Below are 57671 nucleotides of genomic sequence, written 5' to 3'. Positions count from 1 at the left end.
TGCTGTCCGACGGCGGCCGGTCGGAGGCATTCGGGGCAGGCCGGTCGCCCGCACCGGCTACACGACAGGCCGGTGGGACGATCGGGGTGCCGAAAGCACACCGCAGGCGGACCTGCGGTGTACTGCGGACCGGGGTACTGCGGGCCGGTCAGTTGATTTCGATCTTCTCGATGACGACCTCGTCGAGCGGGCGGTCGGCACGATCGGTCGACGTGGTGGCGATGGCGTCGACGACCTGCTGCGACGCCGGGTCGCTGACCTCACCGAAGATGGTGTGGCGACGGTTGAGGTGCGGGGTGGGGCCCACGGTGATGAAGAACTGCGACCCGTTGGTGCCCGGTCCGGCGTTGGCCATGGCGAGCAGATATGGGCGATCGAACTGCAGTTCGGGGTGGAATTCGTCGGCGAACTGGTAGCCGGGCCCGCCGCGGCCGGTGCCGGTGGGATCGCCGCCCTGGATCATGAAGCCCTCGATGACGCGGTGGAACACCGAGCCGTCGTAGAACGGGCCGCTGTCGCCGCCGGAGGCGTTCGGCTGGCTGTAGTCCTTGGAGCCGTCGGCGAGGCCGGTGAAGTTCGCGACCGTCTTGGGTGCGTGATTGCCGAACAGTTCGACAACGATGTCGCCGCGATTGGTGTGCAGGGTCGCGGTCTGCTTCTGAGTAGTCACATCACCATCCAACCATTTTCCGCGACGAGGGGTTCCCGGCCGGTTACCGCGGGTCACACGCCCCGATCGCAACACACCCGAGATGACAGGCGACCCGAGCGGCTGGCACGCTGGTGGGCATGTCGAACAAGTACGTGTGGGCGGGCGTGTCGAGTGCTGCTGCGCTGATCGCCACAGCGGTCACCGTCGGCGTCGTGCGCCGCTCCCGCCGGGAGCCGCCACCGATTTCGGCCACCGTGCCCCGCGTAGAGGATCTGCGCACAGTCACCGACGGCGGGGACCCGGATTCCGCGGCGTCGTGATCACATGGCGGTCCTGACGAGCGTGCCGGCCGGGTCCCCCGCGGCGCCGATGGGTGTCTGCACGGTCACCGACCGAACAGCGGCGACGCGGAAACGGTAATTTGGAACAGTGACCTCCGACGACACCTCGCGTCCGAACTCTGATCCGGGCGCCCCCCGGAGCAGCGCGGACGCCGACGGCGACGCCTCTGCGAACACCCCGGTGTCGGCGCCCTGGGAGCGGCCGCCGACGGCACCCGTCACGTCGTCGGGATCAGCCCCAGCGCATGTTACGCCGCCACGCGGCCCGAATTCGCCACCGCAGAACCGTCTCAGTCCGCGGCCGCCGCAGTCGGGTGGTCCACAGTCGGGTGGTCCAGAGTCGGGTGGTCCGCAGTCGGGTGGTCCGCAGGGTCCGGCTCGACCGGCGCCGCCACGCGGTCCGGGCGCACCGGGTCCTGGACCCGGCGGACGTCCGGGACCGCAGCGTGGTCCGGCCAATGGCATCCCGCCGTGGTCCACCGGTCCGGGCGGGCGCAACACTTCGCCTCCGATGCGGGGCGGCCCGCCACCGCCTGGCTATCGCCCGCCGCCCGGTCGACGCCCCCCGCCCCCCGGCGCGCCTGGAGGTCCGCGGCCCGGGCCGCCGAATGCGGGTGCCCCGGCTCGGCCGTACGGAGCCCTGCCGCGTCCCAGCGGCAATTCACCCGGTGTCTTGCCTCCGGGTGATCTGCCCACCCGAACGGTGTCGGTTCCGACCATCGCCGACGACCCGGTCACCGCCCGCGTCACGCGGGACCCGGAATCCGCCGCCGAGACCGAAGTCCGTCCGTCCGCGCCGGCCACGGAGTCCGACGACTTCCGGCCGCTGCACGGACCTGCCGCCGCAACCGCCGCGGCGACGGCGGCCGGCACCGAGGGTTCGGAGCCGACCAAGCCTCCGCAGGCGTACTCCAGCATCAGCATCGACGACGACAAACGCCCGGAGGAACAGGTGCCCACGCGAAATCAGCCGACCCGAACAGGGCGATCGGCGAAGCCGCGTGGCACCAACCGAACAGCGATCTGGGCGCTGGTCCTCTCGATCCTGGGTATCACCTCACCCGTCGGGCTCTACCTCGGTTACCGTGCGCGGACGCAGATCGCGCGAACCCGCGAACTGGGCGAACCGTTTGCGCGCGTGGCGATCTGGATCGGCTGGCTGTACCTGGTGGTGATCGTTCTGGGGCTACTCACGTACTTCTGGATCGCCGGTCAGGGGTCTTAGGACCGCCGTGCGGCTGTTCGCGTTGTCAGCGGGTGTCGCCTATCGACGCACTGTGGCCGCGGCCAGGTCGTGGATCGACTGCCGCGTCGCGGGTGAGAATCCCTGTTGCGCAGCGTTGTCGAGGGCCGTGCCGGCTCCCAGCACGGGTTCGTAGTCGAGGCCGATCACGCCGGCCACCTCACCGGTGACGGCGTCGGTGAGCATTCCGGTCAGCGCCTGGTGGTTCAACGTCGGTACCTGGCAACAGATCACCACGATCGTGCGGCGCAGAACCCCGGCGTGCTCCCACTCCGAGAACACCTCGCGGGAGCGGTTGAGCAGATCGGGTCGCGGGCCGACCACCAGAACGGGTGTGACATCGGCCAGGTCCGGCGAGCACAACTCGGGTAGCGCGGTCAGCGGCCGAGCTCCCGCATCCACCACCGGTACCGCGCCGAAACGCCAGGTGTGCAGCACGACGTCGGTGATCGCGGCCTCCGGCGCCGGCAACAGTCCGGTGCCGGCCGCGGTCCGCAGCAGCGCCTCGTCGCCGGTGGCCCGCAACCGCTGATGGAGGTCACCGTCGTTGCCGGCGGCATCCACCCACCACGACGCGCCGCTCAGGGACGTGCTCGCGCGGTATTCGGCCAGCAATGCGGAGATGACCGACGTGCCCACTCCCCCGGCGGTGCCGCAGACGACCACGCTACGTTCGCTGTTCGACGGTGGCGGGATGGGACCACCGTGTCCCTGCATGTCCTCGGTCATCGTCTCTTCCGAACTGTGTCTGGTCGAATCCGTGTTCCCGGCCGGATCCCTCACCGCGGTCGCGACTGAGGCCCACCCCGCGGCAGGCCACAGTCAGTGTAGGCATACGCCTGCGACCACTCAGGCCTGCGGCGCGGCCTCCTGTGGCCAGGCGACATGCAGATCCGGGTTGGCGTTCTGCGCCTGGTCGGTGCGCTGCTTGGTGGCCTGCTGAGCCGACTTCTCGGCCTGCGGCCCTGCGGCGCCGAGCAATCCGTACGGTGCCAACGCCTGCTCGACCGACCAGTTCACCTCCATACCGTTGATGGACGCATGGACGTCGCCGCGAGAGTTCACCACGTACGAGACCGACGGCAGGCCCGCCTTCTGCGCGTCTTCGGGTGCCAGTTCCAACTCGAACTGGTTGGCGTCGGGGTTGGGCAGCGGTTCGGCATCCGGCCGTCCCTGCTTCCACGGTTCGTCCGGGTTCGCGCCGGGGTCGCCGGCGCCAAGGGCGTAAGCGAGTGCGCCGCCGGCGGTTCCGCCGATGAGCGCGCCCGTGGCGGCACCTGCGGCCGCGCCCGCAGCGGCTCCGACTCCGAGACCGATTCCGGCGCCGGCGGCTGCGCCGAGGCCGACGATGCCGAAGCCTGTAGGAGCGATCAGGTATGGAAAGACCACCGCATTGTAGATCGCGCCGACGGCCGCACCCACCGGAACTCCAACGGCTGCACCGGCAATGCCTCCCGGAACCGCACCGACCGCAGCACCCGCGGTACCACCCAGCGCCACACCGATAATGGTCGATGCCGCCTGCCGGGTAGCCTCGTCCTCGGGTACACCGATCGAGATGAGCCCCTGCGCGATCTTCGCCTCACCGTAGGCGGCCCACGCGTTGAGGGAGTTGACGTCCTTGTCCGACATGCCTTCCGGGATGTCGGTGATGTAGTTGCCGACACGGATCTTGTCCGGTGGCGGTGCGATCGGGCGCACGGGCGCAACAGGTTTCGGCGCAGTCAATGGTCCCTGCGGCACCGGGTTGTAGGCGTCCTCGTACGTCGGGGCCGTGTAGGTGCTGGGCTCGACGTAGGGCTGGTACGGCGCCTCCTGCGGCGGCCCGGGGATGGTGCCGGGTCCGGGCACGTTGACCGGGGCGACGTCGGGCGTCGGCGTGGTGCCGCCCTGTTGCGGAGCCGGCTCGGCTTCGGGGGTGGTGCCGCCCTGCTGCGGGGCGGTGTCGCTCGGGCTGGTGCCACCCTGGTGCGGAACGGCGTTGGCCATACCTGCGGCGAAGCCGGTCGCGATCGACGCGGCCAGTGCGGCCGAGGTCATCGTCATCAGCACCGGGGACCGTCGGTCTTCTTCGGCGCGGTGTCGGCCACTCCGCTTGGGTGGATTCGCCATCGTCGTGTGAGTCCTCTCGTGTTTCGTGGGCTGGTCGTGTGTGGCCGCGTGGTCACGCGCTGCGGCGATGTCTGTTGCGGGCTATTCCTCGCTGGTGATCGACGCGATGAACACCTTGCCGTCGGTGCGGATGGTCTTGATCGTCTGGCGGTAGACGATGGGTTCGGCATCGGGGCCGGGTGGCGTCTCGGTCAACACCACCGCGTAGGTCCCGGCACCTTCGTCGGTGATCGACAGGCAGTGCGTCGTTCCCTCGGGCACCTCGTCGATGAAGGTCTGCAGTGCATCCTCACGTGCGACCGCGTTGGGTGCCGCGACAGCACGTGCCTGGCGAGCTGAGCGATCAACGTAATAGGCGTGATTGAAGGCCTTGATCGCGCCCGCGCCGGTCTGCTGATCGCCCGCGTCATCACCTGTGGTGACCGCCCCATCCGACAGCGACGGGCAGGGGTCTGCGACGGTTGCATCCGAGACGTCCGCTGGCGAACTGGCGGTGGCGTCGGCCTGCGTCGCGGTCGAGTCATCACCGCCCTGACCGGCCAGCAGTCCGATCGACACCGCAGCCACCACGACCAGCCCGACCACCGTGGCAGCCGCACCGATCAGCGCGGTCCGGTGCGTGCGCACGAAACCAGGCTGTCCGTCCTTGGTCTTGGCCCTCGTGGAGCGCACCCGCATCTGTTCGAAGGGATCGTCGTCGTCCGATGCGGTCGGAATGAATTCGGGCTCGGAGAAGTCGGCGGCGGTGTCAGCAGGGGCGTCGAACCCGTAGGTGGCCGCCGCGGGTCGATATGAGTCCGGCTCCGGTGACGTGTGCTGCGGGATAGGAGCGCCGGCGCCCACCAGCCGAGCCTCTGCAAGATGACGAGCCAGCTCACGTGCCGGAGCGTCTCCGCCGGCCGGCCAGGCCGGGACATCGTCAAACCAATCCGTTCGATCGCCCGTCATCGGCGACTCCCGAAGCCTGCCGGGAGCTGCTGGATGCGAGATCCACGTAGCGTAGATGCCGCGCGGTGGCACCGCGCCAGCACACTATGACGTGCATTGCTGCCGACACCGCGCATCCAGAATTCACCCCCCCGACGAAACTGTGCAGCACCTTACCGAATGGCGAACCGTTCGCCGCCGTGCGCATCACTTCTCGCGCGGATTGTGCCACGCCTGGCCTCCCGGTTCGGCTTTGAAAAGTCGTTCTTGGCAACGGACACATCGATATTCATTCGACTGGAGGACACCTAACGCACGTCAGTGTGATACGGGTCACGGCCGGAGGGTACCGGTGATCAGGGAACCCACATACGAGCTTCTGACCCGTACGACTGAACCTGACCGGACTGGCGTCCGACGCCATACGTGCCGACTCCGATGATCGCCGGGCCTGAACCGGGCTCGAGGATTCGGCTCACACGTTGACCGGGTTTGCGGCCGAAAGACATCGGAATGCGTGTCGTCTTGTAGAAGTGTTTAGGACTGATCTCCGTCATCACGAGAGTGACGCGACAGTGCGGATTTCGAGCCCAGCCCGGACCGTCACCGGTGAATCCATGGGACGTCACGGTCGTGCGTACGTGCCCGGGCTTCCCGGCGGGAGCACTGAAGCTGACGTGCAACGCTCCTCGACAGTAGGCGTGGTCACCGAATGTCCCGAAGTGTCTCCAGCGATGGTCCAGAACATCGGAATCGGTGTATCGGCCGATGCCGTCCCCGCACCGGCAAATGACAGCACCCCGAACGCGGCGACCAGAACGGAGACAAGAGCTTTACGCATGACCAAACGACCCCCATCGAATTGACTGCAACCTGTCGAACTTAATACACGCTGAGCACGTGCCCACAATCGAGTCGGCTACGTGAACGACAGACAGGCACTGGCACAAGGGATTCGGCCCGCGCACCCGGATCATCGTCAGCATGTCGCTCAACAGATACCTGGGGTGGTTCGCGCTCACTTATCTCGGCGCGGGCCTCGTCTTGGCGTTCATCGGAACGTTTCTCGACATCGGGTCCGGAGCGTCGGCGATCGTCCCGATGATCGCCGCGATGAGTGCCGGCGATCGATTCGTTCGCGACCACGGTCGTATTCCGACGAGCTCTGAGAAGTGGGCTCTCGTCAACGCATCGTTCGCGATCGCGGTCGTGCTCACCGCCGTCACGATCCTGGCCATGGTGCTCACGGTGCCTGATGCGCCGCTGGCGCTCGTCGACGCCGTGGGATGGGTGCTCACCGTTGTCTTGCTGATCGCCGGTCTGCTGGTGACCTACGGGCTCATCTGGTTCGGATATGGCTGGCTGACCTCGCGCACGCTGCGCAATCGCACCAAGCGCGTTCAGCAGCCGTCGTGACGAGCGGGTCGGGCAGATGCCCCGACTCACAGACTTTGGAGGTGGATGACTTCGAGTGATCACTACACGATGAGTGAGATGGGGCATGTTTGGAATTGGTCCTCACCAGCAATGGGCACAGGCCTCCTGGCCGGCGGCACACTCCTTTGCCATCTCTGGCGCACCCCTGCAGCCGTGGGCGCGTCAAACTTCTTAAAAGTTATGACTCCATGAGTACTCTGGCTAGTCTATTCCATACTTATGCATAATTGGTCCATGGAGTCACGCGCACTGATCGCAGGCGGAGAGACCTTCACGACCGAGTTCAAACGCTCCGACATCAGCGCCAAGGACCTCACCAAGGCGGTCGCGTGCTTGGCGAATGGAGAGGGAGGAGTGCTGCTGATCGGAGTTGACGACGACGGCACCGTTGTCGGCGCTTCACCTCGCCATGGACAGGTGACCAATCCTGAACGCGTCGCGGCATACATCCAAGCCAACACCGAACCCGCCCTCGCCGTCGGTGTCCACCTCGAGACAATCGACGGCCACGAGGTCATACGCATCGACGTGCCCCGCGCAGACCCGGGACCCGTCGGGACGAAGTTGGGCGTCTTCACCAAACGGGTACTGAAGTCGACAGGTCAACCCGAGTGCGCACCAATGACGGCTCACGAGATCGTCAGCATGGGCATGGTGACCCGCGGACAGGACTTCGCGGCGTCCATCGCAAGAGACGCCAGCATGGATGATCTCGATCCCCTCGAGTTCGACCGCTTCCGGCGGCTGTGCCAAGAAGCCGGCGACGAGCTCGCTGACCTATCGGATGATGACGTGTTGCGCGCTCTTGGCCTCGTGCCGATCGCCGCGCCGGTGAGTATCGGTGCCGTCCTGCTGTTCGGAACCGACGCAGCACTGCAACGGTGGGTCCCCAACGCAGAAGTGCTCTTCCAGGATGCTCGATCCGGACACCAATCGACAAACATCAGAATCGCCGAGCCCCTCCTCGGTACAGCCGAGCGTCTTCGTGAACTGATCGACGCCCGCAACACAGTCACCGAACTGATGGCCGGGCTCTATCGAATTGAGATTCCACTCATCCCCTCGATCACGCGCCGGGAAGCAGTGGCCAACGCACTTGTACACCGTGACTATGCGGCCGTGGGTCCCATACGCGTCCAACTGAACGACAGCTCATTTGTGGTCGCCAACCCCGGAGGGTTTCCTCCCGGCGTCACCACCCAGAACATCCTTGACCAGTCACGGCCCCGCAGCCCCATTCTCGCCGCCGCATTCAAGCGTGCGGGCTTGGTCGAGCGACGAGGCAAGGGAGTCAACGACATGTTCGAACAGCAACTGCGCGCAGGCCGCGACGCACCTGACTACTCGCACAGCACCAGCGAATCAGTAGTCGTCACCGTCCCTCTCGGCAACGCCGACCTCGATCTCGTCCGGTTCCTCCTCACCTGGGAGAGCGATCACCAGGAGCCACTCAGTCTCGACGAACTGCGGATCGTTCACGAAGTGAAGACTTCCGGTTCGGCGACAAGTTTCGAAGTGGCAGGCGACCTGAATCTCATCTCGGCCATTGTGAAATCGAGTCTTGGCCATTTGGTCGAATGCGGGATTCTCGAATCTCGTGGAGTCGGTCGAAGTCGCAAATACCATCTCACCGCGCGGTTCTATGATCTCGCCCAAGATCGCAACGCCTACGTGCGTGTCAAGGGAATTGATCCCCTCCAGCAGGAGCGAATGATCCTCGACTACGCAGACGCCTACGGTTCCATCACCCGCGGCCAAGCCGCCGAGTTATGCCAGACGACCCCGACCCAGGCGAGATCAGTCCTGAAACGCTTGGTGGAGGACGGCCGACTACGCCTGACAGGGGAACGCCGCGGCGCGCGATACGTGCCTAGAGAATAGACCCGAGAGAAGGGTCGTTGGTCAATCGATCGATTGAGTGGGTGGAATGGGTGGATGGATGGAGATGGTGGAGCCTAGGAGATTCGAACTCCTGACATCCGCCTTGCAAAGGCGGCGCTCTACCAACTGAGCTAAGGCCCCGTGCCGACTGAAAACAACCGGACTTGGGTGTGCGAATGGGTGTCTGACACCTCTCGCAGTGGGCCTAGGAGGACTTGAACCTCCGACCTCTTCGTTATCAGCGAAGCGCTCTAACCGCCTGAGCTATAGGCCCGTGAACCGAAGACAGAGATTACCCGACGTGGTGGCATAGGAGCAAAACGGGTGGTCAGGGAGGGTGGGGTCGATGTTGGAGCTCCGCGGTGGTGGTTTCGATACGCCTGCTCGCCTAGCGGCTCGCACGCTACTCAACCACCGGAAGTAAACCGCCTATGCGCATCCAGAACCGGAAGGGCAACGTTTCTGCACATGACGAACGCGAACCGGGCGTACCCGAGGACGGTCAGTCCAGATCGCCCAGTGTCACCTCGGCGCCGCCGACGAGATCGGCGCACAGGTTGTAAATGTAGGCACCGATGGTCGCCAGAGCGGTCAGTAGGATCGCGTTGATCGCACCGAGGAGCGTGGCCCAGCCGAACACTGCACCCGCACCGATGATGTCGCCCTCGCTGGTGGAGCCGTCGGCGGTCACCAGGGTCCCGAACGAACTGTTCACCTGCTCCCATACGCCCATGCCGTCGAGCACCAGGTACAGCACGGCCACCGAGATCATCCAGATCAGGAAGCCGACGACCGACAGCACCGCCGCGATCTTGAAGGTGGCCCACGGATCGATGCGACGTACTTGCACCGCCGCACGCAACGGGCGCGCGCCGATCTCCGCCGGGGCCGACCGCGTCGGAGTGGGTGCGTGCGGTGCCGCCGGCTTCGGCTCGTTCACGTGATGGATGGCGTCGAGGTTCGGCAGCTTCTCGGCCGGCAGGTTCTCGCGGTCGATGTGCCGGGTCGGCGACTCCACGAACTTCTCACCGGGGTCGTCGGTCTTGGTGGCCGACGAACCGTACGACGAACTGGCTTCCCGCGGATCATCGAGCTTCGTGATCGGCGCCTGCTGACCGGCCATGCTCGCCGCCGCGGTGGCACTGACGATGCCCCGCGGCGGCGGGCCGGGCTGACGCGAATTGCCGTTGGGTGCCTCCGACTGATGACCGGTGCCGTTGGGGCCACGCTGCCACGGCGGCACGAGGCCACCCGGAGCGGTCCCCTGCGGCCCCGAACCAGAGGCCGCGTGGGGACCCGAATCCCCGTTGGTCGGCTTCTTGTCGTCCGGTGTGTTCGGTGAGCTCACTGGCATTCCCTCATTCGGTGGTCGTAGGACCCACACTAACCGCTACCGATGGCCGTACCCGGCCACTACTTGCCGGGACCCGCCGATGCGCCTGCTTCTTCATCCGGCTCGTCGGCATTGCGTGCTATCGCGATGACGGTGGTGCCCTCCTCGAGGTTCATCAGGCGCACACCCTTGGTCTGGCGACCGGCCTTACGAACCTGCTTGGCCCCCGTCCGGATGACACCGCCACCGGAGGTGATCGCATACAGCTCCGAGTCGTCGTCGACGATCAGCGCACCGATCAGTTCGCCGCGACGGCGGTCGTGCTGAATGGTCAGCACACCCTTGCCGCCACGACCCTGGACCGGGTAGTCATCCATGCCGGTGCGCTTGGCGTAGCCGCCCGACGTGGCGACCAACAGGTACGTGCCCTCGCGAACCACGTTCAGCGACAGCAACAGGTCGTCGCCGTTGAAGCGCATACCCTGCACGCCGGAGGTCTGGCGACCCATCGGCCGCAGCGCCTCGTCGTCGGCATGGAACCGGATGGACTGGCCCTTGGCCGACACCAGCAACAGATCATCGTCGGCGCTGCACAGCTGGGCACCCACCAGTTCGTCCTCGCCGCGCAGATTGATCGCGGCGATGCCACCGGACCGGTTGGAGTCGAAATCGACCAGCTTGGACTTCTTCACCAGACCGTTGCGGGTGGCCAGCACCAGGTATGGCGCGTCCTCGTAGGTCTTGAGTTGGATGACCTGGGCGATGCGCTCTTCGGGCTGGAAGGCGAGCAGATTCGCCACGTGCTGGCCACGGGCGGTGCGGTTGGCCTCGGGCAGCTCGTAGGCCTTGGCGCGATACACCCGACCCTTGGTGGTGAAGAACAGGATCCAGTCGTGTGTGGAGCTGACGAAGAAGTGCTTGACGATGTCGTCCTGCTTGAGGCCGGCGCCCTGCACCCCCTTGCCGCCGCGTCGCTGGCTGCGATACAGATCCGAGCGGGTCCGCTTGGCGTAGCCGGTCTCGGTGATCGTGACGACCACTTCTTCACGCGCGATCAGGTCTTCGTCGCTGACGTCTCCGTCGGCGGCGATGATCTGGGTGCGCCGGTCGTCGCCGTACTTCTCGACCACCTCGGTCAGCTCGTCCCGCACGATCGCCCGCTGACGCTCGGGCTTGTCGAGGATGTCCTTGTAATCGGCGATCTCACGCTCGATCTCGGCCAACTCGTCGATGATCTTCTGCCGCTCCAACGCCGACAGACGACGCAACTGCATCGCCAGGATCGCGTCCGCTTGGATCTCGTCGATGTCGAGCAGATCCATCAGGCCGGTGCGGGCGGCCTCGGTGTTCGCCGAGGCGCGAATCAGCGCGATCACCTCGTCGAGGGCGTCGAGCGCCTTGACCAGACCGCGCAGCACGTGGGCGCGCTCTTCGGCCTTGCGCAGCAGATACCGGGTACGCCGCACGATCACGTCGATCTGGTGCTCGACGTAGAGGCGGATCATCTGATCCAGGCGCAGTGTGCGGGGCACACCGTCGACGATGGAGAGCATGTTGGCGCCGAAGCTGGTCTGCAGCTGGCTGTGCTTGTACAGGTTGTTCAGCACCACCTTGGCCACCGCGTCGCGGCGCAGGGTGATGACGATGCGCATACCGTCGCGATCGGAGGACTGATCCTCGATCCGGCTGATGCCCTTGAGTTTTCCCTCGTTGACCTGCTCGGCGATCGATTGGATCAGGTTGTCCGGGTTCACCTGATACGGCAGTTCGGTGACCAGCAGCTGGGTGGTGCCCTTGTTCTCCTGGATCTCCACTACGCTGCGCATCCGGATGCTGCCACGGCCGGTCGTGTAAGCATCCTTGATGCCCTGACTGCCGACAATCAATGCGGCAGTGGGGAAATCGGGGCCCTTGATGGCATCCATACACGCGTCGAGCAACGCCTCGTCGTCGGCGTCGGGATGCTCCAGCGTCCAGAACACAGCGTTGGCAACCTCATTGAGGTTGTGCGGCGGAATGTTGGTGGCCATGCCGACCGCGATACCGCCGGATCCGTTGATCAGCAGGTTCGGGATGCGCGAGGGCAGCACCGTCGGCTCGTTGGTCTTGCCGTCGTAGTTCGGAATGAAATCGACGGTCTCCTTGTCGATATCCCGCAGCATCTCCATCGCCAACGGCGTGAGCCGGGCCTCGGTGTAACGCATGGCGGCCGCGCCGTCGTTGCCCCGGGAACCGAAGTTGCCCTGCCCGTCGATCAGCGGATAGCGCATCGACCACGGCTGCGCCAGGCGCACCAGGGCGTCGTAGATCGCGGAGTCGCCGTGCGGATGGTAGTTACCCATCGTCTCCGCAACGGGTTTCGCCGACTTCACGTAGCTGCGGTCGGGCCGGAAACCGGCATCGAAGGACGCATACAGCAGGCGGCGATGCACCGGCTTGAGACCGTCGCGCACCTCCGGCAACGCACGGCCCACGATCACACTCATCGCGTAATCGATGTAGCTGTTCTGCATCTCCTGGCCGAGATCGACCGGCTCGATGCGGTCGCCCTCTCCCCCGGCCGGGGGCAGTGTGGTGTCAGTCATGGGAATCTCTTTCGTTCAGACTGTCGGTGGCGGTGGTTTCGAGGCTCGTCGCAGGCTCCTCGCACCTCAACCACCAGCGAGATCGACCATCGGACGGATCTCAGACGTCCAGGAAGCGAACGTCTTTCGCGTTGCGGGCGATGAAGCTGCGGCGGGCGGCCACGTCCTCACCCATCAGGATCGAGAACAGTTCGTCGGCTGCGGCGGCGTCGTCGAGGGTGACCTGACGCAGCACACGCACCGCCGGATCCATGGTGGTCTCCCACAGTTCCTTGGCGTTCATCTCGCCGAGACCCTTGTAACGCTGGATGCCGTCGTCGGTGTTGATCTTCTTGCCGGCGGCGCGGCCGGCCTCGAGGAGGCCATCGCGTTCCCGGTCGGAGTAGGCGAATTCCGGCTCGGTCTTCTGCCATTTCAGTTTGTACAGCGGAGGCTGCGCCAGATAGACGTGGCCGTGCTCGATGAGCGGACGCATGAACCGGAACAGCAGCGTCAGCAGCAGGGTTGCGATGTGCTGGCCGTCGACGTCGGCGTCGGCCATCAGCACGATCTTGTGATAGCGCAGCTTGGCGATGTCGAACTCGTCGTGGATGCCGGTGCCGAAGGCGGTGATGATCGACTGCACCTCGGTGTTCTTGAGCACCCGGTCGATCCGAGCCTTCTCGACGTTGATGATCTTGCCGCGGATGGGCAGGATCGCCTGATACATCGAGTCGCGCCCCGATTTGGCGCTGCCACCGGCGGAGTCACCCTCCACGATGTACACCTCACACTTGGTGGGGTCGTTGCTGCGGCAGTCGGCGAGCTTGCCGGGCAGACCGCCGATGTCGGTGGCCGTCTTGCGACGCACCAACTCTCGCGCCTTGCGGGCAGCCAGCCGCGCCTGCGCGGAATCCACCGCCTTCTTGATGATGATCTTGGCCTCGGCCGGATTGGCCTCGAACCAGTGTGCGAGATGCTCGTTGCAGGTCTTCTGCACAAAGCTCTTCACCTCGGTGTTACCGAGCTTGGTCTTGGTCTGTCCCTCGAACTGCGGGTCGCCGACCTTCACCGAGATGACTGCGGCCAACCCCTCACGGATGTCGTCTCCGGTGAGTTTGCCGTCCTTCTCCTTGAGCAGCTTCTTGTCGTAGGCGTACTTGTTGACGGTGCTGGTCAACGCGGCACGGAAGCCCTCTTCGTGCGTGCCGCCCTCATGGGTGTTGATGGTGTTGGCGAAGGTGTGCACCGACTCGGAGTAGCCGGCGTTCCACTGCATCGCGATCTCCACCTCGTGACCGGTCCCCTTGGCGGTGAAGCCGACCACAGAGGTGTGGATGGCGTTCTTGGTCCGGTTGAGGTGCTTGATGTAGTCGACGAGACCATCCGGGTAGTGATAGGTGCGGGTGCGCACCTTGGCCGCCTTCTGCGCCTTTTCCGCCTCGGACTTGATGGTCTCGGCACCCTCTTCGGCGTCCGGATCCATCTCGGCTTCGGCCACCGCGGCCTCATCACTGAGCCGGTTGTCGGTGAGCGTGATGGTCAGTCCCTTGTTCAGGAACGCCATCTCCTGTAGGCGCCGCGCCACGGTCTCGGCACTGAACGTGGTGGTCTCGAAGATGTCGGCGTCCGGCCAGAACCGCACCGTGGTGCCGGTCTTGCGGGTGGCATCGCCCTTTTCCAGCTTGCTGGGTTTGGCGTGGTCATAGTGCTGTTCCCAGTGGAAACCGCCGTAATTGATCTCCAGCTCGACACGGGTCGACAGGGCGTTGACCACCGAGATACCCACACCGTGCAGGCCGCCGGACACCGCATAGGCGTCGGAGTCGAACTTGCCGCCGGCGTGCAGCTGGGTCATGACAACCTCGACGGTCGGCACGCCGGTCTTGTGCATGTCGGTGGGGATGCCGCGGCCGTCGTCGACGACCTCGACGCCGCCGTTCTCCAGCAGGGTGACCTCCACCTTGCTGGCGTATCCGGCCATCGCCTCGTCGACCGAGTTGTCGACGACTTCCCAGATCAGATGGTGCAGGCCACGCTCACCGGTGGAACCGATGTACATGCCGGGCCGTTTGCGAACGGCCTCGAGACCTTCCAGGATGCTGATCGAATCGGCGCTGTACTCGCCCGGCTTCTTGGACTTGCGGTTCTTCTTCGCCGCAGCGTCGTCGGAACCGGTGGTGTTGGTGTCGGCCACGAGGTGCGTCCGCTCCTTCTGTCTCGGTGAAACCCGGCGGGGGTGAAGCCTGCACGCACGACGACCTCATCCGCACTCCGCGCACGGACGAGATCGGTATGCAGTCCGGGCACTCTGCCCAGGTGGCTCCACCCCTGTCGGGACAACTGCCTACATACTACTGCCTGACCCGACCAGGAACGGGTATCCGGGGCCGCTAACAACCGCGTAGATCGATTTTTTTCGTGAGATGCCGGTCCGATCGTGGATGAGGCCGGATTCTTCCGTCTGACGAACGCTGACTCGCCCCTCGGCCGCTACGGCTCGCGGCGGGCGGTCCGTAGGGTCACCCGTAGGTGTCGCGGGGTCCACGGCCGGCGATGTGTTTGGGCCCCTTGCGCCACGACGGCTGCTTGGGTCCGGTGATCCGCAGGCTGGTGACCATCCCGTCGCCGACGGCACCGGCGATCTTCGCGAGGATCTGTCCCTGCATGTAGCGCAGTTGGGTGGCCCAGGCAGTGGACTCGGCGGAGATGTGTAAGACGTTGTCCTGCAACGATGTCGGTTGAGCATGTGCGGCCACGTCGGGTCCGACGATCTGCTCCCAGAGACCGAAGACGGTGCCCTGCCCGATCTGCGGCTCCCACCCACGTTCCCGGGCCAGACTGCCGGCGAGGCGACCCAGGGGCTGCGGATCCCGCGCATCCGGACCCGATCCGGACCAGCGACGTCGGCGGCCGGCCGGTCGGCGACGTTCGGTCACCGGGGAGGACCTGCCCTGGCCGACGGATTTGCCCTGGGCGCGGGCCGCGGCCCGCGCCTCCTCCAATGCTCGCCGGGCGAGTTCATACCCCGACGAATGTGACGGGCCTGTCTGGGGTGACGCTCCGTCCGGCCTCGACTCGCTCATGCACCGCCCTCCCCTGCAGTCGGCTCGGTCAGCACCGAATGTCGAGTGCCATTGTCCTCCACGACCCCGACAGAAACCCGGCGACCGCCGATGGTGTCGGGAATGTCCTCGCCAACCGCCGCGGTGATCAGCAACTGTTCGGCGGTTTCGGTGAACGCGACGAGTTGCGCGCGACGCTGGGCGTCGAGTTCGGCGAAGACGTCGTCGAGCATGATCACCGGTTCGATGCCCTCGGCCCGGACCAGTTCCACCGAACCCAGCCGCAGCGCCAGCGCCAGTGACCAGGACTCACCGTGGCTGGCGAAGCCTTTGGCCACCTCGTCGCCGAGGACGATGTCGAGGTCGTCGCGATGCGGACCCACCAGGCTCACCCCGCGGTCGATCTCCTTGTCGCGCAGTTCGCGCAACCGGGTCAACAGGATCTCGGTGATGTCATCGGCGGAGACCGGGGCATCGTCGGCTGCGACCACCTCCGGCCCGGCCGCGGCCCGATACCGCATCGTCGCCGGCCGCGAATGCGGTGCGATCGATGCATATGATTCGGTGACGTGCGGACGGAGTTGCCGTAGCACCTCGATCCGTGCGGCGGTGACCTGGCCGCCCAGATCGGCGAGTTGGCCGTCCCACACGTCGAGCGTGCTGATCACCGATTCGGCGTCCGAACCGCCTCGTCGCAGCGCGGATCCTGCCGTCTTCAGCAGTGCCGATCGTTGGCGAAGCACCCGGTCGTAGTCGGAACGTGCTGCAGCCCAACGGGGTCCACGTTGGGCGACGAGTTCGTCGATGAATCGGCGGCGGTCGGACGGATCACCGCGCACCAGCAACAGATCCTCCGGCGCGAACATCACCGAGCGCAGGATGCCGAGGATGTCCCGGCTTCGGCGCGACGGCGCACCGTTGACAGTCGCCTTGTTGGCGCCCTCGGCGTTGATCTGCAGCTGCACGGTGAGTTCGCGGCCCAAGTTCTCGACCGTTCCGGTGACCGTGGCCGACGACGATCCGCTGTGCACCAGCGGTGCGTCGGTGCTGACCCGGTGTGAGCGCAGAGTACCCAGATAACCCACTGCCTCGAGCAGGTTGGTCTTACCGAACCCGTTGCGGCCCACAAAGATCGTCGGTTCTGGACGCAGCGTCAGATCGATTTCTCGCCAGGACCGGAACTCGCGCAGGGACAGTTCGCGGACGAACACGTCAGGTCGGGGTGCCGGTTTCGCCGACCGAACGTCCCGAGCTGTCCTTGACCGAGTGTCCACCGAACTGATTGCGCAGTGCCGACACCGCTTTGAGCGCCGGGGACCCCTGATCCTGCCGTGAGGCGAAGCGCGCGAACAGGGCCGCGGAGATCACGTTGGCCGGCACCGAATGCCGGATCGCCTCCTCCACAGTCCACCGACCTTCCCCGGAATCGGTTGTGTAGTCGGATATCTCGGCGAGACCAGGATCTTCTTCGAGGGCCCGGACGAGCAATTCGAGCAGCCAGGACCGCACTACGGTCCCGGTGGTCCAGGCGCGCAGGGTGCCTTCGACGTCCGTGATCAACGGCTCAGCGCTGAGCAGCTCGTAGCCTTCTCCGTAGGCGTGCATCAACCCGTACTCGACACCGTTGTGCACCATCTTGGCGTAGTGACCGGCACCGACCGGACCGGCATGGACGAAACCGTCGGCCCGCTCACCCGGCGGCCGCAGCGCGTCGAAGATCGGCATCAGCCGGGTCACGTCGTCGTCGGAACCGCCCACCATCAGGCCGTATCCGTTGCGCAATCCCCACACACCACCGGAGACACCGCAGTCCACGTAGCCGACCCCGTTGCCACCCAACAGTTCTGAATTGGGAAGGTCGTCGCTGTACTTGGAGTTACCGCCGTCGACCACCACGTCACCGGGCTCGAGCAACTCGGCGAGCTGCGCGATGGTGGTGCGGGTCGGATCCCCCGACGGCACCATCACCCACACCGCGCGCGGCGCGTCGAGCGCGGCGACCATGTCCGCGAGGGTCCCCACGTCGGAGACCTCCGGCCGCGGATCGTAACCGACAACCTGATGCCCGGCCTCCTGGATGCGGGTGCGCATATTGGCACCCATCTTGCCGAGGCCCACGAGCCCGAGCTGCATTGACGTCCCTTCGGTCGGTGCGGATCTGCGAACGGCGCGGCCGGGACTCAGCCCGGTAGACGCACCGGCATCAGCAGATAGGTGAACACGCTGTCCGGGGCCACGAAGGCGCCGGACTCGTCGGCGACGGGCTCCTCACCGGTGGAGGGCCGCAGCACCGCCGGACGGCTGGGAGTGGTGAACCCGAAGTCCACGGTCGGCACGCCGATGGCCGAGAGGCCATCCTGCAGATAGCCGGGGTTGAACGCGATGGTCAGCGGCTCGCCGTGGAACTGCACCGGCAGCTCTTCCTCCGCCTTGCCGGCCTCGTCGCCACCGGCGGTGAGCACCAGCAGGCCGTCGCTGAACTCCATCCGGACCTGCGCACCACGCTCGGCGACCAGGGCCACACGTTTGATCGCGTCGAGCAACGGCGCGCTGTCGATGGTGGCGATGGCCGTGTGGCTGGCGGGCAGCAGCTGACGGAACTTGGGAAACTCGGCGTCGAGCAGCCGCGTCGTGTTGCGCTTGGTCTCGCCGAGAATGCCCATGATGCCCTCGCCGCCGATACTCGAGCCGGTCCCGAAGGCCAGTGAGATCTCGCCGGTGCCGGATCCGGCGGTGCGGGCGCTTTCCGAGAGGGTCTTGGCCGGAACCAGCACGGCCCCGGTGGCCTCGGCGCCTGTCGGCTGCCATTCGAGTTCACGGACGGCGAGTCGGAAACGGTCGGTGGCGGCCAAGACGACACGGTTACCGTCGATTTCCACTCGGACACCGGTCAGCATCGGCAACGTGTCGTCCTTGCCGGCGGCCACCGCGACCTGTCCGATGGCCTCGGCGAACACCTGGGCGGGGATGGTGCCGGTGACCGCGGGCGGTGTGGGCAACTCCGGATAGTCCTCGACCGGCATGGTCGGCAGCGAGAACTTGGCGCTCCCGCAGCTGATCGCGACCCGTGACCCGTCAAGGCTCACATCGACCGGTTTGTTCGGCAGCGCCTTGGTGATGTCGGCGAGCAGACGACCCGAGACCAGTACCTTGCCCGGCTCGGCGATCTCGGCGCCGATGGATTGCTGGGCGGACACCTCGTAGTCGAAACCGGAGACCTCCAGGCCGTCCTCGGCGGTCAGCACCACACAGCCGAGCACCGGAACCGGCGGGCGGGCCGGCAGGCTGCGGGCCACCCAGGCAACGGAATCTGCGAACTCGTCACGCGCGACACGGAACTTCATGCTGGGTGGTTGCCCTTCTCTGTTCAGCTGCTCTCGCCACACCCACCGTCGTCCGCCGAGCACGCTGAGGCTGTCGGTGGGATTTCCAGATGGGATTCCAACTGTAGAACGAGCCTGCCAGACGGGGAGGCAATGGGGGCGAACTGCCGGGGTGTCCGGAGCTCGGACGAATCACACGTTCGCGCCGTCTGTGCACAAGACCTTCTTTTGAAAGATTCTCTTTAGAGAGGGATCCATCTCAGTCATAGGGCCTGTGGATCTGTGCACCAGTGCGATCTCATGCAGGTCATCGGGCATGCGTGCGTGTGGATGTCTGGTGGACAACTCGTGAGGGGATCCGATGCCCTGTGGGCGCGCAGACAATCGTTCCATCACTGTCCACGTCCGGTACACATGTGATCGACGGTTATCCCGAGCTTTGTCCACAGCTGGTGATGAACCGATTCCGGACATGACGATGCCGGGATCCGTGGGATCCCGGCATCACAAAGTCTGTGGTTCGAGTCGAGAGTTGGCGACTGGAGAGCTTGGCGGTGAGCCGTCAGTTCGCGCGCTGCTTGATACGCGCGGTGAGTTCCTGGACGTGGTCGTACACCTTGCGGCGTTCGGCCATCTCCTTGCGGATCTTGCGTTCGGCGTACATCACCGTCGTGTGGTCACGGTCGAACGTCTCGCCGATCTTCGGCAGCGAGAGGTCGGTCAGCTCGCGGCAGAGATACATCGAGATCTGTCGGGCCTGAGCGATCGAGCGGGTCTTGCCGGGCCCACGCAGCTCCTCCACCGAGATGTCGAAGTACTCGGCGGTGATGGCCAGGATGCTGGCCGCACTGACTTCCAGGGTCCCGGAGTTGGGCAGCAGCGCCTGCAACACCACTTCGGCGAGCGCCTTGTCGAGTTCGGCGTTGTTGAGCGAGGCGAACGCGGTGACGCGGATGAGTGCACCCTCGAGTTCACGGATGTTGCGTTCGATCTTCGACGCGATGAGTTCGAGCACGTCGTCGGGGACCGCGATGTTGTCCATCTGCGCCTTCTTGCGCAGAATGGCGATCCGGGTTTCCAGGTCAGGCGGCTGGACGTCGGTGATCAGACCCCACTCGAAGCGGGTGCGGAGCCGATCCTCAAGTGTCGCAAGCTGTTTGGGCGGCCGATCGGAGGATACGACGATCTGCTTGCTGGCGTTGTGCAAGGTGTTGAAGGTGTGGAAGAACTCTTCCTGGATACCTTCCTTGCCGATCAGGAACTGGATGTCGTCGACGAGCAGCACGTCGACGTCGCGGTAGCGCCGTTTGAACGCGACCCGGCGGTCATCACGCAGCGAGTTGATGAAGTCGTTGGTGAACTCCTCGGTGGAGACGTACTTCACCCGCATCCCGGGGAACAGTCGCTGGGCGTAATGGCCGGCGGCGTGCAGCAGGTGGGTCTTGCCGAGGCCGGACTCGCCCCAGATGAACAGCGGATTGTAGGCGCGCGCCGGCGCCTCGGCCACCGCCACCGCCGACGCATGGGCAAAACGGTTGGAAGCGCCGATCACGAACGTGTCGAAGGTGTACTTCGGGCTGAGATTGGCACTCGACGGGGACTGGCCGGTGGTGGGTCGTTCGGCGAAGTAGGTGGACCAATCCGACGTGTCGGGAGCAGGCGCGGTTCTATCCGGACGGCCGTCGAACCCGGTCGGGGCCGTCGACGGCGCGAGCGGGCCGGCGGTGTGCGGGATGACGGTGTGAGCGGCCGTGGGGTCGTGATGGTCGGTGAGCGGCGGCGGATCGGTTACCGCCTCCTCGACCATCGGGGTGGCGATCCGGACGCCGAGGTCGACCGGTTGTCCGAGGTGGCGGCTCAGCGCCGAGCGGATGGTGTCGCGCAGATTGCGCTCGATCTGCTCCTGCACCAACGGGGTCGGCACGGTCAGGAGTGCGAAACCCTCGGCGAGGGTCAGCGGTTGGACAAGCGACAGCCACGCCTTCTGTTGGCGGGTCAGCGGCTCATGATGATGGGCGGAGGCGTCGTCGTTGAGCTCGGCGACGACGCTCTGCCACACTTCGCCGAACGAATCACGATCACTCACCACGGTGCTGCGCCCCTCCTACCGGAACTACGACCAGCGTCGGTCATGAGCATGTCACCATGCCGCACCCCAACGCGAGTTGTCCACATAGTTGTCCACAGCTGTGTACAGATCTGGGGGTATCTCGAAGTCTCAAGCCGGCCAGGAGGGAGTTCACTGAATCGTCTCTTTGTTGAGCCTGCGCCGAAGTTAACAGAGTGCAGCGCGCCCGACAAAGTGAATGAGGCAATCGATCGGACGAATCGTGCAACTGGTGAGCGCCCCTCTCAGCATGATCGATCTCATGGTGTGGGCGGCGTCACCGGCGTGGGTGCTTGCCATCGGTTCGTTTGATTTGCGGTGCCGTACTCAGTAGTCTCGACTGGTCATCCAGGTGACGGATTTGCGTGATGGCCACCGGTCATCCATCCGGCGTCAGTTCGGCACCGCACCGGGATCAGCAGACCACCAACCAGGGATGTGGTTCGCGCGTGCTGTCGGCGCGATCACACAAGAGCACAAGGAGTCACCCATGGCCAAGGGCAAGCGGACTTTCCAGCCCAACAACCGTCGTCGCGCACGCGTGCACGGTTTCCGTCTCCGTATGCGCACCCGCGCCGGACGGGCCATCGTCAACGGTCGCCGCAGCAAGGGCCGCGCGAAGCTCACGGCCTGAGTCGACGTCGATGTCACCGGCGGTGGCGTTCCCACCGCCGGTTACTCGTATCGATGGTGGCTGCCGCTCATCGGATCTCACGTGGATCCGACTTCGATCGCACGCTGAAGAGCGGTGTGCGGGTGACGACGCGTGATCTCGTCATCCATGTGCTCCCGCTGAACACCTCACCCCCAGCCGACCCCGACGAACGACCCGCCATGGTTGCCACGGTCGGTGGTCCATGGCTGGGGCTGATCGTCAGCAAGGCCGTGGGGAACGCGGTGACCCGGCATCGGGTGGCGCGTCGATTGCGGGCCGCGTTCGCCCGCGTGCACGATCAATTCTCCGTGCCCGAGACGATGATGGTGATCCGCGCACGTCCTTCTACGGCACAACTCGGCAGCGCCGAGCTGTCCGAGCAGATCACCGCGGCGCTGTCACGACGCCGGATCCGTGAGGCGTTCGATGAGCGCCTCTCCACGAGTCATTCGCCTCGGGTCCGATCGTGACCGAGGACCCCGCAGCGCCGGATCCGGGCGCGCCCCGCACCACGTCGCCGCTGCGCTGGATCCATCGCCTGCCCCGGCAGGTGGTCATCTTCGTGATCGAGCTCTACCGCACGTGGGTCTCCCCGATGCGGTTGCCGACATGCCGCTTCGAACCGACGTGCTCCGGCTACGCCGTCGAGGCACTCTCCCGACACGGATTTCTCTACGGAGGATGGTTGTCGGTGGTGCGGCTGCTGAAATGCGGTCCCTGGCACAAGCCGGGCTACGACCCGGTTCCCGAACGCGGTCTCCGCGAACTCTTCACCACCAGTGAACGACCAGTCACCAGTGAACGATCTGTCGAGGAATCGACACCGTCAGAGGTTAGGGGTAACTGACCCGTGCTGAACTTCATCTACTATCCGGTCTCCTGGATCATGTGGGTCTGGCATTGGCTGTTCAGCCATGTGACGCCGGACTCGCCGGGCGGCGACGGTGTGGCATGGGCGCTGTCGGTGGTGTTCCTCGTGTTCACGCTGCGCGCGATCCTCTACAAGCCCTTCGTGCGGCAGATTCGCACCACGAAGAAGATGCAGGAGATCAACCCGCAGTTGCAGGCGATCCGCAAGAAGTACGCCAAGGATCGCGTGAAGATGACCGAGGAGATGCAGAAGCTGCAGCGCGAGCACGGATTCAATCCGCTGCTCGGCTGTCTCCCGATGCTGCTGCAGATCCCGGTCTTCATCGGTTTGTTCCACGTGTTGCGGTCGTTCAACCGGATGGCGACCGGTCTCGGCCAGCCCGGTATGTCCGCCGAGGAGACGCGGTCACTCGGCAACTACGCGTTCAGCCCGGAGCTGGTGCAGAACTTCCTCGACGCCCGCCTGTTCGGGGTGCCGCTGTCGTCCTACATCACCGAGCCGGTCTCGGAATTCCAGGCCTTCGTCGAGCCGGGCTCAGCCATCGACTTCACCCGCACCCAGATCGCCATCGTGGTGATCCCCATGATGATCATCGCGTCGATCGCCACGCACATGAACTCCCGTGCGTCGGTCGCCCGCCAGCCGGAAGCGGCGCTGGAGAACCCGCAGACCCGCATGATGAATATGCTGGCGCTCTACATCTTCCCGCTGGGCATTCTGGTCACCGGTGCGTTCTTCCCGGTGGCGATTCTCCTCTACTGGATGAGTAACAACCTCTGGACTTACGGTCAGCAGCACATCGTGTTCGGTCGTATCGAACGTGAAGAAGAGGAAGCACGGCGGCTCAAACAGGAGAAGCTGAAAGCGAACGCGCCCAAGCCGGGTGCGCGTCCGGACCGTGCCAAGAAACCCGCGACGGTCGACGGTGACGTGGTGGCGCCCGAGGAAGATGCGACGACGTCGACGACCACGACGACCACGTCGGCGGGTCCGCTGGCCGGTCTGCAGCGCATGCTGGGGCTCGATAAATCGAAGTCCACGGCAGCCGGCTCGTCCGACTCATCTGCTGACACGTCGGCGGCCGCGCAGGGGGGCGACGATGACGCGGCCACCGGCACCGATGCTCATACCGAGTCGGAGAAGGACGATGCTTCCACGACTTCGTCGGGTCCGGATGCCGGCGCGGCACAGCGATCATCCGGTGGCAGATCCGCCGGCCAGGGGCAGAAGTCCGGACCGCAGAAGTCGGGCACCGCTCACGTGGCGGCCAAGAACCGCAAGGGTGGTTCGCGCCGTCGAAAGGGAGGCCGGCCCGGAGGGCGGCACTGACCCGATCGGGTGACCACTCCCCTCCCCCTCGAGTGGAACGCAGACGTTTGGTTGAGAAGCAGAGTTAGGTGGAAGTGAGATGACAGCAGAGACTGCTGCACACGACGAACAGGTTCGCGAGATCGAGGACTCGGTGAGCGACGACGCCGGTGCATCGCCGGCGGCCACGGATGCGGCCTCGCAAGCCGACGAAGCGACTGGCCCGGGCTCCTCGGGTGCCGATGCCGAGACCGGATCCGACGCAGCCGCATCGCGGGATGCCGATGATGCCGCTTCGCACGGAGAGTCCGATGACTCAGCCGATGAGGAGGAGATCGACGAAGAGGATCGGCTGGTCGAAGAGGGCGAGATCGCCGGCGACTACCTCGAGCAGTTGCTCGACGTGCTGGACTTCGATGGCGACATCGACCTGGACGTCGACGGTGATCGCGCGGTCGTGAGTATCGACGGCGGTGACGACCTCGACAAGTTGGTGGGCCGCAAGGGCGAAGTACTCGATGCCCTGCAGGAGCTGACGCGACTGGCGGTTCAACAGTCCACCGGAGTGCGCAGCCGGTTGATGCTCGATATCGCCCGCTGGCGTGCCGACCGGCGCGATCGCCTGGCGAGACTCGGAACCGACGTGGCCGAGCGAGTGCGCAAGTCTGGTGAGCGTGAGGCACTGGACCCGATGACTCCGTTCGAACGCAAGATCGTCCACGACGCCGTTGCGGCAGTGGACGGCGTCGTCAGTGAAAGTGAGGGTGCCGAGCCTAGGCGCCGCGTGGTGGTGTTGCCGTCCGCGTGACGGTCCCCCGAAGTCCGACATTGACGAAAGTCCCGGTCCAGGCCGGGACTTTGTCGTCTCTGGGTATGAGAATTACACGCTTGTGGTTTGGGTCGCCGGCGTCGTTTCACGTGAAACGCTTCGGCCGCGGTTTCACGTGAAACTGTCGGCAGCAGGCTTCCAGCAGCCCAATGCAGTGAGAGGATGTTTCACGTGAAACGCGACGAAGAAGTGGAGATCCCACATGCGCCCGAGGCATCGATCGCAGTCTTCGGTAATAGCCAAACCAGGGCCGACCGCTACTGCGCCGCGTTGGCGACGGACGGTGTGCTGCTCGGCCTCATCGGTCCGCGCGAGGTACCGCGATTGTGGGAGCGGCACATTCTCAATTGTGCCGTCCTGGGCGATGTAATCGAAGACGCCGAGACCGTCGTCGACATCGGCAGCGGGGCGGGTTTGCCGGGTATCCCCCTTGCCATGGCTCGTCCCGACCTCTCGATCACTTTGGTGGAACCGCTGCTGCGTAGAAGTGAGTTCCTGGAGCGCATCGTGGACGAGCTGGAACTGAATGTGCGAGTGATCCGTGGACGTGCCGAGGAGAAAGCTGTGCGATCCGACATCGGTGGCGCCGATGTGGTGACCTCGCGTGCAGTGGCACCGCTGGAGCGCCTGTCGAAGTGGTCCGCGCCGTTGGTCCGGGATGGCGGTCGAATGGTTGCGATCAAGGGTTCGTCAGCGGCCGAAGAGATCGAGCGCGACGGTGAGGTCGCACACCGGCAGGGCATCGTCGATCTCCACGTGGAACAGTGCGGTGCCGGCGTGCTGGACGTCGCAACCACTGTCGTGATCGGACACAAGCGGGCCGTCGGCGGTGCCCGCACAACGACGGGTACACAGGGTGCCAGGAGTGCGGCGAAGCGACGCGGGCGTCGTCGCGATCGGAAGGGGTGACCGGATTGGTGTGGAGTTCACGGAGGGCGCAGAATAGACGGCAGACCGGTGATCAGTCGGGTGCCGCCGAAGTCGCCGAGAGTTCCGGCGGTGATACCGACCAGGGTGCCAACGGATACGAAGTGGGGCGAAGGAGTCCAGGCGTGGTCGAACAGGACCGAAGTGTTTCACGTGAAACAAGTGCCGATGGAGGCTCCTCCCCTAGGTCGGTTCCCGGATTCGATGACACCCCGATTGCTGCCGCGGCAGCTCGTGCCAGTCAGGTGCTGACGCCCGGTGGCGCCGGGGAACTCCCCCACCCGCCGTCCCCTCGCGTCATCACCATTGCGAACCAGAAGGGTGGTGTCGGGAAAACCACCACCACGGTGAACATCGCCGCGGGTCTCGCGCTGCATGGACTCGGGGTTCTCGTGATCGATCTCGATCCGCAGGGCAACGCGAGCACGGCACTGGGTATCGACCATCGCGCCCCCGACATCGCGTCGGTCTACGAGTTGCTCCTCGGCGACGTCTCGTTGCGTGAGGCCACCCAGCAGAGTCCGAACAACGATCATCTCTTTTGTGTCCCGGCGACTCTTGATCTTGCCGGTGCCGAGATCGAGCTGGTGTCGCTCGTGGCTCGGGAGAACCGTCTGCGAAACGCACTCGATGAGAATCTGCTGTCCGAACTCGGCATCGACTATGTCTTGATCGACTGCCCGCCATCGTTGGGTCTGCTGACGGTGAATGCGATGGTGGCCGCCAAGGAAGTCCTGATCCCGATCCAGTGTGAGTACTACGCACTCGAGGGTGTCGGTCAGTTGCTGCGCAACATCGAACTCGTGCAGGCCCACCTCAATCCGGGGCTGCACGTCTCGACCGTGGTGCTGACGATGTACGACGGACGCACCAAGCTCGCCGACCAGGTGGCCGAGGAAGTGCGTCGCCACTTCGGGGAGACGGTGCTCAACACGATCATCCCCCGAAGTGTGAAGGTGTCCGAGGCTCCCGGATTCGGGATGACCATCATCGAGTACGACCCGGGTTCACGTGGAGCCATGAGCTACCTCGACGCGTCTCGTGAGATCGCCCTGCGAAGCACGCGCGCATGAGCGCTCGGGCAGCGAGGTGCAGACCGAGTACGACGGTTGCTGCCGGGTGCACGGCCGGGCGGGGAACGGCCGAGTCGGAGGCGTGGGCTCTGCTGATTTCGATACACCCCTCGCCTAGCGGCTCGGGGTTACTCAATCAGCGGGTAGTTCACCGGTCGTTTGGCGGCTCGGGGCTGCTCAATCGGCGACGAATTGACCGGTCGTGATGTCGCCGCGAACGGTTTCACGGTGAACACAGGGAGAGGACAACAGTGAGTCAGCGAGAACCCGCACAACGTCGCGGCGGCCTCGGTCGTGGTCTTGCCGCGCTGATCCCCACCGGACCGCCGGAAGGCGACGCACCGTCGGGACCCCGCCTCGGTTCGGCGGCGGCGGACGTGATCATCGGCAAGGGTGCAGGGGCTCCCCCCTCCACCCCGACGACACCTGCGTCCGGGGCATCCGCCGAGGCGACTGACGGCGCTGCCGTCGTGTCGTCGGAGGTCGGTGCGGTGTACCGCGAGATTCCGCCGGCACAGATCCAGCCGAATCCCAAGCAGCCGCGCACGGTCTTCGACGAGGAGGCATTCGCCGAGCTGGTGCACTCCATCAAGGAGTTCGGGCTCATGCAGCCCATCGTGGTGCGGCCGTTGCCCACACCCACCGATGACGGTGTGACCTATCAGCTCGTGATGGGCGAACGTCGGTGGCGGGCCAGCAAAGAAGCCGGCTTCGACACCATTCCGGCGATCGTGCGGGAGACCGCCGACGCCGAGATGCTGCGTGATGCGCTGCTCGAGAACATCCATCGTGCACAGCTGAACCCACTCGAAGAGGCGGCGGCGTACCAACAGTTGCTCGAGGAGTTCGGGGTCACCCACGAGGAACTGGCCAATCGGCTCGGGCGGTCACGGCCACTGATCACCAACATGATCCGGTTGCTGAAGCTACCGATTCCCGTGCAACGGCGCGTCGCGGCCGGCGTCCTGTCTGCCGGGCATGCTCGCGCACTGCTCTCGATGGAGACCGGCAGCGATGCACAGGAGGCCATGGCGGCGCGCATCGTGGCCGAAGGTATGTCCGTCCGGGCCACCGAGGAAGCGGTCACCCTCGCCAACCGGGGCGACGATCAGCCCTCCTCCCCCGCGGGACCGGCGAAGCGTAAGCCGATGCAGATGCCCGGTCTCCAGGACGTCGCCGAACGGCTCTCGGATCGACTGGACACGAGGGTTACAGTCAGTCTCGGGAAGAGAAAGGGAAAGATCGTGGTCGAGTTCGGCTCGGTGGATGACCTCGAGCGGATCGTTGGCGTGATCGATCCACGAGGAACTTCGTGACCGCGTGATCGGCGCACCTATAGGTACCCGGTTGTTACGTCACAGTGACACTTCAGTAGCGAGGACGATGGTGAAAGTACGAAACATCTTGTCGCACATCACTTTCGGCACTTCGCTGCGGCCGACGTGGAGGCCGGCGGCATGAGTCTCGCAGTCACCCGCCTGGATCTCGAATCCTTCGACACGTTGCCGCTCCACACCCGCCGATGTGTTTTCTGGGAAGTCGATCCGGCGTCGACCCGCGAGGCGGAGAAGAGCATCTTCGGAGATTTCGGTTCGTTCGAGAGCGAGTTCGACAAAGAGGCGTGGATCTCGGGAGTGCTCCTCGAATGGGGAACGTGCGCCCAAGTGGCCATCGACGGCCAGACCGGCAAGGTCGTGGGCAATGCGTTCTACGCACCGCCGCGGCGGGTGCCGCGGTCGACCCTCTTCCCCACCTCTCCGGTCAGCGCGGACGCGGTTCTGCTCACTTCGATCCGCACGGAACCCGGCTTCGACGAGGCGGCACCGATTCTGCTCGACAGCGTGGTCACCGACCTGGTTCGACGTGGTGTGCGTGCCATCGAGGCCTTCGGTCTCGTGCGTACACCTGAGGAAGCTGGTCCATCCTCCGAAGTGCCCACTCCATCGGCGGAACCCGAGGACGTCGCGGAGCTGGGCGCGCTGGAGAGCATGACCGAGGACATGCGGTTGTGGGCCGACGAAGCGATCGTCGAGATCACCCGGGTGATGCATGACAATCCGCAGACGGGATTGTGTCTGCAGTGCATGATCGATGCCGACTTCCTCAAGGACTCGGGGTTCGACCTGATCGCGTCCCATCCGCGCTTCCCACGGTTCCGGTTGGAACTCGATGAGGGCCTGGGGTGGAAGCATGAGGTGGAGCATGCCCTGGAGAAGTTGGTGGTGATGGCAGCACTGGATCTGGCGGGCCGTGAGCGGACGGCGGTACCGGTCGGTCGCCGCAGCTGACCCTGGAGCGCAGGCCTTCAGCTCAGATCATCCGACGAGGCGTGCGGCCGTTGTGTGTCTCCGGTCGGCACTTCGAGGGCGTCAGCTCGAGAGACGTTCTGCGGCAAGTAGTTCCGCGAAGGTGTAAGTGCCGGTAGGACGATCGTCGTCGCCCAGTAGATAAAGACGCTTGACAGCGACCAAGATGGCCTCGGCGATCACGTCGCGCGTCTGTGCGTCCTCGAGAAGCGCGACGTCGGCGGAGTTGGTGATATACCCGACGTCGATCAGAGCGACGGGCATCCTGGTGAGCCGCAGGACATCCCAGGTTCGTTCATGCGTTCGGCAGTCGGTCAGCGAGGTGCGCGCGACGATCTCCCGTTGGATGAACCCGGCCAGATTCCGGCCGATGGTCGAATAGGATCCGTGCGAGTTGCCGAAGTAGAACGACGCCGCCCCATGGGCCAACTCGCTGGGGTAATGGCCGCACCGTAGTGACACCATCAGGTCGGCGCCGACCATGTTGGCGACGCGGGCACGCTCCTCGTCGCCGGGGCGCCCGCGACCGTCGTGCGACAGGAAGGTCTCCATGCCGGCCGCAGCCATCCGTCCCTCGAGCCGGGAACCGAGGTCCCACAGCACCGCTGACTCGGTCTCGGCCCGAGCACCGGTCGAAAGTTTGTGTAGCCCACCGGAACCCGGATCGATCAAGATCCGCTTGCCGGACAGCTGGGGTCCGGAACGGCGCACGTGCTCTTCCTCGCGGATGGCGTGCGGCGAACCACCCGTGACGCGCGTGCCGAGACGTTCCAGCGAGCGCAGGGTGGAGGGCCCGCAGATGCCGTCCGATGACAGGCCGAACTCGCTCTGATACAGACACACCGCGTTGTGTGTGGTCTCGCCGAAGGTGCCATCGACCAGGCCGGTGTAGTAGCCCAGGTTCTGCAGCCGTCCCTGCAGGGTGGCCACATCGTCACCGACCATCGGAGCCGACAGGCGATACAGCAGGACGCGCGCACCGAGTTGGTAGGAAGCCTCGCGCAGAACGCGGTAGGTGGCCGGGCCGACGATGCCGTCGACGATGAGGCCGCGTTGCTGCTGGAATGCGCGCACAGCGCGGTCGCAGGAATCGTCGAAGACGGCTTCGGGCGGTGTCCAGCCGCTGATGGTGCCGGACAAACTCTCCGGTGCGGGTGTTGCAGTGAGCAGCCCGAGACCGACGAGGATGTTGCGGATCTCGGCCACAGCCGAGCCATGATCCCCGAGGCGGAACATCGGCATCAGCAACTCCTCGTCGATTCGGTGCGGCCGTGGCACGGGCGAAAACGCTCCACTCACCGGTGCAGGCCACGTACCGGCGCAAACACCAGGCATTCTCTCAGGTCGTGACGGCACGACCAAATGATGGCGCCGCTCGGGGCGCCATCATCGGTGTCGACGGTGCCGGCCGCATAGGTGCTGCCAGCGTATCGCCAGGTAGACGTGTGTTATGCGGGGGATCCGACCACGTCGTCGAGCTCGCGCAACAGCGCAGCCTTGCCCTTCGCGCCGACGATGGTCTTGGACGGTTTGCCGTTCTCGAACAGGATCATCGTGGGGATCGACATGATCTTGAAGTCCCGCGCGACTGCCGGGTTCTCGTCGACGTCGAGCTTGGCGACGGTGATCTTGTCGGCGTGGTCGCGGGCGATCTCCTCGAGCACCGGCGCGACCATGCGGCACGGACCGCACCAGGTGGCCCAGAAGTCGACCAGCACCGGCTTGTCGGAACCGAGTACCTGATCGGCGAAGGTCGCGTCGGTGACGGCGACGGTGTTTGCTCCCATGGGTGTCCTCCTTGTGGACTGTGGAGTTGGTGTTTGGGGAGTTTGGTGTTTGGGGTCGCGTGACTCGAGGGCCGGTCAGGCGGTGGCGTCGACGACGTACATGTCGCTCTCGACCGACGGTGCCGCTACGCCCTGGTCGGCGAGCCAGCGCTCGGCATCGATCGCCGCCGAACAGCCGCTGCCTGCCGCAGTGATGGCCTGCCGATAGGTGTGGTCCACGAGGTCGCCGCAGGCGAACACCCCGGGCACCGAGGTGTAGGTGGTGCGGCCGTCCACCTGCACATAGCCCTCTGCGTCGAGGTCGATCTGACCCTTGACCAGTTCGCTGCGCGGATCGTGACCGATCGCCACGAACATGCCGGTCACCTCGATGGAGCTGGTCTCGCCGGTCACGGTGTCGGTCAGACCCAGCGAAGTGACGGAGCCGTCGCCCACGACGGACGTCACCGCGGAGTTGGTGACAAAGCGGATCTTGTCGTTGGCGCGGGCGCGCTCGAGCATGATCCGCGAGGCCCGGAACTCGTCGCGGCGATGGATCAGGGTCACGCTGCGGGCGAACTTGGTGAGGAACGTAGCTTCCTCCATCGCCGAGTCGCCGCCGCCGATGACGGCGATGTCCTGGTCCTTGAAGAAGAAACCGTCGCAAGTGGCACACGCCGAGACCCCGCGGCCGAGCAGTTCCTGCTCGTTTTCGACACCCAGGTAGCGGGCCGCGGCGCCCATGGCCAGGATCACTGCACGGGCGCGATGCACCTCGCCAGCGACCTCGACCTCCTTGATGGGACCTTCGAGTCGAACGGTGTCCACGTCTTCCATCCGAAGGTCGGCACCGAAGCGGATGGCCTGCTCACGCATCTCATCCATGAGTGCGGGCCCCTGGATCCCGTTCTGGAAGCCGGGGAAGTTCTCGACCTCGGTGGTGGTCATCAGGGCACCACCGAACTGAGTGCCTTCGAAGACCAGCGGTGCCAGCTCAGCGCGTGCCGCGTAAACGGCGGCGGTGTAGCCGGCGGGTCCGGATCCGATGATGATCAGGTCGTGGATCTGCTGGCTGTCTGCGTGGGTCATCCGTCCTCCGTACTCGTCGACGCTGCTGGGCAGTCAGGTGATCGCGCTGCGTCGGTCTCGGCTGTCTCAACATCAGGGTAAGGGCAGATGTTCCCGCCGTCCGCGCCCGTACCGGCCGCGTCACAGGACGCGGTGTGGTTGTCGTCCGCGTGACCGGCAACTCAGTTGCCGACGGTGGTCCGGGAGATGGTCGACGGATTGTCGGTGGTGCAGTCCGAGCCGACGATCAGGGCGTCGAACACACCGGCCACACCGGTGGACAGCAGGATCGCTACGGCGTCGTCGTGGTCTCGCAGCGACACCCGGCCCGAGCCGACGATGCCGGCGTCGGCTGCGACGCCGTTGGCGGCGGTACAGCGTCGTAGGGCGGCCTCTGAGCCGAACGGGGCGAAGCCGTCGTTGCCGAGCACCGACAGCAAGGTGACCCGCTCCCCCGCGTCTGCGGTCGCCGACGGCTGGGCCTGCACCGGTGTACCCGGTTCGGGAGCGCGCGGCGCGATGACGGAGACCGCGGCGACGACGGCGACAGCGGCCGCGCCTGCCACACCGGCGGCAGCCCATCGCCGGGCGCGATGGTGTCGGCGGGCGGCCACCACTTCGCCGCCCCCGACGGCAGTCACCTCGGCGCCGAGCCGGTCGAGTGTCCGGTGGGTCCGTTCGGTGACGTCGGGTGGGACGGGTACCGGGGCGACCGCGGCGCCGCGCAGGTCGCGGGCGGTCGCATCGAGCGCATCGAGGACCGATTGCGCGTGCGGGTCGTCGACGAGTCGGGACCGGATGTGCGCGGCGACGTCGGGAGCCAGCACGTCGGCGTGCAGATCGGCGAGCAGTTCCACCGAATACGGCGGCTCGGGGTAGCGCGTGAACTCAGCAGAGGATGACGCCTCGTCGTCTGCTCCCGGCGGGACCATCGCTGCACTCTCCCACTTCTCTGGTGCACGTGCCCGGCCAGTTGCCGGGCCGTTCGATCCGACCGTGCGGCGGTCGTCAACTCGTGCTCGTCAACTGTAAGACGCACCGGCCCGCGGTCCGGTTCCATCGGATCGTGTGCAATTCTCGCCGGGGGTGATCAGTCGTCGCGCAGATGACCGAGAATCTGTGCCAACCGCAGGCGACCACGCGAACACCGGCTCTTGATTGTTCCGACCGGCACGCCCAGGCGAGTAGCCGCGTCCACGATCGTCATGCCCTCGATGTCGACGGCGACCACTGCCGCGCGCTGCTCAGGTGGCAACGCGTCGAGCGCCCGGCCGATCGACAGCGACAGATCCACGGCCGCCATCTGATCACGCTCGTCGGGGTACGGCTCGACGTCGTAGTTGGGGATCGGCACGCTCAGTCGCACCCGGTTGCGTCGGATGCGGTCGAGGCAGGAGTTCACCACGATCCGGTGCAGCCAGCTGGTGACCTTTGCGTCGGCGCGGAACTGATCGGCCATCCGATGCGCCTTGAGCAGGGCGTCCTGCAGTGCATCGGCGGCATCGTCGGGGTTGTCGCTGGTGCGGCAGGCGACCGACCAGAGATAGGCGTGATGGCGTTCGATCAGCACCGCGAAGGCGCCGGGATCGCCGTGCACGTGGGCGAGGAGCAGGTCATCGTCGCTGCGTGCATCGACGCTCCCCCGAGTCATGGGAGAAGATTAATGGAAGTGAACCGGCGATGTGCCACTGACCTGCACGTAGTCCACAGAACTGGGGACAAGATGCGCGGTGTGTGGAATCTGGTGTGCATCGCCCGGAACGCGGGCGGTGTCAGCCCAGAAGTCGCTGGTAGGCCGCCACGAACAGTTCCACGCTGACGTCGAGGATGGCGTCGAGTTCGAACAGGTCGGCGTCGGTGGCATCGCCGAGGGCGAACTCCCCCGCCGTGCTCGTATACCAATCCACCAGCAACTGGGTGACGGCGCCGACGAGGCCGATGGCCGCCAGTCGCTGCGGTCGGGCGGCGGACCGTTCGCCCAGGGCGAGCTCGAGGATGAGGTCGGCCCACCCGTGGATCGCCGTGAGCCGTAGCCGCTCGAGGGCCGGATTGACCCCGACGACCTCGACCAGCATCACCCGCGCGCGCCGAGGTTGGTCGGCGAGGGTGCCGATGAAGGCCCCCAGCGCTGCCCGCGCTACGGCTTCGGCGTCGGTGGCGAGAATTCCCACACTCTTCGCGCTCTCGCCCTCACTGACCGCTCCCCCGCTGCCGCCCACGAACGGGGCCCCAGCACCGATCGTGGCCGCCCGGGCGGTGGCGACGCAGTCCTCATACACCGCCGCGAGCAGGGCGAATCTGTCCTCGAAGGACTCATAGAAGTAGCGCTGGGTGAGCCCGGCGTGGTCACAGATCCGTTTCACCGACACGGTGGCGAATCCCTCGGTCCCGAATAGCTCGAGACCGGCGGCGATGAGGTCGCTGCGCCGACGATCTCGCCGCTGCGCCGCGTCGGCGCCGCCGTAGCGCCGTCCCCGGGTGGTCATCGTGCCGGACTCCTGCCGTTTCGGTTGGGAAAGCATCGCGAATACCAAGAACTGTTTACAGCAGCCTATCTGACACGCTACCGTGTCAGAACTATCTGACATGCACTCGTGTCAGAAACCGAAACGGTCTGGTGACCGTCGACCGAGGAGTGGCCGGTGTTGGACTTTCTGCCCGAGGCGATGCGGGAGCCGACGGTGCTGGCTGTTCCGTTCTTCGTGGCGATGGTTGCGCTCGAGTGGTGGGCGGCGTGGAAGCTGGACCACACCGAACGTGACCGGCCCGCACAGCGCGCGCACCTGCACGGGACGCGACGTTCGTCGTCGGCACCCGGCAGTTACAACATCCGTGACGCACGGGCCAGCCTGCTCATGGGTGTGGTCTCGATCGGCACGAGCGCCGCGTGGAAGGCATTGGCGCTCTTGGGATATGCGGCCGTATTCGCCTACGTGGCGCCGTGGCAGCTGCCCGCCGACGCCTGGTACACCTGGCTGATCGCGTTCGTCGGACTCGACTTCCTGTTCTACTGGGAGCATCGTCTCGCGCACCGGGTCCGGTTGATCTGGGCGACCCATCAGGCGCATCACTCCAGTGAGTACTTCAACTTCACCACGGCGCTGCGACAGAAGTGGAACAACAGCGCCGGCATCCTGATGTGGCTGCCACTCCCCCTGCTCGGCGTTCCGCCGGCCCTCGTCTTCGCGGCGTACTCATTGAATCTCGTCTACCAGTTCTGGATTCACACCGAACACCTCGGAAAGCTCTGGCGGCCGATCGAATTCGTCTTCAACACGCCGTCCCACCATCGCGTCCACCATGGCAGTGACAGCGAGTACCTGGACCGCAATTATGGTGGCACCCTGATCATCTGGGATCGGCTCTGCGGCAGCTTTGCCGCGGAGGAACATCGTCCGACGTACGGATTGACCACGCCGGTCGACACCTACAACATCTGGCGGCTGCAGACCCACGAGTACGTGGCCATCGCCCGAGATGTGCGGGCCGCCCGAGGCGTGCGGACGCGGTTGGGTCTGGTGTTCGGACCGCCGGGCTGGAAGCCGGCGACGACGAATCCGCCGGTACGCGCAGGTCGTCAGCGGATGCTGGGCTCACCGCACAGGCGGGATCAGCCCGCCATCGAGACCTGAGCGATCTCTGCCTGGAAGCCACCGCCACCCGCCGGCAGCGACGTCAACCACACCATCACGAACGGACTCTCGGTGGGGTTCGGGATGGTGATGGTGGTCGACGGCTGCGACACCGTGCCGGAGGCGACTTCGGTGGTCTCGGCGAAGGTGGGTTGCGCCGACGTCGCGGTCCGGATCGACACATCGAACCCCGGCGTGGGTGTCCGGATGGTGACCGTGGCGACGGACTGGTCGCTGCCGAGGTCGAACATCAGCCCGAGACCATCCTTGAGGCCGCCGAAATCGGCTGAGCCGCGGTAGATGTCGGTGCTCCACGGAGGTGCGACACCACTGATCACATTGCCGAGATTGGTGGAACTGTCCGGCGGTTGGTTCGAGAAGTCGACCAGGTTCACCCGTTGCAGCGGGATGGGGGCCGGTGCTGGCGGCGGGGCCGCGGCCTGTTGCTGGGTCTCGGTCGCCGGAGGTGCCGACGTGGTGGTGAGGATGGAGTCGATGTCCGACGCGTCGCCGTCGGAGCCGAAGATGTTGGTCGCCCACACCACCAGCGCGATGATGACGAACAGCGCCAGCAGTCCGGCGCCGGCGAGCAACGCCACATTGCGTCGTCCGGTGCCCTCCGGCTCGGTACCGGCAGTGGTACGGGACGGCGTCGGGGTCATTGCGACCGGGGCCTGGTCGGTCTCGATCGCCGGCAACATGTCGGTGTTGAGATCGATCACCGTCGCCTGGTCGAGAACGTGCTGAATCGTGCCGGCTGTGCGGATGCCTCGATTGCCGTCGAGGGCTCGCGCGGCGACGGCCGAGATCTCGAACGGCGTGTCCGGCCGCGCCTCCCGGGGTTCGATCGGCGCGCCGTTCTTGTCCGGGCGCGCGATCGGCAGGCCGCCGACCTCGTCGGTCGTGTCGGAGGTGGTCACCAGACGGGTACCGGTGCGGCCGTCGAGCGGCCACCGTGCCAGCAGCAATGCGTAGAGCACCGCACCCAGTCCGCGGACGTCGGAGGATTTGTCGTCACCGGCGAGGGTGCCGGGGAAGGCGAGCACGGCGTTGCCGTCGGTGCTGATCCGGATGCGGTCGGGGTGGTCGATCGACAGCGCCCCACCCGAGCGGTGGGTGGCCTCGGCGGCCGCGGCCAGTGCGCGCACCGCGCGTGCCGCCCCGATGGGGGACGGCTCAGAACGGGCGACCTCGGCCAACGACGAGCCGGGCACCCATTCGGCCACCACGATGCCGCCCGAGGATCCGCGCACCACATCGAGTACACGCGCGACCCCGGCCGACGAGATCTGACCGAGTCGCAAGGTGCGCGACAGCACACCCTGGGGTCCGTCGTCGGTGACCTTGGCGGTTTCGCCGCGGCGCGGTGGCGGCGCGAGCTGCTCGGCGTCGACGAAGGTCAGCGCCACCTCACGGTCGAGATTGATGTCGAGAGCCCGCCAGAACTGCAGACCGCGGGTGCCGCCGTGGTGATCGAGCAGGCGGTATCGGCCGCCGGCGACGGCCGCCCCGGGGACCAGCCGGGGACCCCGCGGCCGCGGCTGGGTGGCCGACGGCATCCGCGTGGTCGCCGGGGCGGGGTTGGCTGGATTGTCCGATTTCGGTGTGTCCGTGGGCTTCTCGGCGCGGTCGGGATCGTCGCGACGGTCCGCGGTCGGGGTGTCCGTCGCGGATGTCTCGGACCGATCCTCGACTCGTACCGAGCCCTGGTCGGCCGGAGAGTCCGGGATGATCTCGGTGTCCTGCGTGGCACCGATCTCATTGTCACTCACGCGCCGAGCTCCTCTCCTGCGATACCGCATGTCGCGTGGCGCGTGGATCCGCATCTCGCCACCATCGCGGAGGCGCGCGGCTCCACCGCTGTGAACCGAGTACGACTGCCATGTGGCAGTGCCCCGGTCGAATCGCCGGAGCACCTGTACCTGACCAGAATACGGGAGCGATTCGTCGGTGACGGTCTGCGGAAACTGAACCGTGATGGTTGCAGTCGATTCTCTTACCGGGCTCTCAGGCGGCGCCAAGGCGGGGACGAATCTGCCCAGCACGCGGCGCACCGTCAGGCCGATCGAGACCACATCGGGCAGGCGGGCGACGGCCAGGCCGGCGTAGGTGACGCCGAGTACCACCACTGCCGTCAACGCCAAGTAGATCAGCGAACCGAACTTTCCGGCCTCGGTCATCATCAGATGTAGTCCGGAAAGCTGGGCGACGGCCCACACGATGGCGCTGATGCCCACCGAGACGACCAGCGTCACCGCGGTGGTGCGGGCGACGTCGGTCAGCCGCGCGTCGTCGAGCCGTCGGCGCAGCAGGAAGTGACCGACCACGGCGCCGACCAGATAGCCGAGCCCGTTGGACAGCGCCAGCCAGCGCACCACCAGTTCCGGGTCGGTGAACAGCACCGGACCCAGCAGCGATGCGGCCACCTTGACCACCGTGATGCCCAGCACCATCACTGTCGGTGTCCACGCGTCCTCGCGGGCATAGAACACCCGCAGCTGGACCAGCGTCATCGAGTAGGGGATGAGCGTGAATGCGCCCCAGGCGAGCACCGAACCGAGCTGGGATGCGATCTCGGCATCGAACCGGCCGAAGTTGAACACGGCCACACCGATGGCCGGGCCGAAGAATGTCATGTAGGCGACGACGGGTACCAGCGCGACCATCGTCAGCCGGGTGGCCAGCGACAGATCGTCGACGACGGCCCGGTTGTCGTCGGCGGCCGCGTTGCGCGACAGTCGCGGCATGATCGCGGTGAGGATGGTGACGCCCAGGACGCCGTAGGGCAGCTGCAGCAGCTGCCAGTGGGTGGCGTAGACGCTGATGCCGGCGGCGTCGGTGTGCGCGGCGATGCGGTAGGTGATGACCAACCCGACCTGCAGGATCGCCACGTACATGACGATCGCGAGCGCCATGTTGCCGAACCGGCGGAGCCGGGCGTCGAGCCCCCACTGCAGCTGCAGGCGGATGCCGGCCCGCTTGAGCCACGGCACCAGGATCATTGCCTGCACCACGACGCCGAGCGTGGTACCGATGCCGAGCACCAGCAGCTGCGGGTCGGTCATTCGCACCGGGTTGAGCGAGATCTCGCCGGGCATCGCCGCGTAGAGCACGAGCGTCGCGATCTGGACGATGTTGTTGAGCACCGGAGCCCAGGCGCCCGGCTTGAAGAACCCCTTCATGTTCAGGATCGCCATGAACAGGGCCGAGAGGCCGTAGAAGAGGATCTCGGGCAGCAGCAGGTAGGCGAGCGCGGTGGTCAGGTCGCGGTTGACGTCGCCGTCGCCGACGTTGAGGAAGGTCAACAGGGGAGCGGCGATCAGCGAGATCACGGTCGCGGCGCCAAGGGTGACCACGGTCAACGTGAAGATGCGGTTGATGAAGGCGCGTCCGCCGTCGGCGTCCTCCGCCTCAGCCCGCACCAGCACCGGGATGACGATGGCGGTCAGCACCGCGCCGAGGACGACCTCGGCGATCATGTTCGGCAGCACGTAGGCGGCCTGGAACGCCGAGGCGATCGCCGGACCGAGCATGGCGAGCACCAAGACGGTGCGCACGAATCCGGTGATCCGGCTGGTCAGGGTCGCCAGCGCGATGGATCCACTGGTCTTGAGGATGCTGGCGTCGGAGTCACGCGACAGGCCGGTCGACGACTCGTCGATCTCGGCCTCGGCGCGGGTCTCCGGGGTCGGTCGGCCGCCGGTCCGGGCGGCGGTGAGCGTGTCCGTACGAGTCGGTGCGGGTCGGCCACGACCGGGTGGGGTGGCGCGGCGTGGCGGCGGACCCGACGGCGCTCCCGGCGGTATCCGACGCGGGGCCGCCCGGTGGGACTCCGGTGGTCGCTGTTCGCTCATGGCCTGTCCCCGTCACTCGAGCTCGTCGTGGTCGGCTCCTGGTGGTCGTCGGTCTCGTCCGCCGAGACATCGTGGTGCTCATGCCCCGGGTGTTCTGTCTGCAGGTTACGGCGGCGTTCCTGATAGGTGGCGCCGGCCAGCAGCCGATCGTGTTCGTTGGGATCGGGCCGGTCCTCGTCGGCGGGGTCGGGTTGGCCGCGGAAGCGGTGCCACAGGCGGCGGGCCACCAACAGCACCAGGGCCACGCCGGCGGCGATGGTCACCCAGAACAACGGTTTGCCGTAGGCGTTGGCGTGCACCGACAGGAAGATCGGCGACCCGACGGAGATGCCGCTGGACGTGGTCAGACCGATGGTCACGGTGATCGCCTCCTCGGAGGTCTCCGCGCGCGTCGGCAACTGGATCTGTCGGGTGCCGCGTGCCGGGATCTCGATCACGCCGAGATCGCCGACGTCGAGTTCGGGCGGTGCGTCGACGTTGATCCGCACCCGGATCGGCAGGGACAGATCGTTGCGCACCACCAGCAGCAGCGGGCTGCGTTCGGACGCCAGCGTGTAGCGGCCACCGGGATCGAGCAGCGTGACGGAGTTGCGCATGCGCTGCAGGGTGGCGTCCACAGCGGTGATGCGTGCGGCGCGCTGCCCGCGCGCCTCGGCACGCAGTGCAGCAGACGCGGTGTCCGGGGTGCGGATCGCGCGCAGCAGATCCTCACGCAGTGGGGCCACATATCGTTCGGGGGTCGCGGCCACATCCGCCGAGCTCATCAACGATGCCTGCAGCTGGAAGGAGAGTTCGGCCTCGTCGTCGATCTGGGCGGCGACGTCGTCGGAGACGGCCATGCCCAGTTCGGCGAGCGGTCGACTGCCCGGCGGTTGGGTCAATCGGGCCGTGGTGGTGGTCGCGTCGAGGGCGCCACGGACATCGGCCAGTGGACTCGGGGTGGCGGCGCCCGACTCGAGCAGCAGCGTCGCGGTGGTGAACAGGGCGTCGGTGTCGTCGGCGGTCGGCGACCAGTACGTCGGCGGCATCACGAACTCGCTGCGTCCGGCGGTGGGCAGGTCGGCCGGGTCGGGCTGGGTGGGTGCGTCGATGGCCGGATATGCCACGGCGGCGACCGCCGCTTGCCGGCGCGCGGTGCCCGATTCACCGTCGAAGGACACCTCCTGGTCGGCCGGCGTGAGCGGTGGTGTCGTGGGGGTGTCGCCGAGACCGGCGAGGGCCGCGGTCAGCGGTGCCTCACTGGTCTGTACTGCCAGGTCACCCACTCGATAGCGGCCGGTGGGGTCCGCGCGCTCGGCGTCGACGCTGCTGGCGGAGGTCACCGCGGCGCCCACCGATGCGGAGGCGAGGACGTCGGCGCCGGTGTTGTCGATCGCGCCGAGCGCCGGCACGGTGATGCCCCGCACGCTGCGCACCCCGAGAACGGCGTCGACGACGTCTGCGGGCCCGGCCAGGGCGGCGTCGGTCAGCCCCGAATCGTTGATCCGCGACAGCGACGTGAGGTCGGCCTGCGCGAACGGCAATGCGACGACGCACATCCGGGAGGCCACGTCACGCAGTTCGGTCAGCCACTGCAGTGCGGCCGGCTGACCGGTGCCCGGGGTGGTCGGCGACGTGGGGTCCATCGGATCCGACGACACCGCATAACCCAGCGACATCGCGCGCACGGTCACCAGCAGGTCCGGGTCCACCGCCAGGCACATACTCTGCGCCAGCCGCGACGGCGCGTCCGGTGATGCAGCGCCTTCGGGTGGTGCGGCTTCTCCCGATGCCGAGGGCGGCGCGGCACCCGGAGCCGACGGTTCGGGCTCCGCCGGTTCAGCGACCGACGGTGTCGGTGTCGGCGACGTGGTGTCGGAAGCAGGCGCCGACGTCGCGCCGGCCGAGGATCCGGCCACCGACCGCGCGGCGTCGAGCAAGGTGTGCAGGCGCCCGCCGTCCGACAGGGAGCGGGCCATCTCCTCGCCGACCAGCCGGACCGGTTCGGTGCTGCCGCCCAACACACCCGGGGTGAGTTGGGGCGGCGCCGCCAGCGGCCACAGCATCGTGAGTTGTGCGGGGCTCGACAGATTCGCCGACACCGATCCGTCGGAGCCGAGATCGCTGTCGATGGTCGCGTCGTCGACGTCGGTGCTGGGATCGACGTACTGATCGGCTCGCGTGGCGTTGGGCGGCAGCGACAGTACCGGCAGCAGCGTGCGTGACTGGGCGAGCTTGGCTGCGTTGCCGTAGTCGGGGACGCCGTTGACGTTGACGTTGAGCGGAAACACTCCGGTTCGCTGGATGTTGAGCCCGTCGGTCGCAGACAGCTGGGTGGTGATGCTGAAGTCATCCGACTCGCCCGGCGCGAGTGCGTCGGTCACCGGGCGGAAGGCGGTGGCCGCGCTCACCGGCACCGGGGTCACCGCGAGGCTGCTGCGCAGCTCGTTGGCGTCGCTGATGGCATCGCCGCGCTCGAGGCGTATCGACAGGTCTTCCAGATCACGGTCGCCGACGTTGCGCACACTGCCGGACACCGTGACGTCGGCGCCGCCTCCACTGGTGACGATCGACGGGGTGATCTCGTCGATCGTCAGGCGCAGGAAGCCACCGGTCCCGTCGGCGTCGGTGGTGCCGGCCGTGTCGTCGGACACGGGCGCGGCGGTGGCGAACGTGGCCGGTCCGGCGCACAGCACCACGAGCGCCACGACAGCGAACACCACCGCGGATGCGCGCGTGGATCGACCGTGCGTGAATCGATGGAGAACAAGCGGCAGCGGGGGCGGTACCGGGTCAGGCATCGCCGGCCGGTGGACGCCGCGGCCGCCTGCGCCGTCGACGCGACCGCGCCGGGGGCAACGGCTCGTTGCGGCGCTGGTTGCGGGCAGCTGCGGCTCTCTCATAGGCGTTGGGTTCGGTGCGGATGCTCTCGGCCTCGGACTGGGCCAACCGGTTGGGGTCGGCGGCGAGATCGGCGATCACGCCGCGGGCCATCCGGGCCAGTCGCCGCTCGTCAGAGTACGTGAGCTTGCGGGGCAACTCCTCGAGCGGCACCCAGGCCACCTCGCTGACCTCATAGTCGGCGTCCGAGAGCTCTCCACCGATGCTGCGCAGCAGATAATGGTGCACCGTCTTGTGAATTCGACGTCCCTCGCTGACGAACCAGTAGTCGATCTTGCCCAGCGGTGCCACCACGGTGCCGCTGATGCCGGTTTCCTCCGCGACCTCGCGGATCGCCGTCTGCTCGGCCGTCTCGCCGGTCTCGATGTGCCCCTTGGGCAACGACCACATCATCCGTCCGCGACGGTCCATGCGGCCGATCAGCGCCGCACACAATTCCTCGGTCGGCAGGTCCAGATCGGAGATGACCAGCCCGCCCGCCGACGTCTCGCGGACCGTGCGCAGGCGCTCCTGGCCGCGTTCGGGTCCCTTGCCGCCGGTGCGGCGCCGGGTCTTCGACTTCGCGGTCGTCGAGGTCGTCGCCTCGGCGCCGGCGGAGGTGTGGGTCAGTCCGGTCTTGGTGATCTTGGCGGTCACCGCGACAAGGTCGGAGGGTTTCGGGGGAGACACCCGCGTGTGAGTCGGGCGCAACTCCTCCTCGACGTGGTCGGCCTTTCCGGACCGCTTCGGCATCTGCCCGGGATTGGGCGTGTCGCGTCGTTCGGCGGCCGGTGTCTCGTCGTGTCCGGCGTCGGCGGTGCTGGGAGGAGAAGGTCGTCGTCCGCGGCGCCGTCGTCCGCGCCGCCCGCGCCGAGTGGTTCCGCCCGAGTCGTCGGTTGCGGTCGATCCGGTGCCGGTCTGAACACCGCCGCCGCGGGAGTTCGCGCGTGCGAGGTCGGCAGGGGTCACCCGGTGTCCCGTTGAGGTGTCGGCCGATCGTGCCGAATCCTGATGTCCGGAATCACGCCGTCCGGTCCCGTTGGGACCACGCGAACCCGCCATGACGTCGTCGGAGACGTCAGAGGGGTCGGTGGACGGATCGGCGGACACGTCTCCGATGCTAGCCGCTGGCAACCTGGCGTTTGCCTGGATGGGCCGTGGCGCCGAGGGTGGTGTCGACACGGATGGGCGGCGGTTTGTGCCACGGTTCACCGCGAATCCGCCCGGTTCACCCGGAATCGGGTGGCAATACCGACCAGGGATGGGATGCGGACCCCGGCTGCGTCGACGGTAGGCTGATGTGCCGTGACCGACCCCGATCGCCGTACTCGTCTGCTGGCCGGCGCGGCCGTGTCGCTTCAGACGTTCTCGGATGTATTGGTTCCGCTCGGCACGCTGTTCGCCGATGCCGGCCACGAGCTGTATCTGGTCGGCGGGTCGGTGCGCGACGCCGTGCTGGGCCGGTTGGCCGGCGACCTGGATTTCACCACCGACGCGCGGCCCGAGCAGGTCACCGCGCTCCTGGCCGGCTGGGCGGACGCACAGTGGGACACCGGGATCGAATTCGGAACGGTCAGCGCGCGCAAAGGCGACGCGACCATCGAGATCACCACCTATCGTGCCGATTCCTATGATCGGGTGAGCCGAAACCCGCAGGTCGTCTTCGGTGATTCCCTGCGCGGGGACCTGGTGCGCCGCGACTTCACCATCAATGCGATGGCGGTGCGGATCGGCGCCGACGGTCCGGCCGAGTTCGTCGACCCCCTCGACGGCATGACCGCCCTGCTGGCAGGCGTGATCGACACACCGGCCACGCCACAGGAATCCTTCAACGACGACCCGCTGCGGATGCTGCGTGCCGTGCGTTTCGTCTCCCAACTGGGTTTCCGGGTGGCACCCCGGGTGTTCGAGGCGATCAGCGACATGTCGGAGCAGATCGAGCGCATCACCGCCGAGCGGGTGCGGGCCGAGCTGGACAAGTTGATCCTCGGCGAGCATCCGCTCGAGGCGATCGACGTGATGGTCGACGCCGGCTTGGCCGCTCGGGTGTTGCCCGAGGTACCGGGGATGAAGCTGACGATCGACGAGCATCACCAGCACAAGGACGTCTACCAGCATTCGCTGACGGTGCTGAAACAGGCGGTGGACCTCGAAGACGGCGATCCCGACCTGATCCTGCGCTGGGCGGCGCTACTGCACGACATCGGCAAACCTGCCACCCGTCGGCACGAACCGGGTGGCGGCGTCAGCTTCCATCATCATGAGGTGGTCGGCGCCAAGATGGTGCGCCGGCGGATGCGGGCGCTGAAGTATCCGAAGGCCGTCGTCGACGACGTGTCGCAGCTGGTGTTCCTGCATCTGCGGTTTCACGGCTACGGAGATGGCGCCTGGACCGACTCGGCGGTGCGCCGCTACGTCACCGACGCGGGACCGCTGCTGGATCGGCTGCACAAGTTGGTGCGCGCCGACTGCACGACGCGCAACAAACGCCGGGCGCGGCGGCTGCAGGAGAACTACGACCATCTCGAGCACCGGATCGCCGACCTGCAGGCAGCCGAGGATCTCGAGCGGGTGCGACCCGACATCGACGGCAACGCCATCATGCAACTGCTCGGACTGCCGCCCGGCCCCAAGGTCGGCCAGGCGTGGCGCTACCTGAAGGAACTGCGTCTCGACCGCGGTCCGCTGACCCGCGAGGAGGCCGAGGAGGCCCTGCGGGAATGGTGGGCATCGCAGGGCTGACGGTCGCTGTGTGGATCGAAGGTGTCCGATGGCCGGCCGAGCGCCGCGGCCCTGCTCACGACGGGGCGAACACGTTCGTCGAACCGGGCACAACCTCGAAGACTGCCGGTAACTCGCCGACGACGTCGCCGTCGATCGACACCAGCGCCGGCGGGTCGCTGTACAGCTCGATCTCCGCGCCCCGCATCGTGCGGACCATCGGATGGTCGACGTGGGTTCCGCCGAACACCTTCGGGAACACCCGTGCAACGGTGGCGCGGGCGAACCGCTCCGGATGATGGGCGAGCGTGAGGTCGAGCAGTCCGTCGGTCATGGACGCGCGCGGGGTGATGTGCATACCGCCGCCGTAGGACGTGGTGTTGCCGATGGCGGCGAACACCAGGTCATCGTCGATCGCGACGTCGTCGGCGCGCAGGTCGTAGTGGTAGGACGGCAAGCCGACGAGCTCGCGCAGCGCGGCCAGGGTGTAGCGGGCCTGGCCCTTGGGCCGGCGCATGTCGATGGCCCGGGCGGTCACCGACGCGTCGAACCCGGTCGCCGCGACGGTGACGAACAGTGCGGTACGACCGTCCGGGAAGGTGACCCGGCCGAGATCGATGCACCGCGTGTGGCCGGCCACGATGATGTCGACCGCGGCGATGACGTCGTCGCACGGAATGCCCAGATTGCGGGCCACGTCGTTGCCGGAGCCGGCCGGTACGATGCCCAACGGCTTGTCGGTGCCGAAGGCCGCCTCCACGGCGAGTCGGATGGTCCCGTCGCCGCCGACCACGATGATCCCGTCGGTGTCGCCACCGGCCGCCTTGCCGGCCTGCTCGGCGGCATCCTGGGCGTCGGCTCCGACGATGATCTCGGTGGCGATGCCGCACGCCGCGAACCGTGCGATCGCCGCTTCGGCGACGTCGCCGGCCGCACCGTGACGCGCGTGCGGATTGACCAGGAGGGTCACCTGACCGACCGACCTCCGGTCGGCGCTGTGGTGGTTCGGCTCGCCCGCCATAGGTTACGATGTTACACATCATGTCAATCTGTAAAGCGGATATCGGTGAGCAGGTCCTCGACGCCGCCCGGGCCTGCCTGGTCCGCAGCGGCGGACGCAAGGTGACACTTGCCGAGGTGGCGCGCGAAGCCGGCGTCAGCCGTCCCACCGTGTACCGACGTTGGCCGGATATGTCCGAGATCACGCGCGCATTGCTCACCCGTGAGGTGATGGGCATCGTCACGGCCGTCACCGACGTCACGCCGCTGCGCACGGCGGAGTTCGACGCGACCGTAGACCTGGTGGTGCGCATCGCGGCCGCCCTGCGCGACGACGAGCTGGTCGCGGCGCTGTGGCGGGCCCAGCGCGAATTCATGACGCCGTATGTCTTCGAGCGCCTCGGCACCAGCCAGCAGGGCGTACTCGCGATCCTCACCGACGCGATCGCCCACGGGCAGCAGCGAGGCCAGGTGCGCGACGGCGACCCGCAGAAGCTGGCGTCGATGGTGCTGCTGATCACCCAGTCGGCGATCCAGTCACGCGCGCTGGTGGAGTCGATTCTCGGTGACGACTGGAGTCGGGAACTGCATCACGCGCTGTCGTCTTACCTGCGCCCGACCCCTCTGGGTTCGTCTCCTCTGGGCCCGTCCGACGGCGAGCCGCCGACGATCAGCGGATGACCGGGCTCAACGCCGCCCAGCGGCACCGATGGCAGTCCGCGCTGGCCGACCAGGACCGCGCGCTCGACGTGCTCGTGGTCGGCGGTGGGATCACCGGCGCCGGAGTGGCCCTCGACGCCGCGAGTCGTGGACTGCGCGTCGCGCTGGTCGAGGCGCACGATCTGGCCCACGGCACATCGCGGTGGAGCAGCAAGTTGGTGCACGGGGGATTGCGGTATCTGGCCGGCGGCCATCTGCCGATCGCCTACGAGAGCGCGGTCGAGCGACACCATCTGATGACGACGATCGCGCCGCATCTGATCCGGCCGTTGGCGCAGGTCGTGCCCGATCTCGGTTCGCGCGCCACGTCGGCGATGATTCGTACCGGTGTGCAGGCCGGCGATGTGCTGCGCCGGGTTGCGCGCACCCCAGCACCTGTGTTGCCCCGTCCGCGCCGGCTGTCGGTGGCCGAGACGCTGGCGTTGTGCCCACAGACGACGCGGGCCGGACTGCGGGGTGCCGTGGCGCACTCCGACGGACAGCTCGTCGACGACGCCCGACTGGTGGTCGCGGTCGCGCGTACGGCTGCCGCTTTCGGTGCGATGATCTGCACGTATACCCGCGCCGACCACGTCACCGGCAACGGTGCCCGCCTGACCGACGCCTGCACGGGGGAGTCCTTCGACGTGGCTGCGCGCACCGTCGTCAACGCCACCGGTGTCTGGGCCGGCGAAGTGGATCCGGCAGTACGGATGCGGCCGAGCCGGGGCACGCATCTGATCTTCGACGCCGCCACCTTCGGGCACCCGGAAGGTGCGCTGACCGTGCCGGTGGCCGGCTCCATCTCACGGTTCGTGTTCGCCCTGCCCGAGCCGCTCGGACGGGTCTTCGTCGGCCTGACCGACGTCGCCGCCCCGGGCCCGATCCCCGACGTCCCGCAGGCGTCGCAGGCCGAGATCGACTACCTGCTCGAGTCCATCAACCCGGCGCTCGACCGGCCGGTGACCCGCTCCGACATCATCGGCACCTACTCCGGGCTCCGACCACTCGTCGATGTTGTCGGCGCGGAGAAGAATTCGAGTACAGGAAGCCTCGCCGACCTGTCGCGGCGTCACCGCATCCAGGTCAGTGACGACACGCTGGTGGGTGTGCTCGGCGGGAAACTCACCACCTACCGTCGCATGGCCCAGGATGCCGTTGATGCCGCAGTCGACGCCGGGGGACTGACCGCGGGCCGCTGCATCACGGCGACGACCCCGCTCATCGGTGCCGCCGCCGTCACAGCACCGCCGGAGCTGCCGGCATCGCTGATCAGTCGGTTCGGTTCCGAGGCGGCCAAGGTGGTGTCGTCAGCGCAGGTCGAGCATCCGTTGGATCCGATCGTCGACGACATCGACGTCACCCGCGCGGAGGTGGGGTTCGCGCTCACTCACGAGGGCGCACTCACCGTCGACGATGTCCTGCACCGGCGCACCCGCATCGGCCTGGTGGACGCCGACGCCGACCGTGCCCGTCCCGCGATCACCGAGCTCGTCGAGCAGGTTCGAGCTCAGTAACCCATCGTCCGCAGCGCGTCGGCCAGTTTGTCCAAGTCCTCGCGCTCGACGTCGAGGTGCGGGCTGACCCGCAACACCGACTGCTCGGTGGTCAGCGGGGCGCGCCAGGAGTCGGCGCAGGTGACCAGGATGCCCAGCGACAACAGTTTGGCCTGGGCGGCGGCCACGTCGGATGCCTGCCAGCCCGGCGGCGGCGCGAGGGTGGTGGTCGAGCACGGTTCGTCGACCGGCTCGAGCACCTCCCAGCTCCCGATGCCGTCGAGGCGTTCGCGGGTGGCCCGGCCGATCGCGGCGAGCTCGCGGAACACGCGCTGCTGCCCGATGGCCAGAACCTCCGACACCGCCATGCCCAGGCCGAGCCGTCCGGCCACGAATGCTTCGGAACTCTCGATCTCCACCGGACGCAACGCATCCTTGCGTACTGCGACGAATCCCACACCGCGCGGCCCGGTCAGCCATTTGCGGCTGGTGCCATAGACGACGTCGGCGCCGGTGACCGTCGGCACGTGGCCGGCGGTCTGTGCCATGTCGACCACCACGGGAACGCCTGCGGCATGGGCGATCTCGACGATCCGAGTGACGGGTTGCACGATGCCCGACATCGCCCCGATATGACAGATGTGGATGAAGTCGGGCTGCTCGAACTGCAGCATGTTCTCCAGCGCGTCGGTGTCGACGTGGCCGGCGATGTCGGCATCCGGCAGCGGCCGCACCGCGTAGCCGCGGCGTTCGAACTCCACGAGGTTCGGTCCGAACTCGTTCTTGGCCACCCACACGGTGCTCGAGATCGGCAGGTTCCAGTAGGTGAGCAGCGCGCGCAGGGCGGCGCGTGCGCTCTCCCGGAACGCGAGTTCGTCGGCGGTGTGTCCGATCAGCGACGCGAGATCGCGCTTGTCACGGGCGATCTCGTCGGCGCGATCGGCGGCGGCCACATAGGAGCCGCGTTCGCTCTCGCGCCACAGATGAGCCGAGATGGAGCCGATCACGGCGTTCGAGGATCGACCGGCAGCCGCGGAGTCGAGGTGGACGACTTCCGGGCGCAGGCGTGCACGTCGCCACTGCTCACCCAGTTCGCTCACGTACATGACTTCTGAACCTACCGGTGTTGGGGGATACTCGAACCGGGCACCCCTGGTCGCCGGCGAACCCGGGTGCGATGACTTCGGCGGGTGCCGCCACCACGTGGACTCCCGTCGTGGACGGAGGCCGGGTGGCCCTGATCGGTGTGGTCACCGGACTGATCGCGGCGACATTGGGTTCGGCCGCGGTTCTTCGTCAGCCGCCGTGGCAGCGCATGACCGTCCACACCGATCAGGTGCCTGGTCACCACGTGTGAGCTCATGCCGAGTTCGTTGACCCGTGGGCCCAGCGTCGTCCGCAGCACTTCCGGCTGATCCGCTACCCGATGGCGTGACACCGGGCGGGAACATAACCACCCGCCGGGGGCGTCTCATTCGCGAACACCACAACAACGTGCTGGCCCCAGTTGACCGGGACGGCATACCGGGGACGGGGCGATGCCACCGCCCTTCCCGCCGCGATCATTCACGCCGTATGAGGCCGAGAGGACAGATGATGACCTACTTCCCGCCTACACCGGCGCCACCGCGTGATCCGGCGATACTGCGCCGCCGGGCCTCGAGCGCACTCCTCGGCGCGACCCTGCTGTGGGTGCTGGTGGGTGTGATGATTCTCGGTGCGCTCGGCCGAGCGACCTCGGGACCGATCACACCTGCCCCGAGTTCGGGTGCTGAGGCCCTCGGCCGCCTCGTCGGCATGATCGGGTTTCCGATCGCGGCAGCGATTGGCGCCATCGCGCTGCATCGTCGCCGCAGACGCCTGTTGCGCCAAGCACGCGCGGTCGAGGCCGGCCACGGCGTTGTGTCCGTTGCGAACCACGGCCACTTCGTCCATGGATACCCCCCGCACTACCCCCCTCCGGGTTCTGCGCGTCCGTACTCTCCGCCTCCGAAGTACTCCGGGCCGCACCAGCGACGCTCCGACGGTCACTGACAGCCGGACGGCCTGCAGGCGAGCCACCGCTGGGCCAGAAGTCTGGTGCCGCACGGAACCACGAGTGCCCCCCGAGCGTCCAAACACCATGGACCCCATCGAGTACGTCTTCGGGACCGGTGACGGTGTCACCACAGCGTGGGTGTCGCCGCCCGACATCGACCTCTCCGGTGACGGCACGCTCGACGCGGTGGGTCTCGACTTCGACGGTGACGGCCGGCGCGACGATGCCATGTGGGACAGCGATGCCGATGGGATCGCAGACGTCGTCGCGCTCGACCGGGACGACGACGGCCGCGGCGACGAGTTCTATCGGGACGACGGATCAGGAGTGTGGGGCGAGACTGCTCAACGACCGACCGAGCTTGCGTCACCACCACCGGAACCGGAGGTGACGCCGGCGCCAGGCCGGGTGGCCGATCCGGCGCCGCACCGCGACGGTGAGCCGACCGACACCGACGACGCCGTGGTGGTCCGCTCAGCAGACCTCGACGGCGACGGCACCGCCGACATCGAACTCGTCGGCACTCGCCGCGCAGGCATTCCGGTGGCAGACCGGCTCTACGTCGACGCCGACGGCGACGGCCGTTTCGATCGTGTGCTGGTGGACTCCGACGGTGATGGCCGCGCCGACGTCAGCTTCGATGACCGGTCGCCTCGATTCGAAGCTCGGTGACGGTCGGTGGGTCGCGGAGCCCGATGTCAACTGTGATGACCGGTCGGCTGAATCGGATGGTCGGTAACGGCCAACGGCCCGTGGTGCGGTGGCGTGTGCACCAACCGCACCACCACCGCCCCGATCAGGTAGAGCACGACACCGAGGACCAACAGCCCGGCCGAGCGCCCGTCATCGGGGATCGCGACCGCGGCGATCGTCACCGCACCCACGTAGGCGATGTTGAACACCGCGTCTTGCACCGAGAACACCTGACCACGCACCATGTCGCCGATGTCCACCTGCATGGCGACATCGCCGCACAGTTTGGCGACCTGCCCGATCAATCCGAGTACGAACGCGCCGATGCAGAAGACCACCGGATGGAAGGTGAGCAGCGAGGCCTCCGCCACCGCGCCCACCAGCATGGCGGCAATCAGCGTGGGCCGTCGCCCGTAGCGTTCCACCGAATACGGCGTCACCACAGCGGCGAGGAAGGCGCCGCCTGCGGTGAATCCGGCGACCACCGACACGCCGGCCAGCCCGTCGCCGACGCCCGCTTGTTTGCTCAGCACCAGCAGCATCAGTGTGTTGATCCCGAAGACCAGCCGGTGGGCGCCGATCGCCGACAACGCGGCCGCCACGGTGCGCGAATGAGCGACCGCCCGGACCCCGTGTAGCAGGCCGACGGTGATGGCATGCACCGCCGAGCGCCCGGGGTCATCGGGCTCGTCGGGTCCGAGTTGCAGTCGACCGAACCCGTGCGCGAGGGTCGCCGCGATCAGCGCGATCACCACACCGCCGAGGGTGGTGAATGCACTGCCGGAATTGTCGGGCCCGAAGAAGATCCGCAGGACTGCAGCGATGCCCGCGCCGACCGCGAGCATGCCGGCTCCGAGGGTGGTGAACAGCGCGTTGGTCGCGACGATGACGTCGCGGTGCGCGACGTGTGGGAGCGACGCCGACAGGCCCGATGCGACGAACCGACTGGCGCCGGTGACCGCGAGCGCACCGAAGAGCACCACGGTGTCGCTCGCGCCGGTGGCGATGGCCAACGCTACGAGAGAGATGAGCCCGGCGCGAAGCACATTCGCGAACATCAGCACATTGCGTCGATCCCAATGGTCGAGCAGCGCCCCGGCGAACGGACCGATCAGCGAGTACGGCAGCAGCAGCACCGCGAGTCCGCCCGCCACGGCCAACGGATCGGCGTGTCGCTCCGGGTTGAACAGGATCGAGGCGAACAGCGCCGCTTGGAAGACACCGTCGGTGATCTGGCTGGTCAACCGCACCGCGAGCAGCCGCCCGAGCCCGGGCGAATGCCCCAGCGAGCGGATGAACCCCCGCAGACCGGGGGAGGTGTGCGGCGAGCCTGACGTCACTGATTCAGAGTACCGACCTCGACCGGTGAGCCATGCCATGATGGGTGGGTGGCCGGCGGCGACGACTCAGAGGATCCGACCCCCGAGTTCTACTCGGAGGGTGCTGCACCCGACATGCCCGCGGCCGGCCGAGTTCGGCCCGGGACGCTGTTGATCGCGTCGACCGATCTGATCGAACCGACCTTCGCGCGCACGGTCATCTACATCATGGAGCACAACGACGCCGGCAGCCTCGGTGTGGTGCTCAACCGGATGAGCCAGACGGCGGTGCACAATCTGCTGCCGCAGTGGACCGACCTGTCCGCGTCGCCGCGCGCGCTGTTCGTCGGCGGGCCGGTGAAACAGGACGCCGCCCTCTGTCTGGGGGTGGTGAAGTTGGGCGCCGACATCTCCGGGTACGAAGCGTTGCGGCCGGTGGACGGTCGGGTGGTGCTCGTCGACCTCGACGCCGACCCCACCGAACTCGCCGACGTCCTGGAAGGAGTCCGTGTGTTCGCCGGATACTCCGGCTGGGGTGAGGGCCAGCTCGACGCCGAATTGCAGCAGGACAGCTGGCTGCTGGCGTCCGCGCTGGCCGGTGATCTGCTGGTGCCGACGACCACCGACCTCTGGGGTTCGGTGCTGCGCCGCCAGCCTTGGCCGACGCCGCTGCTCGCGACGCACCCGATCGACATCGCGCGCAACTGATCAAAGCAGCCACCGCGATTCCAGTGACGCAGGGCACACTTCCTGCTACCTTTTGGTCGCTTGTTCAACTCGACCGGGGGTCAGCGGCGTGGGGGTTGCAGTCAGAAGTGTGCGGGTGGCTCGTGGGGTCGGGGTGCTCATCGTCGCGGTGACGATGCTGGTCCTGCCCGCAACCGCGGGGGCACAACCGTCTGCAACCGGTGGGGCGTCGGCCGCACGATGGGCCACGTCGCACGACGGTCCGCAGCCGTATGCCGGGGTGTCGGTGAGCTGGGATGTGCCGATCCGGATGAGTGACGGGACGGTGCTGCGCGCAAACGTCTACCGCCCAGCCGACAAGTCGGGTCGGGCGACGTCGCAACGCCACCCGGTCGTCGTCAACATGACCCCGTACACCAAGCTCATCACCGCCGTTGGTACGGCAGTCACGCAGCACCCGGTGCTCGGTCCGTTCCTGACGCAGTTGGTGGACGGCGTCAGTCAGAGCGCGGCGCCGATCCGCGACATCGCCGACGTCTCGCAGCTGACCAATACCCTGCGCGATGGTGGTGCGCGCACGTTCCTGGTCGACGAGGATCTGGTACGCAGCGGTTACACCCAGGTCGTCGTCGATGTCCGTGGAACCGGGTTCTCCCAGGGCCGATGGGATGTGTTCCAGAGCCGCGAACAGGCCGACACCGTCGAGGTCATCGACTGGGCTGCCAAGCAGCGGTTCTCCAACGGCAAGGTCGGCATGTCCGGGGTCTCCTATTCGGCGATCAACCAGATTCAGGCGGCCAACAAGAACCCGGCTGCGCTCAAGGCGATTTTCCCCGTGGAGCCGGGCGGCGACCTCATCCGCGACATCGTCGCCCCGGGTGGTGCGCTCGGCGTCGGCTTCCTGCCGATGTGGCTGACCCTGGTGAACAGCACCAAGATGGTGCCCAACGTCGCGTCGATGCTCGACGGCACCTTCGACTGGACGTGGTTGGCCGACCGCATCTCCGATCCGTTCACTTTCTACCCGGAGCTGTTCGCAGCGCTGCTCACCCCCGACATCCCGTCGGTTCCACCGCAGCTCGACGAGCTCCTCACCACCAACTCGGAGCCACGCACGTCGTGGCTCGACCATGCCGAGCGCATCACCACGCCGACGTTCATCTACGGCGGCTGGTTCGACCTGTTCACCAACAGCGAGGTGCGGATGTATAACAAGATCCCGCTCGCGCCGGGCCGCAAACAGCTCATCATGGGCGACGGTTATCACCTGACCATCGGTGGCGGCCAGCAGGGTCGCGCAGGCACCCCACCGCGCCTGGACGTCCTGCAGAAGGCGTGGTTCGACAAGTGGCTCAAAGGAATTGACAACGGCATCGACCGCTACGGACCGGTCAACCTCAAACAGGTCGGCGACTCGTGGATGACCGCCCAGCAGTTCCCGCGCGCCGGCATGACCCGACAACGGCTCTACCTCGGAGATCGCCGCAGCGGCACCGCACCGCATGCGGTCCGCGACGGCAGCCTCACCACCGCGCCGACCGGCTCGCGAGGCCGGCTGACGATCTCACCCGGTGTGCTGACGTTGTGCTCTCGTGACTCCGCACAGCAGACGGCCGGCGCCACAGCCCTCTTCCCGTGGTGCGCCGAAGACGCACGGATCTCCGAACGCAACGCGCTCACCTTCACCAGCGCCCCGGTGCGGACCACCCGCAGCGTGTCCGGCTACGCAAACGTGCGGGTGAACGCGGTGATGGATGCGACCGACGGGTACTGGACGGCCACCCTCAACGATGTGGCGCCCGACGGTACGTCGAAAGTGATCAGTTCCGGTCAGGTGGTGGCGTCGTTGCGGGGCTACGACCGGGGGCAGTCGCAGTTCGCGTCCAACGGCGATGTGACCGACCCGTTCTACACCTTGACCCTGGATTCGCGGGAGCGAGTCCGACCCGGCCGTCCGGTCACCATCGACATCGGGTTGCTGCCCACGGAGGCATCGATCAAGGCCGGTCACCGGCTGCGGGTCGACGTGTTCGCGATGAACCTGCCGCGTGGATTGCCGCTACGGCCGTTGCTGAACGAGTCACAGCTGAAGCCGCAACACATTCAGCTCGATCCGCGGCGGCCGAGTTTCGTGAATCTGCCGGTCTCGCAAGCGATCGGGTAGCCGCTGCGCTACTCGTCGCGGTGATTGTCCGGATACGCCGTGACGGCCAGGAAGCGGATCGGCAGCCGGACCAGATCATGCGGCCCGTGGATGCCCTCCCCGTCGAGGAGCAGACAGTCACCCGGCCGCAGCGTGTACTCGGCGTTGCCGTGCCCGTAGACCATGACGCCCTCGAGCATGTACAGCATCTCGGTGCCGGGGTGTTGAAAACGGGGAAACACCTCGCTGTCGTCGGTCAGGGTGACCAACACGGGTTCGAGTCGCTTGTGCTGCCCGCGCAGACCGCCGAGCAGTTCGTAGTGATGGCCGACGCGGGTGCCGCGGCCCACGATCACCGCGCCCTTGCCCGCTTCGGTGTAGATCGCCTCGCGCTCGACGTCGGCGCCCCGGAACAGCGAGGTCACCGGGACGTCGAGTCCGGCGGCGAGACGCGCAAGAGTCGAGAGACTGCACGAGGTCTGGGCGTTCTCGATCTTGGAGAGCATGGCCTTGGAGATGCCGACCTTGGCAGCCATGTCCGCGACCGACATCCCGGCATTGCGGCGCAGCATCCGGACCTGATGCGCGATCGCGGCCTCCAGGTCGCCGCCGGTCGGAGCGTCCCCGTCGACCTCTCGATGCACGGGCGCGGGGTCGCCGGTGTCCCGGATCGTCTTCGTGGAGTCGGCAGCCATCTGGCCAGTGTAGCTAGTTTCTGTTTCCTCGCAGTAGACGAAACGCCGAGCGTCCTCTACTACGAAACGGTCGCCGCGTCTGCCTCGCGACCGTAGCGGGTGGCCAGCCATGAGCAGAGGATCAGCTGGATCTGGTGGAAGATCATCAGCGGGAGCACGATGAGGCCGACCGTCGAACCGGCGAACAGCACCGTCGCCATCGGCAGACCGGTGGCGAGACTCTTCTTGGTGCCACAGAACTGGATGGCGATCACGTCTTCGCGGGAGAATCCGAGGCGTTGCGGCACCCATCGGGTCACCACCAGCATCACCAGCACCAGGATCAGTGAGATCACCGCGACGGCCACCAGCTGCCCGGCGTCGACGATCGACCAGATGCCCTCCCGGACGCCCTCGCTGAACGCCACGTAGACCACCAGCACGATGGTGCCGCGATCGGCGAGTTTGGTGATCTTGGCGTGCCGGGCGAAGAACGGGCCCACCCACGGACGGGCGATCTGTCCGACGATGAACGGCAGCAGGATCTGACCCAGGATCTTCAGCACCGAGGTGCCGTCGATCGTGACGTCGCCGTCGGTGGTCATCAGCAACACCACCAGCAACGGGGTCAGCACCACACCCAGGATGTTCGACGCCGACGCGCTGACGATGGCCCCCGGCACATTGCCGCGGGCGATGGAGGTGAATGCGATCGACGACTGCACCGTGGACGGCACCAGGCACAGGAACAGCAGGCCCGCGTACAGGTCGTCGCCGACGATCGGCTCGACGAGCGGACCTATGGCCAGGCCCACGAGCGGGAACACCACAAAGGTGAACGCGAGGATGGTGAGGTGCAGGCGCCAGTGCTTGAGGCCGTCGAGGGCCTCCCGCGGATGCAGTCGGGTGCCGTAGAGAAAGAACAGCGCCGCGATCGCCACCACGACCACCCAGTCGAGGACCTCGGCGGCGTCGCCCTTCGCCGGAAGCAGTGCGGCGACGATGACGGCGCCGAGGATCGCGAGGATGAAGCCGTCGACGGGGGAGCGGTTGAACCAGTCGCGTGCGACGCGCAGGGGTGCTGCCACGCGAGTCAGGCCTGCGCGGACTCGTTCGAGCAGACTCCCCGCAGGCTGCAGGCGCCACAACTCGACGTGCCGCAGTCGTCGGCCGGGTTGTCCTCGGGCACGGCGGCCGCAGCGCGCACGCCGTAGGCACTGACGATGCCGACGACGAACAGGGCGGCGACCACTCCGATGACCGCGAACACCAACGCCCAGTAGCCACTCACTCCGAGGGTGAGGGTCCCGGCGAGCACGAGGATGCCCGCGGCGGCCAACTCACCCGGCGCAGCCACCCGGTTCGCGACGGCAAACGCCTCGTCGGAGCGCATGGTGGCATCGGCACGGACACCCACCCACCGATTGCGTCGCAGCCGGCCGGTGATGGCCAGAGCGCCCACCACGAGCCACATCGCGGCCAGCGCAAAGACGATGACGGCAGCGACAACAAGCAGGACGTTCACAGCGACAACCATACGACTGACGGTCGTAGCAGCACGAATCGTCGTCTGTGCACCCGCCGACCATCGGTTCGCCCGGGCGGCGTCGTCGAGAAGGCGGGACGCAGTATGCGCGACGATCCACTCCCCACGACAGCCCACCGCCGGGGACGATTTACGCTGGTCGGGTGACTTCAGCTGATTCTGCCCGCACCGCATCGACGGCCCCGGAGGCGAATGTGCCCGGCCACCGGTACACCGCGGAGCTCGCCGGTGAGATCGAAGCCCGGTGGCAGCGCACCTGGGCGGACCAGCACGCCTACGAGGCACCCAACCCGGTGGGGCCGCTGGCCGGTGACCTCAGCACCGTCGGCGGCGCCGCACCCGACGCCCCGGACAAGATGTTCATCCAGGACATGTTCCCGTACCCGTCGGGTGCGGGCCTGCACGTCGGGCACCCGCTGGGTTTCATCGCCAGCGACGTCTTCGCCCGCTATCAGAGGATGACGGGCAAGAACGTGCTGCACACGATGGGCTTCGACTCGTTCGGATTGCCCGCCGAGCAGTA

General features: G+C 66.9%; 52 protein-coding genes and 2 tRNA genes (2 of these 54 cut by a window edge). 23 read left to right on the top strand and 31 right to left on the bottom strand.

From position 1 onward, the window contains the following. Positions 1-152: the 5' portion of a rhomboid family intramembrane serine protease gene (locus L1892_RS00510; protein WP_372474946.1), read on the bottom strand. Its footprint begins 793 nt before the window's first position; 152 of the gene's 945 nt are visible here — the first part of the coding sequence; the start codon lies at positions 150-152; its stop codon lies beyond the left edge, outside the window. Then, on the bottom strand, positions 149-670 hold the full coding sequence (locus tag L1892_RS00505; RefSeq protein WP_235721493.1) for a peptidylprolyl isomerase: 522 nt from the start codon (positions 668-670) through the stop codon (positions 149-151). The genes L1892_RS00510 and L1892_RS00505 overlap by 4 nt, the downstream gene beginning before the upstream one ends. A 119-nt stretch (positions 671-789) precedes the next feature. Here L1892_RS00505 and L1892_RS00500 point away from each other — a divergent pair, with 119 nt between their 5' ends. Beyond that, complete coding sequence (locus tag L1892_RS00500) at positions 790-972, top strand: hypothetical protein (RefSeq protein WP_235721492.1); 183 nt, start codon at positions 790-792, stop codon at positions 970-972. On the opposite strand, the gene L1892_RS00495 is transcribed toward L1892_RS00500, so the two are convergent. Then, positions 973-1215 (bottom strand): hypothetical protein, encoded by a 243-nt coding sequence (locus tag L1892_RS00495; RefSeq protein ID WP_235721491.1) that lies wholly within the window; start codon positions 1213-1215, stop codon positions 973-975. Between the two features lie 451 nt (positions 1216-1666). Here L1892_RS00495 and L1892_RS00490 point away from each other — a divergent pair, with 451 nt between their 5' ends. Next, positions 1667-2218 carry a DUF4190 domain-containing protein gene (locus L1892_RS00490; protein ID WP_235721490.1) on the top strand — a complete coding sequence of 184 codons (552 nt, stop codon included), beginning with the start codon at positions 1667-1669 and terminating at the stop codon, positions 2216-2218. Between the two features lie 39 nt (positions 2219-2257). Here the strand turns inward: L1892_RS00490 and L1892_RS00485 are convergent, their stop codons facing one another. The 3 genes from L1892_RS00485 to L1892_RS00475 form a co-directional block, all read right to left on the bottom strand. Next, the gene (locus L1892_RS00485) at positions 2258-2965 is read right to left on the bottom strand and encodes a hypothetical protein (protein WP_235721489.1); all 708 of its coding nucleotides are present in this window, start codon (positions 2963-2965) and stop codon (positions 2258-2260) included. 120 nt (positions 2966-3085) lie between these two features. Next, positions 3086-4348, bottom strand: coding sequence for a hypothetical protein (locus L1892_RS00480; RefSeq protein ID WP_235721488.1), 1263 nt, complete (start codon positions 4346-4348; stop codon positions 3086-3088). An 81-nt stretch (positions 4349-4429) separates the two neighbouring features. Further along, a complete protein-coding gene (locus L1892_RS00475) occupies positions 4430-5296 on the bottom strand; it encodes a DUF8176 domain-containing protein (protein ID WP_235721487.1) in 867 nt (288 codons plus the stop codon). 963 nt (positions 5297-6259) lie between these two features. On the opposite strand from L1892_RS00475, the gene L1892_RS00470 reads away from it, so the two are divergent. Continuing rightward, positions 6260-6691: an ABZJ_00895 family protein gene (locus tag L1892_RS00470; protein WP_235721486.1), complete on the top strand. Its 432-nt coding sequence runs from the start codon at positions 6260-6262 to the stop codon at positions 6689-6691. A gap of 240 nt (positions 6692-6931) precedes the next feature. Further along, a complete protein-coding gene (locus tag L1892_RS00465; protein WP_308191627.1) occupies positions 6932-8593 on the top strand; it encodes an RNA/DNA-binding domain-containing protein in 1662 nt (553 codons plus the stop codon). Positions 8594-8658: 65 nt separating this feature from the next. Here the strand turns inward: L1892_RS00465 and L1892_RS00460 are convergent. From L1892_RS00460 to dnaA, 10 genes are all read right to left on the bottom strand, one after another. After that, a tRNA-Ala gene (locus L1892_RS00460) sits at positions 8659-8734 on the bottom strand. 59 nt (positions 8735-8793) lie between these two features. Beyond that, positions 8794-8867: transfer RNA gene (locus tag L1892_RS00455), tRNA-Ile, on the bottom strand. Between the two features lie 228 nt (positions 8868-9095). Continuing rightward, the gene (locus tag L1892_RS00450; RefSeq protein WP_235721484.1) at positions 9096-9941 is read right to left on the bottom strand and encodes a DUF3566 domain-containing protein; all 846 of its coding nucleotides are present in this window, start codon (positions 9939-9941) and stop codon (positions 9096-9098) included. A gap of 65 nt (positions 9942-10006) precedes the next feature. Then, positions 10007-12511, bottom strand: a complete 2505-nt coding sequence (gyrA, locus tag L1892_RS00445) for a DNA gyrase subunit A (RefSeq protein WP_235721483.1) — start codon at positions 12509-12511, stop codon at positions 10007-10009. A 100-nt stretch (positions 12512-12611) separates the two neighbouring features. After that, positions 12612-14687, bottom strand: coding sequence for a DNA topoisomerase (ATP-hydrolyzing) subunit B (gene gyrB, locus L1892_RS00440; RefSeq protein WP_308191626.1), 2076 nt, complete (start codon positions 14685-14687; stop codon positions 12612-12614). Between the two features lie 325 nt (positions 14688-15012). Next, positions 15013-15576: a DUF721 family protein gene (locus tag L1892_RS00435; RefSeq protein WP_235721482.1), complete on the bottom strand. Its 564-nt coding sequence runs from the start codon at positions 15574-15576 to the stop codon at positions 15013-15015. After that, a complete protein-coding gene (gene recF, locus L1892_RS00430; protein ID WP_235721481.1) occupies positions 15573-16766 on the bottom strand; it encodes a DNA replication/repair protein RecF in 1194 nt (397 codons plus the stop codon). The genes L1892_RS00435 and recF overlap by 4 nt, the downstream gene beginning before the upstream one ends. 1 nt (position 16767) lies before the next feature. After that, the gene (gene gnd, locus L1892_RS00425; RefSeq protein WP_328714061.1) at positions 16768-17739 is read right to left on the bottom strand and encodes a phosphogluconate dehydrogenase (NAD(+)-dependent, decarboxylating); all 972 of its coding nucleotides are present in this window, start codon (positions 17737-17739) and stop codon (positions 16768-16770) included. Then, positions 17736-18899, bottom strand: a complete 1164-nt coding sequence (dnaN, locus tag L1892_RS00420; RefSeq protein WP_235721479.1) for a DNA polymerase III subunit beta — start codon at positions 18897-18899, stop codon at positions 17736-17738. The genes gnd and dnaN overlap by 4 nt, the downstream gene beginning before the upstream one ends. 541 nt (positions 18900-19440) lie before the next feature. Further along, positions 19441-20967: a chromosomal replication initiator protein DnaA gene (gene dnaA, locus L1892_RS00415; RefSeq protein WP_235721478.1), complete on the bottom strand. Its 1527-nt coding sequence runs from the start codon at positions 20965-20967 to the stop codon at positions 19441-19443. Between the two features lie 508 nt (positions 20968-21475). Here dnaA and rpmH point away from each other — a divergent pair. From rpmH to L1892_RS00370, 9 genes are all read left to right on the top strand, one after another. Beyond that, positions 21476-21619, top strand: a complete 144-nt coding sequence (gene rpmH / locus L1892_RS00410) for a 50S ribosomal protein L34 (protein WP_006337454.1) — start codon at positions 21476-21478, stop codon at positions 21617-21619. 53 nt (positions 21620-21672) lie between these two features. Further along, entirely contained in the window at positions 21673-22110 is a 438-nt protein-coding gene (gene rnpA, locus L1892_RS00405; RefSeq protein ID WP_235721477.1) for a ribonuclease P protein component, read from the top strand. Next, positions 22107-22487: a membrane protein insertion efficiency factor YidD gene (gene yidD, locus L1892_RS00400; protein ID WP_372474928.1), complete on the top strand. Its 381-nt coding sequence runs from the start codon at positions 22107-22109 to the stop codon at positions 22485-22487. The genes rnpA and yidD overlap by 4 nt, the downstream gene beginning before the upstream one ends. 3 nt (positions 22488-22490) lie before the next feature. Beyond that, on the top strand, positions 22491-23840 hold the full coding sequence (gene yidC / locus L1892_RS00395; RefSeq protein WP_235721476.1) for a membrane protein insertase YidC: 1350 nt from the start codon (positions 22491-22493) through the stop codon (positions 23838-23840). A gap of 79 nt (positions 23841-23919) precedes the next feature. Then, positions 23920-24627 carry a Jag family protein gene (locus L1892_RS00390; RefSeq protein ID WP_235721475.1) on the top strand — a complete coding sequence of 236 codons (708 nt, stop codon included), beginning with the start codon at positions 23920-23922 and terminating at the stop codon, positions 24625-24627. Positions 24628-24810: 183 nt separating this feature from the next. Next, complete coding sequence (gene rsmG / locus L1892_RS00385) at positions 24811-25557, top strand: 16S rRNA (guanine(527)-N(7))-methyltransferase RsmG (protein WP_235721474.1); 747 nt, start codon at positions 24811-24813, stop codon at positions 25555-25557. A gap of 143 nt (positions 25558-25700) precedes the next feature. Further along, entirely contained in the window at positions 25701-26648 is a 948-nt protein-coding gene (locus L1892_RS00380; protein WP_235721473.1) for a ParA family protein, read from the top strand. Positions 26649-26899: 251 nt separating this feature from the next. Then, the gene (locus tag L1892_RS00375) at positions 26900-27964 is read left to right on the top strand and encodes a ParB/RepB/Spo0J family partition protein (RefSeq protein WP_235721472.1); all 1065 of its coding nucleotides are present in this window, start codon (positions 26900-26902) and stop codon (positions 27962-27964) included. A gap of 141 nt (positions 27965-28105) precedes the next feature. Further along, the gene (locus tag L1892_RS00370) at positions 28106-28936 is read left to right on the top strand and encodes a hypothetical protein (protein ID WP_235721471.1); all 831 of its coding nucleotides are present in this window, start codon (positions 28106-28108) and stop codon (positions 28934-28936) included. 81 nt (positions 28937-29017) lie between these two features. On the opposite strand, the gene L1892_RS00365 is transcribed toward L1892_RS00370, so the two are convergent. The 6 genes from L1892_RS00365 to L1892_RS00340 all read right to left on the bottom strand — a co-directional run bounded on the left by L1892_RS00365 (position 29018) and on the right by L1892_RS00340 (position 34274). After that, entirely contained in the window at positions 29018-30196 is a 1179-nt protein-coding gene (locus L1892_RS00365) for an N-acetylmuramoyl-L-alanine amidase (RefSeq protein WP_235721978.1), read from the bottom strand. Between the two features lie 206 nt (positions 30197-30402). Beyond that, the gene (gene trxA, locus L1892_RS00360) at positions 30403-30741 is read right to left on the bottom strand and encodes a thioredoxin (RefSeq protein WP_235721470.1); all 339 of its coding nucleotides are present in this window, start codon (positions 30739-30741) and stop codon (positions 30403-30405) included. A 75-nt stretch (positions 30742-30816) separates the two neighbouring features. Beyond that, positions 30817-31809: a thioredoxin-disulfide reductase gene (trxB, locus tag L1892_RS00355; protein WP_235721469.1), complete on the bottom strand. Its 993-nt coding sequence runs from the start codon at positions 31807-31809 to the stop codon at positions 30817-30819. 161 nt (positions 31810-31970) lie between these two features. After that, positions 31971-32720 (bottom strand): RsmA family anti-sigma factor, encoded by a 750-nt coding sequence (locus L1892_RS00350; RefSeq protein WP_235721468.1) that lies wholly within the window; start codon positions 32718-32720, stop codon positions 31971-31973. A gap of 158 nt (positions 32721-32878) precedes the next feature. After that, positions 32879-33439: an RNA polymerase sigma factor SigM gene (gene sigM, locus L1892_RS00345; protein ID WP_235721467.1), complete on the bottom strand. Its 561-nt coding sequence runs from the start codon at positions 33437-33439 to the stop codon at positions 32879-32881. A gap of 121 nt (positions 33440-33560) precedes the next feature. Beyond that, complete coding sequence (locus L1892_RS00340) at positions 33561-34274, bottom strand: TetR/AcrR family transcriptional regulator (RefSeq protein WP_235721466.1); 714 nt, start codon at positions 34272-34274, stop codon at positions 33561-33563. Between the two features lie 156 nt (positions 34275-34430). Between L1892_RS00340 and L1892_RS00335 the strand changes: the two genes are divergently transcribed. Further along, the gene (locus L1892_RS00335; protein WP_235721465.1) at positions 34431-35420 is read left to right on the top strand and encodes a sterol desaturase family protein; all 990 of its coding nucleotides are present in this window, start codon (positions 34431-34433) and stop codon (positions 35418-35420) included. Here the strand turns inward: L1892_RS00335 and murJ are convergent. From murJ to L1892_RS00320, 3 genes are read right to left on the bottom strand one after another with little or no spacing between them, the layout of a single operon-like run. Then, positions 35399-39274: a murein biosynthesis integral membrane protein MurJ gene (gene murJ / locus L1892_RS00330; protein ID WP_235721464.1), complete on the bottom strand. Its 3876-nt coding sequence runs from the start codon at positions 39272-39274 to the stop codon at positions 35399-35401. The genes L1892_RS00335 and murJ overlap by 22 nt on opposite strands. Further along, positions 39271-42054, bottom strand: a complete 2784-nt coding sequence (locus L1892_RS00325) for a hypothetical protein (RefSeq protein ID WP_372474927.1) — start codon at positions 42052-42054, stop codon at positions 39271-39273. Before L1892_RS00325 ends, murJ begins: the two co-directional genes overlap by 4 nt. Beyond that, positions 42047-43243 carry an NUDIX hydrolase gene (locus L1892_RS00320; RefSeq protein WP_235721462.1) on the bottom strand — a complete coding sequence of 399 codons (1197 nt, stop codon included), beginning with the start codon at positions 43241-43243 and terminating at the stop codon, positions 42047-42049. The genes L1892_RS00325 and L1892_RS00320 overlap by 8 nt, the downstream gene beginning before the upstream one ends. A 195-nt stretch (positions 43244-43438) precedes the next feature. Between L1892_RS00320 and L1892_RS00315 the strand changes: the two genes are divergently transcribed. Then, a complete protein-coding gene (locus L1892_RS00315) occupies positions 43439-44875 on the top strand; it encodes a CCA tRNA nucleotidyltransferase (RefSeq protein WP_235721461.1) in 1437 nt (478 codons plus the stop codon). A gap of 55 nt (positions 44876-44930) precedes the next feature. On the opposite strand, the gene L1892_RS00310 is transcribed toward L1892_RS00315, so the two are convergent. Then, a complete protein-coding gene (locus tag L1892_RS00310; protein WP_235721460.1) occupies positions 44931-45875 on the bottom strand; it encodes a diacylglycerol/lipid kinase family protein in 945 nt (314 codons plus the stop codon). A 20-nt stretch (positions 45876-45895) separates the two neighbouring features. On the opposite strand from L1892_RS00310, the gene L1892_RS00305 reads away from it, so the two are divergent. Together L1892_RS00305 and L1892_RS00300 are read left to right on the top strand one after the other, a co-directional pair. Continuing rightward, positions 45896-46534, top strand: a complete 639-nt coding sequence (locus tag L1892_RS00305; RefSeq protein ID WP_235721459.1) for a TetR/AcrR family transcriptional regulator — start codon at positions 45896-45898, stop codon at positions 46532-46534. Then, on the top strand, positions 46531-48069 hold the full coding sequence (locus tag L1892_RS00300) for a glycerol-3-phosphate dehydrogenase/oxidase (RefSeq protein ID WP_235721458.1): 1539 nt from the start codon (positions 46531-46533) through the stop codon (positions 48067-48069). Before L1892_RS00305 ends, L1892_RS00300 begins: the two co-directional genes overlap by 4 nt. Here the strand turns inward: L1892_RS00300 and L1892_RS00295 are convergent. Beyond that, positions 48063-49154, bottom strand: coding sequence for an aminotransferase class V-fold PLP-dependent enzyme (locus L1892_RS00295; RefSeq protein ID WP_235721457.1), 1092 nt, complete (start codon positions 49152-49154; stop codon positions 48063-48065). The genes L1892_RS00300 and L1892_RS00295 overlap by 7 nt on opposite strands. Positions 49155-49159: 5 nt before the next feature. Between L1892_RS00295 and L1892_RS00290 the strand changes: the two genes are divergently transcribed. The 3 genes from L1892_RS00290 to L1892_RS00280 all read left to right on the top strand — a co-directional run bounded on the left by L1892_RS00290 (position 49160) and on the right by L1892_RS00280 (position 50758). Then, on the top strand, positions 49160-49405 hold the full coding sequence (locus L1892_RS00290) for a hypothetical protein (protein WP_372474945.1): 246 nt from the start codon (positions 49160-49162) through the stop codon (positions 49403-49405). A gap of 239 nt (positions 49406-49644) precedes the next feature. Next, positions 49645-50082 (top strand): hypothetical protein, encoded by a 438-nt coding sequence (locus L1892_RS00285; RefSeq protein ID WP_235721456.1) that lies wholly within the window; start codon positions 49645-49647, stop codon positions 50080-50082. Between the two features lie 88 nt (positions 50083-50170). Then, a complete protein-coding gene (locus tag L1892_RS00280; protein WP_235721455.1) occupies positions 50171-50758 on the top strand; it encodes a hypothetical protein in 588 nt (195 codons plus the stop codon). A 26-nt stretch (positions 50759-50784) separates the two neighbouring features. Here L1892_RS00280 and L1892_RS00275 read toward each other — a convergent pair whose 3' ends face one another. Next, positions 50785-52119, bottom strand: coding sequence for an MFS transporter (locus L1892_RS00275; RefSeq protein WP_235721454.1), 1335 nt, complete (start codon positions 52117-52119; stop codon positions 50785-50787). A gap of 114 nt (positions 52120-52233) precedes the next feature. Between L1892_RS00275 and L1892_RS00270 the strand changes: the two genes are divergently transcribed. Further along, on the top strand, positions 52234-52806 hold the full coding sequence (locus tag L1892_RS00270; protein ID WP_268899826.1) for a YqgE/AlgH family protein: 573 nt from the start codon (positions 52234-52236) through the stop codon (positions 52804-52806). Between the two features lie 154 nt (positions 52807-52960). Then, positions 52961-54949: a CocE/NonD family hydrolase gene (locus L1892_RS00265; RefSeq protein WP_268899825.1), complete on the top strand. Its 1989-nt coding sequence runs from the start codon at positions 52961-52963 to the stop codon at positions 54947-54949. Positions 54950-54957: 8 nt separating this feature from the next. Here L1892_RS00265 and L1892_RS00260 read toward each other — a convergent pair whose 3' ends face one another. Genes L1892_RS00260 through L1892_RS00250 form a run of 3 tightly spaced genes read right to left on the bottom strand, consistent with a single transcriptional unit; the run spans position 54958 to position 57139 of the window. Next, positions 54958-55623 carry a type II toxin-antitoxin system RelB family anti-toxin gene (locus tag L1892_RS00260; RefSeq protein WP_235721451.1) on the bottom strand — a complete coding sequence of 222 codons (666 nt, stop codon included), beginning with the start codon at positions 55621-55623 and terminating at the stop codon, positions 54958-54960. A 59-nt stretch (positions 55624-55682) separates the two neighbouring features. Further along, positions 55683-56690, bottom strand: coding sequence for a bile acid:sodium symporter family protein (locus L1892_RS00255; RefSeq protein WP_372474926.1), 1008 nt, complete (start codon positions 56688-56690; stop codon positions 55683-55685). 5 nt (positions 56691-56695) lie between these two features. Then, positions 56696-57139 (bottom strand): SdpI family protein, encoded by a 444-nt coding sequence (locus L1892_RS00250; protein WP_235721450.1) that lies wholly within the window; start codon positions 57137-57139, stop codon positions 56696-56698. Between the two features lie 152 nt (positions 57140-57291). On the opposite strand from L1892_RS00250, the gene leuS reads away from it, so the two are divergent. Continuing rightward, positions 57292-57671, top strand: the 5' end (the start) of a protein-coding gene (leuS, locus tag L1892_RS00245) for a leucine--tRNA ligase (protein ID WP_235721449.1). It continues 2500 nt past the right edge of the window; only the first 380 of its 2880 coding nucleotides appear in the window; it begins with the start codon at positions 57292-57294; the stop codon falls past the right edge of the window.

Origin of the sequence: Gordonia tangerina, from assembly GCF_021556435.1 — a bacterium.
In the GTDB taxonomy this organism is placed as follows: Bacteria; Actinomycetota; Actinomycetes; order Mycobacteriales; family Mycobacteriaceae; genus Gordonia; species Gordonia tangerina.
Note: the sequence above shows the minus strand (reverse complement) of the source record. Positions and strands in the feature narration are given on the sequence as shown.

Excerpts from the sequence above, each read along its gene's own strand:
- sigM (WP_235721467.1), bottom strand. The coding sequence starts at position 33,439 with ATGACTCGGGGGAGCGTCGATGCACGCAGCGACGATGACCTGCTCCTC.
- L1892_RS00475 (WP_235721487.1), bottom strand. The coding sequence starts at position 5,296 with ATGACGGGCGATCGAACGGATTGGTTTGACGATGTCCCGGCCTGGCCG.
- L1892_RS00350 (WP_235721468.1), bottom strand. The coding sequence starts at position 32,720 with ATGGTCCCGCCGGGAGCAGACGACGAGGCGTCATCCTCTGCTGAGTTC.
- gyrA (WP_235721483.1), bottom strand. The coding sequence starts at position 12,511 with ATGACTGACACCACACTGCCCCCGGCCGGGGGAGAGGGCGACCGCATC.
- rsmG (WP_235721474.1), top strand. The coding sequence starts at position 24,811 with ATGTTTCACGTGAAACGCGACGAAGAAGTGGAGATCCCACATGCGCCC.
- L1892_RS00310 (WP_235721460.1), bottom strand. The coding sequence starts at position 45,875 with ATGGCGGGCGAGCCGAACCACCACAGCGCCGACCGGAGGTCGGTCGGT.
- L1892_RS00485 (WP_235721489.1), bottom strand. The coding sequence starts at position 2,965 with ATGACCGAGGACATGCAGGGACACGGTGGTCCCATCCCGCCACCGTCG.
- L1892_RS00300 (WP_235721458.1), top strand. The coding sequence starts at position 46,531 with ATGACCGGGCTCAACGCCGCCCAGCGGCACCGATGGCAGTCCGCGCTG.
- L1892_RS00280 (WP_235721455.1), top strand. The coding sequence starts at position 50,171 with ATGGACCCCATCGAGTACGTCTTCGGGACCGGTGACGGTGTCACCACA.
- trxB (WP_235721469.1), bottom strand. The coding sequence starts at position 31,809 with ATGACCCACGCAGACAGCCAGCAGATCCACGACCTGATCATCATCGGA.
- L1892_RS00390 (WP_235721475.1), top strand. The coding sequence starts at position 23,920 with ATGACAGCAGAGACTGCTGCACACGACGAACAGGTTCGCGAGATCGAG.
- L1892_RS00370 (WP_235721471.1), top strand. The coding sequence starts at position 28,106 with ATGAGTCTCGCAGTCACCCGCCTGGATCTCGAATCCTTCGACACGTTG.
- rpmH (WP_006337454.1), top strand. The coding sequence starts at position 21,476 with ATGGCCAAGGGCAAGCGGACTTTCCAGCCCAACAACCGTCGTCGCGCA.
- rnpA (WP_235721477.1), top strand. The coding sequence starts at position 21,673 with ATGGTGGCTGCCGCTCATCGGATCTCACGTGGATCCGACTTCGATCGC.
- trxA (WP_235721470.1), bottom strand. The coding sequence starts at position 30,741 with ATGGGAGCAAACACCGTCGCCGTCACCGACGCGACCTTCGCCGATCAG.
- dnaN (WP_235721479.1), bottom strand. The coding sequence starts at position 18,899 with ATGAAGTTCCGTGTCGCGCGTGACGAGTTCGCAGATTCCGTTGCCTGG.
- L1892_RS00305 (WP_235721459.1), top strand. The coding sequence starts at position 45,896 with ATGTCAATCTGTAAAGCGGATATCGGTGAGCAGGTCCTCGACGCCGCC.
- L1892_RS00340 (WP_235721466.1), bottom strand. The coding sequence starts at position 34,274 with ATGACCACCCGGGGACGGCGCTACGGCGGCGCCGACGCGGCGCAGCGG.
- L1892_RS00325 (WP_372474927.1), bottom strand. The coding sequence starts at position 42,054 with ATGCCTGACCCGGTACCGCCCCCGCTGCCGCTTGTTCTCCATCGATTC.
- L1892_RS00500 (WP_235721492.1), top strand. The coding sequence starts at position 790 with ATGTCGAACAAGTACGTGTGGGCGGGCGTGTCGAGTGCTGCTGCGCTG.
- L1892_RS00470 (WP_235721486.1), top strand. The coding sequence starts at position 6,260 with ATGTCGCTCAACAGATACCTGGGGTGGTTCGCGCTCACTTATCTCGGC.
- L1892_RS00435 (WP_235721482.1), bottom strand. The coding sequence starts at position 15,576 with ATGAGCGAGTCGAGGCCGGACGGAGCGTCACCCCAGACAGGCCCGTCA.
- L1892_RS00250 (WP_235721450.1), bottom strand. The coding sequence starts at position 57,139 with ATGGTTGTCGCTGTGAACGTCCTGCTTGTTGTCGCTGCCGTCATCGTC.
- L1892_RS00260 (WP_235721451.1), bottom strand. The coding sequence starts at position 55,623 with ATGGCTGCCGACTCCACGAAGACGATCCGGGACACCGGCGACCCCGCG.
- L1892_RS00270 (WP_268899826.1), top strand. The coding sequence starts at position 52,234 with ATGCCCGCGGCCGGCCGAGTTCGGCCCGGGACGCTGTTGATCGCGTCG.
- L1892_RS00465 (WP_308191627.1), top strand. The coding sequence starts at position 6,932 with ATGCATAATTGGTCCATGGAGTCACGCGCACTGATCGCAGGCGGAGAG.
- L1892_RS00295 (WP_235721457.1), bottom strand. The coding sequence starts at position 49,154 with ATGTACGTGAGCGAACTGGGTGAGCAGTGGCGACGTGCACGCCTGCGC.
- murJ (WP_235721464.1), bottom strand. The coding sequence starts at position 39,274 with ATGAGCGAACAGCGACCACCGGAGTCCCACCGGGCGGCCCCGCGTCGG.
- L1892_RS00265 (WP_268899825.1), top strand. The coding sequence starts at position 52,961 with ATGCTGGTCCTGCCCGCAACCGCGGGGGCACAACCGTCTGCAACCGGT.
- L1892_RS00480 (WP_235721488.1), bottom strand. The coding sequence starts at position 4,348 with ATGGCGAATCCACCCAAGCGGAGTGGCCGACACCGCGCCGAAGAAGAC.
- L1892_RS00365 (WP_235721978.1), bottom strand. The coding sequence starts at position 30,196 with ATGCCGATGTTCCGCCTCGGGGATCATGGCTCGGCTGTGGCCGAGATC.
- L1892_RS00285 (WP_235721456.1), top strand. The coding sequence starts at position 49,645 with ATGACCTACTTCCCGCCTACACCGGCGCCACCGCGTGATCCGGCGATA.